This window comes from Brevibacillus sp. NRRL NRS-603, assembly GCF_003013445.1.
GTDB classification, from domain to species: Bacteria; Bacillota; Bacilli; order Brevibacillales; family Brevibacillaceae; genus Brevibacillus; species Brevibacillus formosus.
Window position 1 is genome coordinate 230,407 of sequence record NZ_PXZN01000011.1, and the last position, 57,671, is coordinate 288,077.

52 protein-coding genes (2 of these 52 only partly in view) are annotated in these 57,671 nt (G+C 49.3%); 50 read left to right on the top strand and 2 right to left on the bottom strand.

Annotated elements, in window-relative coordinates; all coding sequences use genetic code 11:
- From speE to C7R94_RS07160, 18 genes are all read left to right on the top strand, one after another.
- A protein-coding gene (speE, locus tag C7R94_RS07075) for a polyamine aminopropyltransferase (protein WP_088911020.1) crosses the window boundary here: on the top strand, positions 1-600 show its 3' portion. It extends 234 nt beyond the left edge of the window; 600 of the gene's 834 nt are visible here — the last part of the coding sequence; its start codon lies off the left edge, out of view; its stop codon occupies positions 598-600.
- A gap of 19 nt (positions 601-619) precedes the next feature.
- Complete coding sequence (gene speB / locus C7R94_RS07080) at positions 620-1,489, top strand: agmatinase (protein WP_106779449.1); 870 nt, start codon at positions 620-622, stop codon at positions 1,487-1,489.
- A 183-nt stretch (positions 1,490-1,672) separates the two neighbouring features.
- Positions 1,673-2,917, top strand: coding sequence for an MFS transporter (locus C7R94_RS07085; protein ID WP_106779451.1), 1,245 nt, complete (start codon positions 1,673-1,675; stop codon positions 2,915-2,917).
- A gap of 55 nt (positions 2,918-2,972) precedes the next feature.
- A complete protein-coding gene (locus C7R94_RS07090; RefSeq protein ID WP_047069857.1) occupies positions 2,973-3,386 on the top strand; it encodes a YwiB family protein in 414 nt (137 codons plus the stop codon).
- Between the two features lie 74 nt (positions 3,387-3,460).
- On the top strand, positions 3,461-3,853 hold the full coding sequence (locus C7R94_RS07095) for a hypothetical protein (protein WP_106779453.1): 393 nt from the start codon (positions 3,461-3,463) through the stop codon (positions 3,851-3,853).
- A 77-nt stretch (positions 3,854-3,930) separates the two neighbouring features.
- Entirely contained in the window at positions 3,931-5,349 is a 1,419-nt protein-coding gene (locus tag C7R94_RS07100) for a sigma-54 interaction domain-containing protein (RefSeq protein WP_106779456.1), read from the top strand.
- A gap of 164 nt (positions 5,350-5,513) precedes the next feature.
- Positions 5,514-6,878 carry a lysine 2,3-aminomutase gene (gene kamA, locus C7R94_RS07105; RefSeq protein ID WP_047069854.1) on the top strand — a complete coding sequence of 455 codons (1,365 nt, stop codon included), beginning with the start codon at positions 5,514-5,516 and terminating at the stop codon, positions 6,876-6,878.
- Between the two features lie 268 nt (positions 6,879-7,146).
- Positions 7,147-9,222 carry a heterodisulfide reductase-related iron-sulfur binding cluster gene (locus tag C7R94_RS07110; protein ID WP_106779458.1) on the top strand — a complete coding sequence of 692 codons (2,076 nt, stop codon included), beginning with the start codon at positions 7,147-7,149 and terminating at the stop codon, positions 9,220-9,222.
- Between the two features lie 114 nt (positions 9,223-9,336).
- Positions 9,337-9,876, top strand: a complete 540-nt coding sequence (locus tag C7R94_RS07115; RefSeq protein ID WP_106779460.1) for a sigma-70 family RNA polymerase sigma factor — start codon at positions 9,337-9,339, stop codon at positions 9,874-9,876.
- Entirely contained in the window at positions 9,873-10,985 is a 1,113-nt protein-coding gene (locus C7R94_RS07120; protein ID WP_106779463.1) for a hypothetical protein, read from the top strand. Before C7R94_RS07115 ends, C7R94_RS07120 begins: the two co-directional genes overlap by 4 nt.
- A 167-nt stretch (positions 10,986-11,152) precedes the next feature.
- Positions 11,153-12,331, top strand: coding sequence for an acetyl-CoA C-acetyltransferase (locus C7R94_RS07125; RefSeq protein WP_106779465.1), 1,179 nt, complete (start codon positions 11,153-11,155; stop codon positions 12,329-12,331).
- Positions 12,332-12,346: 15 nt separating this feature from the next.
- Positions 12,347-13,198, top strand: coding sequence for a 3-hydroxybutyryl-CoA dehydrogenase (locus C7R94_RS07130; RefSeq protein WP_106779467.1), 852 nt, complete (start codon positions 12,347-12,349; stop codon positions 13,196-13,198).
- Between the two features lie 31 nt (positions 13,199-13,229).
- A complete protein-coding gene (locus tag C7R94_RS07135; RefSeq protein WP_106779469.1) occupies positions 13,230-14,372 on the top strand; it encodes an acyl-CoA dehydrogenase in 1,143 nt (380 codons plus the stop codon).
- 35 nt (positions 14,373-14,407) lie between these two features.
- Positions 14,408-15,550, top strand: coding sequence for an acyl-CoA dehydrogenase (locus C7R94_RS07140; protein ID WP_106779471.1), 1,143 nt, complete (start codon positions 14,408-14,410; stop codon positions 15,548-15,550).
- A 169-nt stretch (positions 15,551-15,719) separates the two neighbouring features.
- Positions 15,720-16,352, top strand: a complete 633-nt coding sequence (locus C7R94_RS07145; RefSeq protein WP_047069846.1) for a TetR/AcrR family transcriptional regulator — start codon at positions 15,720-15,722, stop codon at positions 16,350-16,352.
- A 121-nt stretch (positions 16,353-16,473) separates the two neighbouring features.
- Positions 16,474-19,725, top strand: coding sequence for a fused isobutyryl-CoA mutase/GTPase IcmF (gene icmF, locus C7R94_RS07150; protein ID WP_106779474.1), 3,252 nt, complete (start codon positions 16,474-16,476; stop codon positions 19,723-19,725).
- A gap of 256 nt (positions 19,726-19,981) precedes the next feature.
- Complete coding sequence (gene rpoE, locus C7R94_RS07155; protein ID WP_106779476.1) at positions 19,982-20,542, top strand: DNA-directed RNA polymerase subunit delta; 561 nt, start codon at positions 19,982-19,984, stop codon at positions 20,540-20,542.
- A gap of 206 nt (positions 20,543-20,748) precedes the next feature.
- Positions 20,749-22,350 carry a CTP synthase gene (locus C7R94_RS07160; protein ID WP_047069843.1) on the top strand — a complete coding sequence of 534 codons (1,602 nt, stop codon included), beginning with the start codon at positions 20,749-20,751 and terminating at the stop codon, positions 22,348-22,350.
- Between the two features lie 72 nt (positions 22,351-22,422).
- On the opposite strand, the gene C7R94_RS07165 is transcribed toward C7R94_RS07160, so the two are convergent.
- Positions 22,423-23,217, bottom strand: coding sequence for a lipid II flippase Amj family protein (locus tag C7R94_RS07165; protein ID WP_047069842.1), 795 nt, complete (start codon positions 23,215-23,217; stop codon positions 22,423-22,425).
- Between the two features lie 170 nt (positions 23,218-23,387).
- On the opposite strand from C7R94_RS07165, the gene C7R94_RS07170 reads away from it, so the two are divergent.
- The 15 genes from C7R94_RS07170 to spoIIR all read left to right on the top strand — a co-directional run bounded on the left by C7R94_RS07170 (position 23,388) and on the right by spoIIR (position 37,479).
- The gene (locus C7R94_RS07170; protein ID WP_007725537.1) at positions 23,388-23,762 is read left to right on the top strand and encodes a response regulator; all 375 of its coding nucleotides are present in this window, start codon (positions 23,388-23,390) and stop codon (positions 23,760-23,762) included.
- 103 nt (positions 23,763-23,865) lie between these two features.
- Positions 23,866-24,720 carry a class II fructose-1,6-bisphosphate aldolase gene (fba, locus tag C7R94_RS07175; RefSeq protein WP_016740164.1) on the top strand — a complete coding sequence of 285 codons (855 nt, stop codon included), beginning with the start codon at positions 23,866-23,868 and terminating at the stop codon, positions 24,718-24,720.
- A gap of 14 nt (positions 24,721-24,734) precedes the next feature.
- Positions 24,735-25,379 (top strand): fructose-6-phosphate aldolase, encoded by a 645-nt coding sequence (fsa, locus tag C7R94_RS07180; RefSeq protein ID WP_015893657.1) that lies wholly within the window; start codon positions 24,735-24,737, stop codon positions 25,377-25,379.
- Between the two features lie 79 nt (positions 25,380-25,458).
- Positions 25,459-26,742 (top strand): UDP-N-acetylglucosamine 1-carboxyvinyltransferase, encoded by a 1,284-nt coding sequence (locus C7R94_RS07185; RefSeq protein WP_047069841.1) that lies wholly within the window; start codon positions 25,459-25,461, stop codon positions 26,740-26,742.
- A 28-nt stretch (positions 26,743-26,770) separates the two neighbouring features.
- Complete coding sequence (glpX, locus tag C7R94_RS07190; protein WP_047069840.1) at positions 26,771-27,733, top strand: class II fructose-bisphosphatase; 963 nt, start codon at positions 26,771-26,773, stop codon at positions 27,731-27,733.
- Between the two features lie 66 nt (positions 27,734-27,799).
- Positions 27,800-29,080 (top strand): transcription termination factor Rho, encoded by a 1,281-nt coding sequence (gene rho, locus C7R94_RS07195; protein WP_017252384.1) that lies wholly within the window; start codon positions 27,800-27,802, stop codon positions 29,078-29,080.
- Positions 29,081-29,155: 75 nt separating this feature from the next.
- Positions 29,156-30,058: a M23 family metallopeptidase gene (locus tag C7R94_RS07200; RefSeq protein ID WP_047069839.1), complete on the top strand. Its 903-nt coding sequence runs from the start codon at positions 29,156-29,158 to the stop codon at positions 30,056-30,058.
- Positions 30,059-30,128: 70 nt separating this feature from the next.
- Positions 30,129-31,394, top strand: a complete 1,266-nt coding sequence (locus tag C7R94_RS07205; protein ID WP_047069838.1) for a radical SAM family protein — start codon at positions 30,129-30,131, stop codon at positions 31,392-31,394.
- 106 nt (positions 31,395-31,500) lie between these two features.
- Positions 31,501-31,701 (top strand): 50S ribosomal protein L31, encoded by a 201-nt coding sequence (gene rpmE, locus C7R94_RS07210; protein WP_047069837.1) that lies wholly within the window; start codon positions 31,501-31,503, stop codon positions 31,699-31,701.
- 83 nt (positions 31,702-31,784) lie between these two features.
- The gene (locus C7R94_RS07215) at positions 31,785-33,239 is read left to right on the top strand and encodes a cryptochrome/photolyase family protein (protein WP_106779477.1); all 1,455 of its coding nucleotides are present in this window, start codon (positions 31,785-31,787) and stop codon (positions 33,237-33,239) included.
- 28 nt (positions 33,240-33,267) lie between these two features.
- On the top strand, positions 33,268-33,843 hold the full coding sequence (locus C7R94_RS07220) for a thymidine kinase (RefSeq protein WP_007725515.1): 576 nt from the start codon (positions 33,268-33,270) through the stop codon (positions 33,841-33,843).
- A gap of 85 nt (positions 33,844-33,928) precedes the next feature.
- A complete protein-coding gene (locus tag C7R94_RS07225; RefSeq protein ID WP_047069835.1) occupies positions 33,929-34,432 on the top strand; it encodes a sporulation protein in 504 nt (167 codons plus the stop codon).
- Between the two features lie 235 nt (positions 34,433-34,667).
- Positions 34,668-35,744: a peptide chain release factor 1 gene (gene prfA / locus C7R94_RS07230; protein ID WP_106779479.1), complete on the top strand. Its 1,077-nt coding sequence runs from the start codon at positions 34,668-34,670 to the stop codon at positions 35,742-35,744.
- A complete protein-coding gene (gene prmC / locus C7R94_RS07235; RefSeq protein WP_047069833.1) occupies positions 35,728-36,618 on the top strand; it encodes a peptide chain release factor N(5)-glutamine methyltransferase in 891 nt (296 codons plus the stop codon). Before prfA ends, prmC begins: the two co-directional genes overlap by 17 nt.
- Positions 36,619-36,729: 111 nt before the next feature.
- Positions 36,730-37,479 (top strand): stage II sporulation protein R, encoded by a 750-nt coding sequence (gene spoIIR, locus C7R94_RS07240; protein ID WP_106779482.1) that lies wholly within the window; start codon positions 36,730-36,732, stop codon positions 37,477-37,479.
- A 58-nt stretch (positions 37,480-37,537) separates the two neighbouring features.
- Here spoIIR and C7R94_RS07245 read toward each other — a convergent pair whose 3' ends face one another.
- On the bottom strand, positions 37,538-38,335 hold the full coding sequence (locus tag C7R94_RS07245; RefSeq protein WP_106779484.1) for a DUF3298 and DUF4163 domain-containing protein: 798 nt from the start codon (positions 38,333-38,335) through the stop codon (positions 37,538-37,540).
- A gap of 230 nt (positions 38,336-38,565) precedes the next feature.
- Between C7R94_RS07245 and C7R94_RS07250 the strand changes: the two genes are divergently transcribed.
- From C7R94_RS07250 to C7R94_RS07335, 17 genes are all read left to right on the top strand, one after another.
- Positions 38,566-39,645, top strand: coding sequence for an L-threonylcarbamoyladenylate synthase (locus C7R94_RS07250; RefSeq protein WP_106779486.1), 1,080 nt, complete (start codon positions 38,566-38,568; stop codon positions 39,643-39,645).
- Positions 39,646-39,701: 56 nt separating this feature from the next.
- Positions 39,702-40,262: a manganese efflux pump MntP gene (locus C7R94_RS07255; RefSeq protein WP_047069829.1), complete on the top strand. Its 561-nt coding sequence runs from the start codon at positions 39,702-39,704 to the stop codon at positions 40,260-40,262.
- A gap of 33 nt (positions 40,263-40,295) precedes the next feature.
- Positions 40,296-40,766, top strand: a complete 471-nt coding sequence (locus C7R94_RS07260; RefSeq protein ID WP_047069828.1) for a low molecular weight protein arginine phosphatase — start codon at positions 40,296-40,298, stop codon at positions 40,764-40,766.
- 140 nt (positions 40,767-40,906) lie between these two features.
- Positions 40,907-41,362 (top strand): ribose 5-phosphate isomerase B, encoded by a 456-nt coding sequence (gene rpiB, locus C7R94_RS07265; RefSeq protein WP_007725502.1) that lies wholly within the window; start codon positions 40,907-40,909, stop codon positions 41,360-41,362.
- Positions 41,363-41,932 (top strand): TIGR01440 family protein, encoded by a 570-nt coding sequence (locus C7R94_RS07270; protein WP_047069827.1) that lies wholly within the window; start codon positions 41,363-41,365, stop codon positions 41,930-41,932.
- A gap of 19 nt (positions 41,933-41,951) precedes the next feature.
- Positions 41,952-43,202 carry a serine hydroxymethyltransferase gene (locus C7R94_RS07275; RefSeq protein ID WP_047069826.1) on the top strand — a complete coding sequence of 417 codons (1,251 nt, stop codon included), beginning with the start codon at positions 41,952-41,954 and terminating at the stop codon, positions 43,200-43,202.
- Positions 43,203-43,382: 180 nt separating this feature from the next.
- Positions 43,383-44,012, top strand: coding sequence for a uracil phosphoribosyltransferase (gene upp, locus C7R94_RS07280; RefSeq protein WP_047069825.1), 630 nt, complete (start codon positions 43,383-43,385; stop codon positions 44,010-44,012).
- 18 nt (positions 44,013-44,030) lie between these two features.
- Positions 44,031-45,179, top strand: coding sequence for a non-hydrolyzing UDP-N-acetylglucosamine 2-epimerase (wecB, locus tag C7R94_RS07285; protein ID WP_047069824.1), 1,149 nt, complete (start codon positions 44,031-44,033; stop codon positions 45,177-45,179).
- A 222-nt stretch (positions 45,180-45,401) separates the two neighbouring features.
- On the top strand, positions 45,402-48,566 hold the full coding sequence (locus tag C7R94_RS07290; protein ID WP_106779489.1) for a phosphodiester glycosidase family protein: 3,165 nt from the start codon (positions 45,402-45,404) through the stop codon (positions 48,564-48,566).
- A 419-nt stretch (positions 48,567-48,985) separates the two neighbouring features.
- Positions 48,986-50,371: an adenosylmethionine--8-amino-7-oxononanoate transaminase gene (bioA, locus tag C7R94_RS07300; RefSeq protein WP_106779494.1), complete on the top strand. Its 1,386-nt coding sequence runs from the start codon at positions 48,986-48,988 to the stop codon at positions 50,369-50,371.
- 1 nt (position 50,372) lies between these two features.
- On the top strand, positions 50,373-51,092 hold the full coding sequence (bioD, locus tag C7R94_RS07305) for a dethiobiotin synthase (RefSeq protein WP_106779497.1): 720 nt from the start codon (positions 50,373-50,375) through the stop codon (positions 51,090-51,092).
- Positions 51,093-51,112: 20 nt separating this feature from the next.
- The gene (gene bioB, locus C7R94_RS07310) at positions 51,113-52,108 is read left to right on the top strand and encodes a biotin synthase BioB (RefSeq protein ID WP_106779500.1); all 996 of its coding nucleotides are present in this window, start codon (positions 51,113-51,115) and stop codon (positions 52,106-52,108) included.
- 13 nt (positions 52,109-52,121) lie between these two features.
- Positions 52,122-53,321: an 8-amino-7-oxononanoate synthase gene (gene bioF, locus C7R94_RS07315; RefSeq protein ID WP_106779503.1), complete on the top strand. Its 1,200-nt coding sequence runs from the start codon at positions 52,122-52,124 to the stop codon at positions 53,319-53,321.
- Positions 53,318-54,055, top strand: a complete 738-nt coding sequence (locus C7R94_RS07320) for an alpha/beta hydrolase (protein ID WP_106779505.1) — start codon at positions 53,318-53,320, stop codon at positions 54,053-54,055. Before bioF ends, C7R94_RS07320 begins: the two co-directional genes overlap by 4 nt.
- A complete protein-coding gene (gene bioC / locus C7R94_RS07325; RefSeq protein ID WP_106779508.1) occupies positions 54,024-54,842 on the top strand; it encodes a malonyl-ACP O-methyltransferase BioC in 819 nt (272 codons plus the stop codon). Before C7R94_RS07320 ends, bioC begins: the two co-directional genes overlap by 32 nt.
- 99 nt (positions 54,843-54,941) lie before the next feature.
- Entirely contained in the window at positions 54,942-56,930 is a 1,989-nt protein-coding gene (locus C7R94_RS07330) for an AraC family transcriptional regulator (protein WP_106779510.1), read from the top strand.
- A 147-nt stretch (positions 56,931-57,077) separates the two neighbouring features.
- On the top strand, positions 57,078-57,671 hold the start of the coding sequence (locus tag C7R94_RS07335) for an acetyl-CoA C-acetyltransferase (RefSeq protein ID WP_047069815.1). It continues 597 nt past the right edge of the window; the window shows 594 of its 1,191 coding nt (coding positions 1-594); its start codon is at positions 57,078-57,080; its stop codon lies off the right edge, out of view.

Sequence of the window (57,671 nt, forward strand, 5' to 3'; positions counted from 1 at the left end):
GTTCTGGTTGTAGGCGGCGGCGATGGCGGTGCTATTCGTGAAATCGTAAAGCACGCGTCTGTAGAAAAAGCAGTTCTGGCTGAAATCGACGGTGGCGTCATTGAGTCTTGCAAAAAATATTTCCCTGAGATTGCGAGTGCATTGACAGGTAATCCGCGTGTAGATGTACAAGTCATCGATGGTATTAAACATATCCATGACCACAAAGGTGAGTACGATGTGATCATGGTCGACTCTACAGAGCCAGTTGGTCCTGCTGTAGGTCTGTTCGAAAAAGGTTTCTATCAAGGCATTCACGATGCATTGAAACCAGACGGTATCATGGTTGCTCAAACGGAATCTCCTTGGTTCAACCGTGATCTGATCAAGCGCGTATTCAAAGACCTGAAATCGATCTTCCCGGTTACTCGTCTCTACACTTGCAGCATCCCTACTTATCCATCCGGACTGTGGAGCTTCACCATCGCTTCCAAGCAACACGATCCGTTGGAAGTAGATCCAGCGAAAATCAAAGACCTGGGCACCAAATACTACAATGCGGAAGTTCACCACGCTGCTTTCAAACTGCCTAACTTTGTGGCTGAGCTGACCCGCGACTAATCGGGGGAGAACTACACCTATGCGTTTTGACGAAGCATACTCTGGAAATGTCTTTATCCGTAGTCACGGGAATTACGAAGAAAGCCAAGCGGTTATTTACGGTATGCCGATGGACTGGACAGTGAGCTTCCGTCCGGGATCTCGTTTTGGCCCTGCACGTATTCGTGAGGTTTCTATCGGACTGGAAGAGTACAGCCCGTACTTGGACAGGCTCTTGGAAGACATCAAATACTTTGATGCCGGCGATATTCCTCTTCCTTTTGGAAACGTGGAAGGTAGCCTGGATGCGATCCGTACATTCGTGGCAAAATTATTGGCAGATGGCAAATTCCCATTGGGTCTGGGCGGAGAGCACTTGGTTTCCTGGCCAGTATTCCAAGCGGTTTATGAAAAGTACAAGGACATGGTTGTATTCCACTTTGACGCGCATACAGACCTGCGCGACAACTACGAGGGATACGAATACTCCCACTCCACCCCGATCAAAAAGGTATGCAACCTGATCGGTGGTAAAAATGTATACTCTTTCGGAATCCGCAGCGGGATGAAGGACGAGTTTGAGTGGGCAAAAGAAAACATGCACCTGTACAAATACGATGTACTGGAGCCAGTGAAGCAAGTGCTGCCTACCATCGGCAACCGTCCGATCTACCTGTCGATTGACATCGATGTTTTGGACCCTGCGCACGCCCCAGGAACAGGTACAACAGAAGCAGGCGGCATTACGTCTCGTGAGCTGCTCGATACCATTCACTTCATGGCAAACAACGGTGCGAATGTCATCGGTTGTGACTTGGTGGAGGTTGCTCCTGTATATGACCATAGTGAAATGACGCAAATCGCGGCATCCAAAATCGTTCGTGAGCTGCTCTTGAGCTTTGTAAAATAAGATATCTGCGTAAATAAGCCTCCGGTTTTGAAAAAGAACCGGGGGCTTTTCCTATTAGTGATAGAGATTGAACTAAATTAATAAACATTTTAGTTTACAAAGTATAAAATTGTCAGTACAATCATAATAGTGAAATGATTGAAAAGTCGACGGAGGTTTTCTTATTACAAAGGAGTTGTCTGCATGAGAGAAGTATTTGCCTACGCACCATTTCGAAAGCTGTTCTTTTCCAATCTGTTCTCCGGCTTTGGGCAAGGTATGACGATGATCGGGATTGCCTGGTTCCTAGTGGAAACGACAGGCTCTGCTCAACTTTTGGGCTCCACGATGTTTACTTCTGCGGTATTGATGTTTTTCATTGGGCCGTATATCGGGACGCTCATTGATCGCTATTCCCGCAAAAAAATGCTGCTGGTCGAAAATCTGATTGGGTTTAGCGTGCTTGGCATGCTCGCGATCTGGGGCTTTTTCGGAGAGTACACCGAGTGGATGCTGATTGTGATCTATTTGACGACGACTTTTATGTACCAAATTCATTATCCGACGCAGTCCGCACTGGTTCAGGAGACGTTTGAGCCCAAGCATTACAACAGCATCAACAGTCTGCTCGAGATCGAAGGACAGACTGCATCCGTTCTTGCAGGTGCGTTTGCGGGGATTTTGCTTAGCTCCTACGGGCTGCATGTGGTGATTATTTTCAATGCGATTACGTACTTGTTCGCCTTTACCTTGCTGTCTACCATGACGTATACCTTCACGCTGGAAAAAGAAGCGAAGCAAAACCAGGGCGTCGCTTGGACGGAGCAGCTGATGGAAAGCTGGCGGTACATTCAGCAAAAGAAAGGATTCCTTCTGTTTGGGGTATCCGCACTCATGCCCTTCATTGCTGTGATGGCTACGAACTTATTGAAGCCTGTTTACATAAGCCAAACGCTGCAGGAGGGTGTCTCGGTTTATTCACTAGGAGAGGTCACGTATGCACTGGGTGCCGTGGCAGCAGGTTTACTCGTTGCGATCGTGGTTCGTAAGATGGGGCAGCTGGCAGCCATGATCGGCAATACGTTGCTGTTCGCGATAGCCATTGTCGTCATGATTGCTTTGCCGTATGGCTGGGCGCTGATTGCGGCGTACACGTTTTACGGGTGGAGTAACGCTTCTGTGCGCTTGATTCGGCAATCGCTTTATATGACAGTTGTGCCGAAGCATCAGATGGGGCGGGTGATGAGCTTTTTCAACTCAATCGGCATGATGATGCGTTTGGTCCTGATCGGTTTGTTTACGACTATGATCGATTACACGGGGGCAGGAGTCGGGTACTTGGTGTTGGCGGGTCTGCTGTTGCTTGCGGCGCTCGGGATTGCTGCTACCATGAGATACCTGCTGGCGGATGCCAAAGCGGAGGCGGCGGTTGCCACAGAAGAGCGATGAAGGGTAGAATGTAGGGATAAATGGGAAGCGAAAGAAAGTGGAGTGTGGAAGCAGCATGCAAGACATACAAGTGAAATTGACGGCACGGCATCATGTCGAAGGCAACTGGGAAGAAACGACTCACAGCTATGAGGGCAAGCGCGTACAAAAAGCATCCGCGTGGTACTTGACCTACAAAGAGCAGATGGAGGGCGTAGGCGAAGTAAGCACGACACTGAAGCTGACAGATACGTCCATTACGCTGGTTCGTCAGGGCGGAGTTTCAACCAGGCAGCAATTCGAAAAAGGCGCCAGTACCCATTCTACCTATCAAAGTCCTTATGGTCCGTTTGCAATGGAGACGCATACGAACAAGCTGCGAATTCGCTACGAAGCAGAGGTTCCTGTACAGGTAGAAATCGCGTACCAGCTATGGATGAATGAGCAGTACGCTGGTGAGCATGAGCTGAAAATAGAGCTAGGAAAATAAGCCGCCCTTTGCAAGGGCGGTTTTTTGCACGTACAATAGGAGTACTTGCGGCTGAAGTGAGAGGGGGATACAGCATGTTTGTACTCGCAAATGGACTAATAGCCGGTCTGGGTCTTGCTGCTTTTTTAGCGCTTGGAGATGGTTTGTTTGATACCAATACCTTTCCTGTTTTAATTGATGTCAGCTATGTACCGGGTATGGAAAACCTGCCCTCTATTGTAGAACTATTGATTCATCTGCTGATTAGTGTGATCGTCGCCTTTTTTCTCATGCACTTTTACCCGCGGGAACGAAAAGCCCGATCGGTACGATACTTGCTCTACTGGATGCTTGGTTTTTCTGTTGCGTTTTTCCCATTTAGTGTGTTGAGTCAATCCCCGATGAGTATGACAGCGTTCCTCATCTGGATATTGGGACATTTACTGTATACCGCAATGCTTGCCATTCAGGTAGGGCGTAACCGATAAATGCGTAAAAGTGCCGAATATTCGGCGAAGTGATGATTTTTTGGCAGCATGGATGGAAGGAAGGAGTGAAAGCCAGAATGCCGTTGTCAGATACGGTAGAAATGTTGCAGGCGATCTTGGGTGCTATCGATGAAGGAATTCACGTTGTGGACGCAAATGGCATTACGATTTTCTACAATCACGTCGCAGCCAAGCTCGATGGGCTGACCTCAGAAGAGGTGTTGGGGAAGCCATTGTTGGAGGTTTTTCCTTCGCTTGATCGACAGTCGAGTACCCTGCTTCGTGTCATCGATAGTGGCGAATCAATTTACAACCAGACACAGACATATAAGAACTGGAAGGGAATGCGTGTGGAGACAATCAACACGACACTTCCAGTGAGAGTAGGCACACGATTAGTCGGGGCAGTCGAGGTGGCGAAGGATATCGGCAAGCTAAAAGAACTGTCGGAGCGCTTAGTCGATCTTCAGGCCAAGATTAGCAAGCCGAAACGGACAAAACGCTCGGTAGATGAAACGACTTTCCATTTCGAAGACATTTTGACGATGAGTGAAAAAATGAAACGCCTCAAAGAACGCGCTCGAAAAGCTGCCCGGACAACTTCTCCCGTGTTAATATACGGCGAAACTGGGACGGGAAAAGAACTGTTTGTCCAATCTATTCATCACGCGTCTGTCCGCAGCAGTAAGCCATTCATCGCGCAAAACTGTGCCGCGCTGCCGGCCGCGCTGCTCGAAAGCTTGCTGTTTGGCACAACAAAAGGAAGCTTCACGGGAGCCGATGATCGGCCAGGGTTATTCGAGCTGGCGGACGGTGGTACGTTATTTCTGGATGAACTGAACAGCATGCCGCTCGATCTGCAAGCAAAGCTGCTGCGAGTCCTCCAGGATGGGCAGATCAGACGAATCGGCGGGAGCCAATCGACCAAAGTAGACGTACGGGTAATCGCCGCAGTCAACGAAGCACCGCAGTCACTCGTGGAGGGAGGAGTCATGCGAGCAGACCTATACTACCGGATCAACGTCGTCTCTTTTGAACTGCCGCCATTGCGCGAGCGCAGAGAAGATGTGGATATGCTGATCGAACATTTCTTGCAAAAGTTCAACCGGATCTTCGGTATGAATGTGCGTGGAATCAGCAGTGAAGTGGCTAATTTGTTTGCTGCGTATGATTGGCCGGGGAATGTCCGTGAATTGGAGCATGTCATAGAAGCAGCTATGAATATGGTGGAGTCGGACATCATTTTGTTGGATCATCTTCCGGCTCATATGCTGGAACGCTCGCAGTCTGAGAAAAAAGAAGCGCCAATTTCGGCTCAACTCCTATCAAAGGAAGGCTGTACGCTGCCAGAAATTTTGCGTGAGGTAGAGGAAAAGGTGATTAAAGATGCGATGCAGCAAACGGACGGCAATGTACTTCGCGCCGCCAAGCTCTTGGGCATCCCGAGACAGACGCTGCAATACAAGCTCGCGCAGCGGATGATCCCTCCCTGTTGAGTGCCGAAAATTCGGCAGACTCAGGAAGGATCAAGCGGACGAGAAACGCTTACAAAACGCTCTATTCCTTATTTTCTAAATCTTTTGATTTGTTGGCATGGCACTTGCATCTCTTGTTGGTTGAGTGAAACGAAGAGGTTCACCATAAGACGAGAGGAGACGGGATGCACATGACAGTAGCGACAAAACGCGATTGGCGTTCGATAGAACTTTGGAAGGATGTCACGGACGAGCAATGGAATGACTGGATGTGGCAGCTTACGCATACCATCAAGACGGTCGATGATTTGAAGCAGGTAATCAATCTGACACCGGAAGAGGAAGAGGGCGTACGCATTTCTACGCAAACCATTCCACTCAACATTACACCGTACTATGCTCATCTAATGGATCCAGACGATCCAAGCGATCCGGTTCGCATGCAGTCTGTACCTTTGTCCTCTGAGATGGTTCGTACCAAATACGACATGGAAGACCCACTCCACGAGGATACCGATTCTCCTGTACCTGGTCTGACGCATCGTTATCCAGATCGCGTGCTTTTCCTCGTAACGAATCAATGCTCCATGTATTGCCGTTACTGTACGCGTCGTCGCTTTTCTGGCCAGATCGGCATGGGTGTGCCAAAGAAACAGCTGGATGCCTGTATCGATTACATTCGCTCAAGACCAGAAGTCCGCGATGTACTGCTCTCCGGTGGAGACGGTCTGTTGATCAATGACCGTGTACTGGAGTACATCATCAGCAGCCTGCGCGATATCCCGCATGTTGAAATTATTCGGATCGGTACGCGTGCACCCGTTGTATTCCCGCAGCGCATTACCGAAAACCTGTGCAATATCCTGAAAAAATACCATCCGGTTTGGCTCAATACACACTTCAATCATCCAAAAGAAATTACACCGGAAGCAAAGCAGGCTTGCGAAATGCTCGCCAATGCTGGTGTTCCGCTCGGCAACCAGGCAGTTATTTTGGCCGGTATCAACGATTGTGCGAACACGATGAAAAAGCTGGTGCAGGACCTGGTGAAAATCCGCGTTCGCCCGTATTACATCTATCAATGCGACTTGTCAGAGGGAATCGGACACTTCCGCGCGCCTGTCAGCAAAGGGATCGAAATCATTGAGCACCTGCGCGGCCATACTTCCGGCTATGCAGTTCCGACCTTTGTAGTAGACGCTCCACACGGCGGCGGTAAAATTCCAGTCAGCCCTAACTACATCATTTCGCAAGCGTCCGATAAAGTCGTCCTGCGCAACTTTGAAGGCGTTATCACGTCCTATCCAGAGCCGAAGCAATACCATGAGCATGATGAAGAAAACTGCGAATACTGCGTGGCTGCAAAAGGAAAAGCAGTTGGTATCGCAGCACTCATGCAAGACGAGGTGGACAATCTGGAGCCGACTGATCTGCCGCGCAACAAGCGAATCAAAGCAACCAAGGTCAAGTCACTCGCAGATGTACGTTCGGAGCAAAAGGCCAAGAAAGAGCAAACAACTGCCGAGACGAAGGAAGCTTCAGGAAAATAAGCAGGATCAACAGCTACCCGTATGAAGGTAGCTGTTTCTTTTTTTCGTAAGAATATTTCCAACTCTTCGAAGAGGATGGATGATTCGCAACTTGTGTGTTAAGATCGAGTTATACCCAATATGAGCGGTCGCTCAGTATCGTTTCATTTTTCGAAAAAAATAAACAGACTGACTGAATACTCATTCATTTATTTCCATGATTCTGATAAGATAGAAAAAACGATTTCCACGTCTAAAGAAAAACTCGCAATAGAGGGGAGTAGAAAACATGCTGGCACTCATTAATCTGATCGCCTTTTTCCTGGTTCTTGCTTACGGGCTGTATTTAGCTGGGCATGTCGTGTACAGCAGATACTTGTTTATCAAGCTGGGGAAAAAGCCGGATGTGAAAAATGACTTTGGGGCACGCATCAATCTGATGCTGGACAACGTCATTTTCCACAAGAAGCTGCTGAAGGACAAAAAGAGTGGCGTGATGCACGTTGTGATGTTTTACGGCTTTATCACCCTGCAATTCGGGGCCATCGAGCTGATTATCAAAGGGCTTTCGAAAGGCTACGAGCTTCCTTTTGGGAGCGCTCACAAATACTTCTCTGTCATGCAGGAGATTACCACGTTTCTCATTTTGGCTGCGGTCGGCTACGCCTTTTACCGCCGCTATATCGAAAAGCTCAAGCGTCTGAAGCGCGGCTTCAAATCAGGGATTGTTCTCCTGCTGATTTCCTCCCTGATGGCGACTGTATTGCTCTCGCTTGCTTTTGAACAAATTTGGCTCGGACATGAGCCATCGGCGTTCGCTCCGATCTCTTCTGTTTTCGCGATCGTATTCTCTGCGATTGGGGTAGGGACAACGGGTGCAGCGGTAGGCTTTTACGTTTTTTGGTGGCTGCATTTGATTATCTTGCTCGGCTTCGCGGTCTATGTGCCGCAGTCCAAGCATGCGCATTTGCTGTTTGCGCCAGTCAACGTGTGGTTCAAGAAGCTGGACCCGCCAGGTAAGCTGACCAGCATTAACTTCGAGGACGAGACACAGGAGGAATTCGGTGTCGGCAAAATCGAGGATTTTACACAAACGCAGCTCATTGACCTGTACGCTTGTGTGGAGTGCGGACGCTGCACGAATATGTGCCCGGCCTCAGGAACGGGAAAAATGCTCTCCCCGATGGATCTGATTACGAAAATGCGCGACCATTTGACCGAAAAAGGTGCTTCGGTAACATCGCGTACGCCATGGATGCCGAGCTTCGCTTTTTCGCAGACGACTGCCAACCAGATTGCGTTCCAAGCATCTGAAGTAGCGGCGACAGCAGAAGGAGCAACCCCAGTCTATGAGAAAAGCTTGATCGGTGATGTTATTACCGAGCAGGAGCTGTGGGCTTGTACGACCTGTCGCAACTGTGAAGACCAATGCCCGGTAATGAACGAGCACGTCGATAAAATCATCGATATGCGCCGCTATTTGGTTATGACAGAAGGAAGCATGCCAGCAGAAGCGCAGCGTGCCTTGAACAATATCGAGCGTCAGGGCAATCCGTGGGGAATCAACCGCAAAGACCGGACGAAATGGATTGAAGGTCTGAACGGTGAGTACGAGGTGCCAACGGTGAAGCAGGTCGAGGAATTCGAGTACTTGTTCTGGGTAGGCTCGATGGGATCGTTTGACTTGCGCAGCCAAAAAATTTCGCAGGCATTTGTGAAGCTCATGCACGAAGCTGGCGTGAAGTTCGCCATTCTGGGCAATGAGGAAAAGAACTCCGGGGACACGGCTCGCCGTATTGGTAACGAATTCTTGTTCCAGCAGCTCGCCCAAGAAAATATCGCCTTGTTTGAAGCGTATGAAGTCAAAAAAATCGTCACCTGCGACCCGCATGCGTTCAATACGTTTAAGAATGAATATCCGGAGTTTGGATTGAATGCAGAGGTGTACCACCACTCTGAGCTGTTGGCGGAGTGGGTGAAGGAAGGCAGATTGAAGCCAACGAAGGAAGTCAAAGAGCGCATCACTTACCACGATTCCTGCTACTTGGGCCGCTACAACGAAATTTACGACAAGCCACGCGTGATTCTCGAAGCTATTCCTGGCGTAGAGGTAGTCGAAATGAAGCGCAGCGGCTGCGACAGTATGTGCTGCGGAGCGGGAGGCGGCTTGATGTGGATGGAGGAACATGAGGGCTCTCGTGTCAACGTCACACGTACGGAGCAAGCTCTGGAGGTCAACCCGACGGAAATCGCGAGTGCATGCCCATACTGCCTGACGATGATGAACGACGGAATCAAGACCAAAGAGCAGGAAGATCACGTTAAAACACGCGACGTCGCGGAAATTCTCGCAGACGCCATCTAGGTTTATACCATGCGCAAGTCTCGGTGCTGATCAAGCACGAGGCTTGCGCATTATTTTTTTTGCAAAAAACTGTAAGATAATGGAGCCAGCTGAATCAAAAAGAGTGGGAAGGGAGTGAGGAAGCTGGAGCTTACAGAGAAAAGCTTAACCAAAACAAAGGAAGCATTATTTGATGAATTGATCCGGCACTATTTGAAAAAGGTGCTGCGACTCGTGTATTTGATGGTCAAGGACCGCAGTCTTGCTGAGGATATTACCCAGGAAGTGTTCCTGTTAGCTTACAAAAATTTGGGGAAATTCCGCCAAGAGAGCTCGATGCAAACATGGGTGTATAGAATTGCCGTCAACGAAGCGAAAAAGCATCTACGCTCGTGGTCGTTCCGCCACCTGTTTTTCAAATCGGAAGTGGACATAGAGGTAGTCGAGGGAGCAGAGTCGGCCGTTTTGCAAAATGACCTTCGCGCTCGTTTTGCCCATCTCGTCATGAAGCTGCCGCATAGCTATCGTCAGTTGATTGTCCTGCACTACTACGAGGAGTTGTCCGTTGAGGAGATCGCGGTCATTTTGGACACGACTGCCGGAGCGATTTATACGAAAATGCACCGGGCACGTCAAAAGCTCAAAGTGCTGCTGGAAAAGGAGGGGATCGAATGAACCTGGATAAGTTGCTGGCGGAATTCAAGGAAACGGCTGACCGGACACTGTTGCGCGGAATGGACGATACGATTGACTTGGAGGAGCGGATTTATATGAATATCGAGAAGAAGGGCAAAAAAAGGTTTCGTTTCATCTACCCTGTAAGTGCAGCACTTGTTGCGGTTGCGCTTGTCATCGGGTTTACCCCTTATATACTGCAAAAGGAAAGCACGACGAGTACACATACGCCGAAGGGAACGTCTGCCGAGCCAGGGACCCATCAAAAGCCTGATCCAAAGGCTCACCCAGCTTCTGATGATCAGGTGATTATGGGAACGGTAGATGAGATCATCGATGTCTTGCGTGTTGGGATGACACAAGACCAAATCAAAGCCAAGATTTCGTTCCCTTACACAGTTGTAGACAATTATGGCGGTAGCGGGGACGATGGCACAGAAGAGTACTGGGGCTATTCGATTCTCGCAAAAGAAGGATATCAGCAAAAAGAGTGGACAATGATCGATACGGAGGCTCTGCTAAAAAGAGACGTGGGCTTGGCGATGTTAGTTGGATGGAAGGATAAAAAGCTTTATTGGTATACGATAAGCTATGTCCAAGGCAAAAAGGTCTATCTTTTTAAACTGAACAGTAACGGTACCGTTACTGAGGATGTCGTAGACGTTCCCCAGGATGGCATACAAACACCTCGGACTACGTCCATATTCGATTTAAAGTCAGAAGAAGAGGATCGTTATTACAATTACATGTATGAAAAAAAGGATGAGCTATTGCGTGGGCTGTCCCCGACTGACATTGTGAAGCTTTATGTAAGAGCAGTGCAAGATGGACAGCTCGAAATGCAGTACGCCTTGCGTATCGTGGATGAAGGCGTGAATAAGCCGACATTGGAGCAATATTTGGAAGGAGTGAAGAAAGATCCGGTTAGAGAACGAAGTATATGGAGAGGTAATAAAAAAATGATTGAGATGGGAAGCAAAATTTGGGTGGAACATACTGACGACGAAACCATTGTCTGGACTGAGTACAAGAATAAAAGCCACGAGACAACGGGATTTATCATGCGGCAAGACGACCAGGGTATCTGGAAAGTAAGATGGAGACCGTAGCAGTAAAACCAACAGCCTGGCTCTCACAAAAGTCAGGCTGTTCTTTTTTTCATTATTGATTGACTATTCGTACGGAAGACGGCAAAATAAAAGTATGCAAAATGAACGAACGCTCGATCGATTTAGTTTTTATTGATGTGAAACATCATCCGAATGGAGGGCATTCGATGAAAACAGTCATTGTAGGGGCAGCGCGTACCCCTTTTGGTAAGTTAGGTGGATCATTGAAAGCGCTATCGGCAGTAGAGCTCGGCTCAATTGTGATCAAGGAAGCGGTTGAGCGCGCTGGCATTTCCGGCGATCAGGTGGACGAAGTGATCATGGGTATGGTCTTGCAGGCAGGTGCGGGTCAGGTGCCCTCACGCCAGGCAGCTCGCAAAGCTGGTTTGCCGTGGAATGTAGCGAGTGAGACGATCAACAAAGTATGCGCGTCCGGGATGCGTGCAGTGACGATGGGGGACCAGATCATTCGGGCAGGGGACGGAGAAATCATCGTCGCTGGCGGCATGGAGAGCATGAGCAACGCACCGTATGCATTGCCAGATGCACGTAACGGAATGCGGATGGGAGATTCGACCGTACGTGATCTCATGATGTACGACGGCCTCACTTGCCCGTTTCATCAAGTGGCGATGGCTGTTCACGGCAGCAATGTGGCGGAAGAGAACGGGATTTCGCGAGAAGAGCAAGATGCGTGGGCACTGCGCAGCCAGCAGCGAGCCGCACAAGCGATGGAAAAAGGACTTTTTGCCGACGAGCTTGTCTCGGTTTCCATTCCGCAAAGAAAAGGGGAGCCGTTGCAAGTAACCGTCGATGAAGGACCACGTCCGGATACCACCGAGGAAGGATTGGCGAAGCTGCCACCCGTGTACAAAAAGGACGGAACAATCACGGCAGGCAATGCACCGGGAATCAACGACGGAGCGGCAGCAATGGTGCTGATGTCAGACGCGAAAGCACAACAGCTGGGCATCAAGCCGCTTGCGACGATACTGGGACACGCCGCGGTCGGCGCAGAGGCACCTTATATCGCGACAACTCCGGGGCTTGCGATCAATAAGCTCTTGGAAAAGACAGGTGTCTCGCTTTCGGAGATCGATCTATTTGAGGTAAACGAAGCATTTGCCGCGGTGATTTTGACCAGTGGCAAAATCGTTGGATGGGACGCAGAGAAAGTGAATGTAAACGGGGGAGCGATTGCGTTCGGACACCCGATTGGCGCGAGCGGTGCTCGGATTATTATGCACCTCGCCTATGAATTAAAAAGACGAGGCGGCGGCTTAGGGATCGCGGCAATTTGCAGTGGTGCCGCACAGGGTGACGCCATCTTGATTAAAGTAGAGTAAGGGAGGCCTTTTTACATGAACGTACAAACGATTATGGTCATCGGGGCAGGACAGATGGGCAGCGGGATTGCCCAAGTAGCGGCGCAGGCTGGCTTTCGCGTTTATCTGAACGACGTCCAGCAAGCATTTGTGGAGCGCGGTCTGGCCACGATTACGAAAAACTTGTCGCGCAACGTGGAAAAAGGCAAGCTCAGCGAAGCAGAAAAGGAAGCGATTCTCGGGCGTCTGACACTTTCTACTGATCTGGCAGATGCGTCTGAAGCAGATTTTGTGGTAGAAGCGGTGACAGAAAACATGGCGGTCAAAACGCAAATTTTTTCCAAGCTGGACGAGGTATGTCCGCCGCATACGGTGCTCGCGAGCAATACATCCTCGCTGCCGATTACTGAGATCGCAGCAGTTACGAAGCGGCCGGAAAAAGTAATCGGGATGCATTTCATGAACCCCGTTCCGGTGATGAAGCTGGTTGAGATCATCCGCGGGCTGCAAACATCCGATGAGGTCTATCAGCTGACAGAAGATTTGTCGAAGCAAATGAGCAAGGTGCCCGTGAGCGTCAACGACTTCCCTGGGTTTGTGTCCAATCGGGTACTGATGCCGATGTTGAATGAAGCGATTTATTGTGTATACGAAGGAGTTGCAACACCGGAAGCGATCGATGAAGTCATGAAGCTGGGCATGAACCATCCGATGGGGCCGCTTCAGCTGGCTGATTTCATCGGGCTGGACACTTGCCTCTACATTATGGAGGTACTGCACGAAGGGTTCGGTGATTCGAAATACCGCCCATGCCCATTGCTGCGCAAGTACGTCAAAGCAGGATGGCTAGGCAAAAAATCCGGTCGTGGTTTCTACGTGTATAGCTAACCGAAGATTTTCGCAGAAAGGTAGGACGGACATGGATTTCCGATTGAACGAAGAGCAAGAAATGATGCGCCGGATGGTGCGAGACTTTGCCCAGAAAGAGATCGCACCTTTCGTCCCGGTGATGGAAGAGACGGATCAGTTCCCGCGTCAGATTCTCAAAAAGATGGGCGAAATGGGGCTCATGGGCATTCCGATCGCCGAAGAGTGGGGAGGAGCAGGAGCGGACTTTATTTCCTACATTTTGGCCATTCACGAGATTTCCAAGGTGAGTGCGACTGTAGGCGTCATTTTGTCCGTGCATACCTCCGTCGGGACAAACCCGATTCTCTACTTCGGTACCGAGGAGCAAAAACGCAAATACGTGACCAAGCTTGCGAGTGGCGAATACCTCGGGGCTTTTGCCTTGACCGAGCCGCATGCAGGTTCTGATGCGAGCAGTATCCGTACCACAGCCGTGAAAAAAGGCGATGAGTACCTCCTGAACGGAAACAAGGTATTCATCACGAACGGCGGGGAGGCAGATACGTACATCGCGTTTGCCGTTACTGACTCTACGAAAGGAACCAAGGGAATATCGGCCTTTATCGTAGAAAAGGATACACCGGGCTTCACGGTAGGGAAAAAAGAAAAGAAAATGGGACTTCACGGTTCCTATACGACAGAGCTCGTATTCGACAATGCGCGTGTACCGGCTGCCAACCTGCTGGGGCAGGAAGGGGAAGGCTTCTGTATCGCGATGGCGAATCTGGATTCCGGTCGTATCGGGATTGCTGCACAAGCCCTTGGTATTTGTGAGGCCGCAGTCCAGTACGCGACAGAGTACGCGCGGGAACGCAAGCAGTTTGGACAACCGATTGCCAAGCAGCAAGCCATCGCTTTCAAGCTGGCTGACATGGCGACAAAAGCAGAAGTAGCCCGATTGCTGGTATACCGAGCGGCGTGGCTGCGCAGTCAAGGAATTGCTTGTGGAATGGAAGCCTCGATGGCAAAGCGCTTTGCCACCGACTCTGCGATGGAGCTCGCCACAGAAGCCGTACAAATCTTTGGCGGCTATGGCTACACCAGAGAATATCCGGTTGAGCGACTATTCCGGGATGCGAAAGTAACGCAAATCTATGAGGGCACCAACGAAATTCAGCGAATTGTTATCGCCAAGCATTTGCTTGCTGATTGATAGAAAAATGAACAGCACATGGGGGAGTGAGCCATATGAATTTCCAACTGACGGAAGAACATGACATGATGCGCAAAATGATTCGCGACTTTGCAGAGAATCAAGTAGCTCCGACAGCAGCCGAGCGCGACGAAGAAGAGTGCTTTGATCGTTCCATTTTTGAGCAAATGGCTGAGCTTGGACTGACAGGCATTCCTTGGCCAGAACAATACGGCGGAGCAGGTGCAGACTACCTGAGCTACGTCATTGCAGTGGAAGAACTCTCCCGTGTCGATGCCTCCATCGGGGTAACACTGTCCGCCCATGTTTCCTTGGCGAGCTGGCCGATTTATAAATTTGGGACAGAGGAGCAAAAGCAAAAGTTTTTGCGTCCATTAGCAGAAGGCAAGAAGATGGGAGCGTACTGTTTGACCGAGGCGGGATCTGGCTCTGATTCTGCTGGAATGCGCACGACAGCCGTTCGCGATGGCGATCACTACATTTTAAATGGCACCAAAATTTTCATTACCAATGCAGGCGAGGCTGAAATCTACATCGTATTTGCGGTCACTCAACCAGAGCTGAAGCACAAAGGCATCACGGCTTTTATCGTTGAAAAAGGCATGGATGGCTTCACGATGGGGAAAAAGGAGAAAAAGCTGGGTATCCGTTCCTCGCCAACACTTGCGGTCAATTTTGAAGAGGTACGCGTGCCGGTAGAAAATAGACTGGGCGAAGAAGGCCAAGGCTTCAAGATTGCAATGATGACATTGGACGGTGGAAGAAACGGTATCGCTGCTCAAGCATTGGGAATTGCACAAGGTGCGTACGAGCATGCACGGAATTATGCCAAAGAGCGCAATCAGTTCGGCAAACCAATCGCTTCCTTGCAGGCAATCCAGTTCAAGCTGGCAGACATGGCAACCAAGATTGAGGCATCCCGTTTGCTCACTTACCAAGCAGCGTGGCTGGAGGATCAAGGTCTACCATATGGCAAAGCATCTGCGATGTCCAAAGTATTTGCAGGCGATACCGCAATGGAAGTGACAACCGAGGCTGTTCAAGTTTTCGGGGGTTACGGCTACACGCGGGAGTATCCTGTGGAGCGCTTCATGCGTGATGCCAAAATTACACAAATCTATGAAGGAACAAATGAAATCCAACGTGTCGTGATCAGCAATTTCCTGCTAAAAGAGTAGGAAGCTGTCTCGTCTTCCAACACGATTAGACACATAGAAAAGAAAAGTTTGGCTTTGAGCTCTTACTCGCGTATAATGATCTGCGATGATACAAAAGTAGAGTGTTTGCGCCTTCTTTTCTATGAGGCGTCTGACCAAACGCTCAGTCGGTTGGAAAGGTGGATTTGGAGTGTCTGACAAGAGAAAAACGATACCGTCCCTAGTAAAGGACCCAAAACTGATCGAGAGAAGACGAGAGCAGATTATTGAGGCTGCCGTTCATCTCTTTATTAATAAAGGATTTCATAAAACGACGACAAGGGAGATTGCCCGGGCCTCTGGATTTAGTATTGGCACGTTGTACGAATATATCGAGTCAAAAGAAGACGTGCTCTATCTTGTTTGCGATGCCATTCATGCGGAGATGGAGACGCGCTTGCGTGAAGCGATCAACTTCAATGGAACTGGCTTGAAAACTTTAAAGATAGCACTAAAGAGCCTGATCCGCGTGATGGATCAGATGAGCGACCGTGTTTTGCTTATTTATCAGGAAGCCAAATCATTGCCGAAAGAAACACTACGCTACGTATTGGGACGTGAAGAAGCCATTTCGCATATTTTCGTCGAAATCCTGGAAAAAGGGATTGCCGATGGTTCGCTGCGCATTGACGAAAAGAACGTCAAGCTGATGGCGGACAATATCATGGTTCTGGGCGAAATGTGGGTCTTCCGCCGCTGGGCATTGAAAAAGCACTATACCATTGAGGAGTACACAGAGAAGCAAATTGCCCTGTTGCTTCGCGAAATCAGTGTCTCCGATTAAGAAGAGAGTTTAAAAAGTCTGGAAAACATAGGGTGCCAAGCATACTTCGCGTCTACCGCGCCTTGATCTGCTTGGCCCTGTTTTTCCTCCTTTTTAAACTTATAAAAAGGAGAGTGGAACGATGGAAACAGAAGTGTATCGTCCGCAAAACAAGGTTCGCTTTGTGACCGCAGCCAGTCTGTATGATGGTCACGATGCCTCGATTAATATCATGCGCCGTATTTTACAATCGTCGGGAGTAGAGGTTATCCATCTCGGACATAACCGCTCTGTTGACGATATTGTAACAGCCGCTGTCCAGGAGGATGTGCAAGGGATTGCCATCAGTTCGTACCAAGGCGGTCATGTGGAGTATTTCAAATACGTAATTGATCTATTACGCGAGCGGGGAGCAGAGCATATCCGTGTTTTTGGTGGCGGTGGCGGCGTTATCGTTCCACGCGAGATTCGGGAATTGGAAGAGTACGGAGTCTGTAAGATTTACTCGCCAGATGACGGCAGACGATTGGGCTTGCAGGGCATGATCAACGACATGATCAGACGTAGCGACTTCCCAACCGTCAAGCAGCTAGAGGAAGAAGTAGCGGGCTTGCGCGAGCAAAACCATCAGGCGATTGCCCGGCTTATTTCTGTTGCGGAGTATGCAGTGGACCAGCCCGAATGGACAGAACCTCTCCGTGAAAGTTTAGTGGAGGCCGATTCAACCATACCGGTATTAGGGATTACTGGTACGGGTGGAGCAGGAAAAAGCTCATTAACCGATGAGCTTGTTCGTCGATTTATTCGCGTTTATCCCGAGAAGACGGTTGCGATCTTGTCTGTCGATCCATCCAAGCAAAAATCAGGTGGAGCGTTACTTGGTGACCGCATTCGCATGAATGCCAATTCGACACCGCGCGTTTACATGCGCAGTCTCGCCACCCGCAAATCAGGCATGGAGCTGTCTGCCGCATTAAAAGACGCAATTCAAGTAACGCGTTCTGCCCATTTTGATCTGATTATTGTGGAAACGAGCGGGATTGGTCAGGGGGATGCGCAGGTCACAGAAGTGTGTGACGTCTCCATGTACGTTATGACCAGTGAATTCGGGGCGCCATCTCAGCTGGAAAAGATTGATATGCTCGACTTCGCCGATGTGATCGCGATCAACAAATTTGAGCGCAAAGGTTCAGAGGACGCTCTTCGCGAGGTTCGAAAGCAATATCGACGCAATCATCAGCTTTTTGAGCTGCCGGACGAGAAGGTTCCTGTGTATGGTACGATTGCGAGTCAATTTAACGATCCGGGAACGAATGTGTTGTTTGCTGCCTTGATGCATCGAATTGTAGAAAAGACTGGCGTTGACTGGTCTGTGGAGAATTTGGATACGACCCCTGTAAAAATTCATAAAACTTCGTTGATTCCGACAGAGAGAATCAATTATCTACAGGAAATTGCGAACACCGTTCGTCAATATCGTGTCTATACAGAAGAACAGTCAGCGATTGCACGCAAGCTGTATCAGTTGCAGGGCGCGAAGGAAACAGTTCTGGCCTCGGGAGATTCTGCGGCTGCCGAGCTGGCAGCGGTGCTCGATAAACAAATCGTTCTCTTTGAAGAAAAGCTGCATCCGGAGTGCAGACGCATCCTCGAAAATTGGCCCAAGCTCAAGGAAGCGTATCGAAAGGATCAATTCGTCACGAAAATTCGCGACAAGGAATTGGTTACCCAGCTTTTCAGCGTATCGTTGTCGGGTACGCGCATTTCAAAAGTAGCTGTCCCTGATTACGAAGATTGGGGCGAAATTTTAAAGTGGTCGTTAAAAGAAAATGTCCCAGGGGAATTCCCGTATACCGCAGGAGTATTTCCGTTTAAACGGGAGGGAGAAGATCCCAAGCGACAATTTGCAGGCGAAGGCACTCCAGAGCGGACGAACAGACGCTTTCACTTCCTGTCTCAAAATGATGAAGCGAAGCGACTCAGTACGGCTTTTGACTCGGTTACGCTGTATGGTGAGGACCCTGACTACCGCCCGGATATTTACGGGAAAATCGGTACGAGTGGGGTCAGCATTTGCACCTTGGATGACATGAAAAAGCTGTATGCCGGCTTTGACCTTTGTGCACCTAGCACCTCTGTATCTATGACAATCAACGGTCCTGCGCCTATGATTTTGGCCATGTTCATGAATACGGCGATTGAGCAACAGCTGGATGCTTTTGTCCAAAAAGAAGGGCGCCAGCCTACCGAAGACGAGGCGAAGCAAATCAGAGCGTACACGTTGTCGACTGTTCGCGGAACCGTTCAGGCAGATATTTTGAAAGAGGATCAGGGGCAAAACACGTGTATCTTCTCGACAGAATTTGCCTTGCGGATGATGGGGGATATCCAGCAGTATTTTATCGACCATAAAGTGCGGAACTACTACTCTGTGTCCATTTCCGGCTATCATATTGCGGAGGCAGGGGCGAATCCGATTACGCAGCTTGCGTTTACACTGTCAAACGGATTTACCTATGTCGAGTACTATTTGAGCCGGGGGATGAACATCGATGACTTTGCGCCGAACCTGTCCTTCTTCTTCTCCAATGGTCTCGATCCGGAATACACCGTGATTGGACGTGTGGCTCGCCGGATTTGGGCAACCGTGATGAAAAATCGTTATGGTGCCAATGAACGCAGCCAAAAGCTGAAGTACCACATCCAGACATCCGGTCGTTCCTTGCATGCGCAGGAGATGGATTTCAACGACATCAGAACGACCTTGCAGGCCTTGATTGCCATTTACGACAACTGTAATTCTCTCCATACGAATGCATATGACGAAGCGATTACAACCCCGACAGAGAACTCTGTGCGACGGGCGATGGCGATTCAGATGATCATCAACAAGGAAATGGGACTCGCGAAAAATGAGAACCCGCTTCAAGGGGCATTCATCATCGATGAGCTGACAGACCTGGTAGAAGAGGCAGTTATGCAAGAGTTCGAGCGGATCAGTTCTCGCGGAGGCGTGCTAGGGGCGATGGAGACTCAATACCAGCGCGGCAAAATTCAAGACGAGTCCATGTATTACGAAATGAAAAAGCATACGGGCGAGCTGCCAATTATTGGGGTAAACACGTTTATCAATCCGAATGCGTCTGAGGACGATTACGAAATTGAATTGGCTCGCGCGACCGAAGAGGAAAAAGAACAGCAAATCATAAATCTCCGTGCATTCCAGGAGCGCCACAAGGATGTGTCTGCGGCTGCACTGCGGCGCCTGCAGGAAGTGGCTATGGCGGGAGAGAACATCTTTGCCGAGCTGATGGAGACGGTAAAGGTAGCATCGCTTGGACAAATCAGTGCTGCCCTGTATGAAGTGGGCGGCCAATACCGCAGAAATATGTAAGACAAATCCCTCGGTAGCGATTGCCGAGGGATGTCTTTGGTTTTTGTGTCGACAAGAATTAGTCAGCCCTGTTTGAAAGCCTTGCATTTTCGTCTAAAATAAGGAATACTGTATGATAGCCTTCTTATGTTGTACGATGTACAATCGAAGAAATCGATATCATTTATGAATGACTTATACAAGCCTGCGTCCCCCGAACAGGGCACCGGGTCAGTATTCAAATCAATCGTTTTCATATGGAAAGGACGTGCCCTGAGTGAGTCAATTGTTTGCTCATATTGATTCCGAGAAACTGAGTGAGATGGCGTTAGTTGACATTGCGTATGAAATTTTGCGTCAAACTAACCGCACTTACAACTTCCGCGAGCTGATGAATGAACTGGTTGCAGTGCGCAAGCTGACTGATGAACAACTCATGGCAATCATCGCGCAAGTATACACAGAAATTAACATTGATGGCCGGTTCGTTTGCCTCGGTGACAATGTATGGGGATTGAAACGCTGGTACCCAACCGACACCGTGGAGGAGACCCAAGAGGGTGGCGGAACGAAGAAGAAGAAAATCGTTTTGGAGGACGACTTCGACGATTACGATTCCGAAGACGAAGGTGTCGAAGAATACGAGGACGACGATGTTGTCATCTTTGAGGACGAAGAGGAATTCGTCGACGAGGATTCTGAAATCGATGAAGAAGAAATCGATGGAGAGATTGACGAGGAAGAACTCGAAGACGAAGATGATGAGATGTTTGAAGAGGACGAAGAGCTTGCGGAAGAGGAATCTGACGAAGAGCTCGACGACGAAGACGAGAAATAGGTCCTTGACTTCCGCCTAAGGGACAGATAAAATACTCCTTGGGCTTCACATGAAGAAGGATCAAATATGGGAAACTATAAAACAAAAGTGCCCCTACCCCATTTCTTTACGGGATAGGACTCGCTTTTGTTTTTCTTTTTTTTTGGAGCCGTCTTCATACGTTTTTTATGACAACATAAGGGTGAGGGAAAGAGGGGACGTTAACGATGACGAAGTATATTTTTGTGACAGGCGGGGTTGTATCCTCGTTGGGAAAAGGTATTACAGCGGCTTCTCTGGGCCGACTCTTGAAAAATAGGGGTCTTAAGGTAACCATCCAGAAGTGTGACCCATACATCAACGTTGACCCGGGAACGATGAGTCCGTATCAACACGGGGAAGTTTTCGTAACGGACGATGGTGCGGAAACAGATCTGGACTTGGGCCACTATGAGCGCTTTATCGATATCAACCTGAGCGCTAACTCCAATATGACGACTGGTAGAATTTACTCGACTGTCATCGCCAAAGAACGCCGTGGCGACTATTTGGGAGGAACCGTTCAAGTTATTCCACACATCACGAACGAAATCAAAGATCGCATTTTCCGTGCAGGTCGCGAAACCGGGGCAGATGTAGTGATTACCGAGATCGGTGGAACAGTTGGGGATATCGAGAGCTTGCCATTCCTTGAATCCATCCGCCAGATCAAAAGTGACATCGGTCGCGAAAACGTCATGTACATTCACGTAACCCTGGTACCATACATCAAGGCAGCAGGTGAAATGAAAACCAAGCCTACGCAACACAGCGTGAAAGAACTGCGCAGCTTGGGTATTCAACCAAATGTAATCGTGACACGTACCGAGCAACCGATGACGCAAGAAATGAAAGACAAGCTGGCTCTGTTCTGTGATATCGATAAAAACGCGGTAGTGGAATGTGTAGACGCTGATAGCCTCTACGATGTACCACTGCAATTGCAAGCACAAGGATTGGACGATTACGTATGCCGCCACTTGGGTCTGACTTGCCAGGATGCGGATATGACAGAGTGGAAATCGCTCGTATCGAAAATCAAAAACCTGTCGAAAACGACTACCATTGCAATTGTTGGTAAATATGTAGAATTGCATGATGCTTACTTGTCCGTAGCAGAAGCGCTGTACCATGGTGGCTATGCGAACGACTCCAAGGTAGAAATCAAATGGGTGCACGCGGAAGAAGTTACGCCGGAGAATGTTGGCGAACTGCTCGGTGATGTAAATGGTATCCTCGTACCAGGCGGCTTTGGCGATCGTGGTATCGAAGGTAAAATCATCGCTACGCGCTATGCTCGTGAAAATAAAGTGCCATTCCTCGGAATTTGCCTGGGTATGCAAATCGCTGTGATCGAATTCGCTCGCCACGTAGCGGGTATGGACGGTGCAAACAGCTCCGAGATCAACCCGAATACAGCGTATCCGGTTATTGACCTCTTGCCAGAGCAAAAAGATATCGAGGACAAGGGCGGTACCATGCGTCTGGGTCTCGGTCCAACCAAAGTGGAAGAAGGCACGCTGACTGAGGCTGCTTACGGAAGCACCCTGGTTTATGAACGTCATCGTCATCGCTATGAAGTGAACAACGAATATCGTGATCAATTGGCTCAAATGGGCTTGCGTTTTGCGGGTACAACTCCAGATGGTCGTCTGGTTGAAATCGTGGAAGTTCCAGAGCATCCATGGTACGTAGCGACACAGTTCCATCCAGAGTTCACATCTCGTCCGAACCGTCCACAGCCACTGTTCCGTGACTTCGTGAAGGCTTCCTTGAACCTGAACAAATAACATAGGTCGATAAATAGAAAGACGCACCCGCGATGTATGGTCGCAGGTGCGTCTTGTGCTTTTATAAGCAGATTAATGAAACAAGGGCGATAGCCAGGCTACCCAGTAGGCGGCTGGAATGAGCAGGAATTGGGCCAAAATCGTTCCGATGAAACGTGAGATCATCAGCCACAGGTACATGTCACGAATTGATTGCTGCGTGGTTTTCCCTTGCATTGCTTTTTCAGTCAAAAGGGCAATTTGCGGGTCTACCAAAATCGTCATGAAAATCGTGGCAAAACCGTTGATTAATCCAGAAGACATCAAAACGGTTGCTTTGTAATCCGGGGCTAGCAATGTCGCGTACAACACGGACAGTACGCTGCTTGTGTAGATCGCTGTCCCCAATGCATTTAATAACAGTAATCGTTTGGGAACGCCTTTGATTCGAAACCGGGAAATGGCTTGCCAGCTAGGTATGCGGACGTGATGGTGGACACGTCGGATGGTTTCGACAGTAACTGCCGTACGAATCATTTGCGGAATCGAGCCCGCTATCTCCAAGTGCGAGATCATTCGTTTTGATATTTGAACAAAAGTGGGAAACAGTACAATAGCTGCCAAGGTTCCCAGCGAGGATGATGCAATAATCACGTGCAATTGTGTGCTAGGATCAAAGTGCTCGATTGCAGCTTGATCCATCAATCCCCCAGTGAAGGGTCCTTGAATCAGGTTGGAAGTACGGGAGAGGAGCAATACGATCCCGACCAAAGACATCGCTACAGCGATCCTGCCCGTTTGTACCCCTGCAAAACGGATTCCGTAGGTAAGTGTCTCTGTCGTATGGATAATAAATGTTAACAAGCAAATCAGCCACAGAGCATCCATAGTGAGTATCTGGCTCCTTGTGTGTAGGGGAAATAGTTTTTCCCATTATACTCGAAATGAAGCCTATGGGAAATTTTAAGTTGACGTTCAGCAAAAAACGTGAAGGAGTTTCCTGATTTTAGGCGAACCCATAATAATTAAGAAAACGCATTCGTCAGGGGGGAATCAGAATGTTCGACAAACAAGATAAAAAGGTACTGGTTGTGGATGACCAGTATGGGATTCGCATTTTACTGTATGAGGTGCTGGGAAAAGAAGGGTACAAGACCTTTCAGGCAGCAAACGGGAAAATGGCATTGGAAATCGTGGAAAAAGAATCACCAGATTTGGTTATCCTCGACATGAAGATCCCTGGGATGGATGGTATTGAGATCTTGAAACACATCAAGAAGATCAATCAGGAAATCAAAGTCATCATGATGACAGCTTACGGAGAGCTGGACATGATCAAAGAAGCAACACAACTGGGAGCATTGACTCATTTTACAAAGCCGTTTGATATCGATGAACTACGAATGGCAGTACATCAGCAGTTAGCTTGTTAGGAACAGACTGCAAAGGTCAGGGTACAAGCGTCCCTGTTAACAAATGCTTGTCTGTGGTATAATAAGCCACATGACTGAAGTCTGCTAGAGGAGGATTTACAAAATGCCACTGGTACCTATGACCGCTTTTACCGAAGACGTCAAAAAGCATAAATACGCCGTCGGACAATTTAACCTGAACAATCTGGAGTTTACTCAAGCGATTACAGAAGCTGCGATGGAAGAAAAATCGCCTGTGATCTTTGGTGTTTCTGAGGGTGCACTGAAATATATGGGGATCGATTATACAGTAGCGATTGCAAAAGTTGCTGCTGAGCGCGCAGGAGTTCCTGTTGCTTTGCATCTTGACCATGGTAGCAATTTCGACATGGTAATGAAGTGCATTCGTGCTGGGTTCTCTTCTGTTATGTTCGATGGTTCCCATCATTCGTTTGAAGATAACCTTCGCCTGACCAAACAGGTTGTAGAGGCTGCTCACGCTGTTGGCGTATCGGTAGAAGGTGAACTCGGTACCATCGGCGGGGTGGAGGACGACTTGTCTGTTGACGAGGAAGATGCCACTCTTGCAAATCCTGAGGAAGCAATCCGCTTCTGGGAAGAAACAAAAGTAGACTACGTAGCGATTGCTGTAGGTACAGCACACGGTATGTACAAAGGAGTTCCAAAAATTCGCTACGACATTATCGAAAAAGTAGCGAGCAACATTGGAGCGCCGATCGTTCTTCACGGTGGTTCCGGCGTACCAGACGAAGCGATTATTGAATCCATCCGTTTGGGCGTAGGAAAAATCAATGTAAATACAGAAAGCCAAGTCGCATGCACGGAAACAGTTCGCAAAGTGCTGGCTGCCAAGCCGAATGAGATCGACCCACGCAAATACCTGGGCCCTGCTCGCGATGCGATCAAGGAAGTAGTCAAAGGAAAAATGCGCTTGTTCGGAAGCAGCAACCGCGCGTAACTGGGAGGATAACCATGCGTTTTTTGATTGATACAGCAAACGTTGAAGAAATCCGCGAAATTCACGAATGGGGAGTTCTGGCGGGCGTAACGACAAATCCGTCTCTGGTTGCCAAAGAAGGACGCGATTTTGTAGAGACCCTGAAAGAAATTCTCGATATTGTTGATGGTCCGATCAGTGCCGAGGTCATCAGTACAGATGCAAAAGGCATGATCGAAGAGGGAGAGAAGCTCGCTGCTCTCTCGAAAAACATCGTCATCAAGCTGCCAATGACCGCAGAAGGTTTGAAGGCAACCAAGTATTTTGCCAAACGCAAAATCAGAACAAACGTAACACTGGTGTTCTCCGCGAACCAGGCACTTTTGGCTGCGCGCGCAGGTGCGAGCTTCGTGTCTCCGTTCTTGGGACGCTTGGATGATATTGGTCAAGATGGCATGCAATTGATCGAAGATATTGCAGAAATCTTTTCAGTTCACGGTATCGACACCGAAATCATTGCGGCATCTGTGCGCCACCCTGTTCACGTAACGGAGGCAGCCCGCCGTGGTTCTCATTTCGCTACCATTCCAGCGAAAGTCTTTAAACAACTCATTGCCCATCCACTGACAGACAGTGGCTTGGAGAAATTCCTCGCTGACTGGGCAAGCATGCAAAAATAAGGACACGTGTTGAAAGTCCAAGCACCTTTTCCATTGGGGAAGGTGCTTCTTTCCCGATTACGCCTGAGGAGAGCAAAGCATGGATAAGCTGATCATCAACGGTGGAAAACCGCTCGCGGGGACGGTGACCATCAGCGGAGCAAAAAACAGCGCAGTCGCACTCATACCAGCAGCGTTGCTGGCAGATGGACCCGTTGTTATTGAGAATCTCCCCCGTATTCAGGATGTAGGTATTTATCACGAGCTCTTGCAGGAAATGGGAGCTGACGTGCTGTTCGAAGAAGATTGGATGGAAATAGACGGACGCAGTATGAGGCTGATGCTCATGCCAAATGGTCGCATCAAAAAGCTTCGTGCCTCGTACTATTTGTGGGGAGCCTTGCTCGCCAAGTTCGGTGAAGCGCAGGTTGGCTTGCCAGGTGGCTGTGATTTGGGCCCGCGTCCAGTAGATTTGCATATCAAAGGTTTTGAAGCGATGGGCGCCGAAGTGGAGAACAAAAATGGCGTCATGACTATCCGTGCCCAAAATGGACGTTTGCAGGGTGCGCGAATTTATCTCGATCTGGTCAGTGTTGGTGCGACCATTAACATCATGCTGGCTGCTGCCAAAGCAGACGGTGTGACCATTATTGAAAACGCTGCCCGTGAGCCTGAAATTGTCGATGTAGCAACCTTGCTCAACAATATGGGAGCAAACATCAAAGGTGCCGGAACGGACATGATTCGCATTCAAGGCGTAGAACGATTGCGCGGATGCCGTCATACGATTATTCCCGATCGGATCGAAGCGGGGACGTACATGATTGCGGCAGCGGCTACGAACGGCAATGTGATGGTAGAGAATGTTATTCCGAAGCATTTGGAGTCTGTAACGGCCAAGCTGCGCGAAATCGGTGCGCAAGTGGTAGAGCAGGATGACAGTATTCAAGTCATCGGACATGATTCTTATCGATCAATCGATGTGAAAACGAGTCCGTATCCGGGTTTTCCAACGGATCTCCAGCAGCCGATCACAACCTTGCTGACTCTTGCCAAAGGCTCAAGCATCGTGACGGACAATATTTACAGCTCGCGTTTTCGACATGTAGATGAACTGCGCCGTATGGGGGCTTCCTTGAAGATTGAAGGAAGATCCGCTGTCATCGAAGGCGGAAGCAAACTGAATGGTGCCAAGGTGGTAGCTTCAGATTTGCGTGCGGGAGCAGCTTTGTTCATTGCCGGATTGGCAACGAACGGCACGACAGAATTAGAAGGACTCGAACATATAGATCGTGGCTACGAAAACTTGGTGGGCAAGTTGCAAGCCTTGGGGGCCGATATTACTCGGATAGGCCTGCAGAGCATGGAAAACCACCAGCGTTAACCAATCACCAGGAGAGGAGTCTTCCAGAATGGAACGCAGTTTAACACTTGAACTGGTACGTGTGACTGAAGCCGCTGCTTTAGCTTCTGCCAGTTGGATGGGTCTCGGAAAAAAAGATGAGGCTGACGATGCGGCAACGACCGCAATGCGCAATGAATTTATGAAAGTGCCGATGGATGGCGTTGTAGTAATTGGCGAGGGCGAAATGGACGAGGCGCCAATGCTGTACATCGGTGAGCGTCTGGGCCAGGGAGTGGCTCCGGCAGTCGATGTGGCTGTAGACCCTTTAGAGGGAACAAATATCCTCGCAAAAGGCACGTGGGGAGCGATTTCGGTCATTGCTATTGCAGACCGGGGAAATTTGTTGCATGCTCCTGACATGTATATGGAGAAAATGGCAGTAGGGCCTAAAGCAGTCGGCAAGGTCGATATCAACGCACCGGTTCGCGATAACCTGAAGGCGGTAGCGCAGGCACAAGGGAAAGATATCAGCGATTTGGTCGCTATTGTACTTGACCGTGATCGTCACTCTAAGGTGATCCACGAAATTCGTGAGGCAGGCGCGCGTATTCGCCTCATCTCTGACGGAGACGTAGCCGCTGCGATTAATACCGCTTTCCCGGATACAGGTGTAGACATTTTGTTCGGTTCTGGAGGAGCGCCTGAAGGTGTTCTGGCAGCGGTTGCCTTGAAATGCCTCGGGGGAGAAATTCAGGGCAAGCTCTTGCCACAAAATGAAGACGAGATTAAACGCTGTGTCAAAATGGGATTGACGAATCCTCATCAAGTACTGTTCATGGATGATTTGGTAAAAGGTGATGACGCCATTTTTGCAGCGACAGGTGTAACGGATGGCGAGTTGCTCAAAGGGGTTCGCTTCCAGGGAACTCGTGCGACGACCAATTCCGTTGTTATGCGTGCAAAAACCGGAACGGTACGTTTCATTGAAGGGAACCACCGCTTAGAACGCAAGCCGCTGAACGGTTTGTAAGAAATAATTTTCGCATGTATTTGTTGAGCTAGGCTTTTTTAAGAGTAAATAAAGAGTGGTGGATGTATGTTACTTTCTGAACTAGAAGAAAAGAAGCTGACCGACCTCTATAAGTTGGCCAAGGAATACCATATTCCGTACTACTCCCAGCTGAAGAAGAAGGAATTGATTTTCGCGATTCTTCGGGCGCGAGCGGAGCGGGATGGTCTCATGTTTATGGAGGGGGTTCTCGAAATATTGCCGGAGGGATATGGCTTCCTCCGCCCCATTAACTATCTCCCCAGCTCAGAAGATATCTACATCTCCCAGTCGCAGATTCGCCGTTTTGATCTGCGGATGGGGGATGTGGTATCAGGAAAAGCAAGACCACCGAAGGAGAATGAACGTTATTTTGGACTCCTTCAAGTAGAGGCTGTGAACGGAGAAGACCCTGAGACAGCCGCTGAGCGTCTTCATTTCCCCGCATTGACACCGTTGTATCCTCAAACCAAGCTCGTACTGGAGACAGCCCCTGCACGTGTTTCCACTCGCCTGATGGATCTTCTCTCTCCTGTTGGACTGGGTCAGCGTGGATTGATTGTGGCTCCGCCAAAAGCGGGGAAAACCATGCTGATCAAAGAAATTGCCAACAGCATTACCGAAAGCCGCCCGGATATCCACTTGTTTGTCTTGCTCATTGATGAGCGTCCGGAAGAGGTGACGGATATGCAGCGATCTGTCAAAGGAGAGGTAGTTGCCTCGACTTTTGACGAGTTGCCTGAGAATCACATCAAAGTTGCTGAGCTTGTCTTGGAGCGTGCAAAGCGACTGGTTGAGCACAAAAAAGACGTGGTGATCCTGCTGGATTCCATTACGCGTCTCGCTCGTGCTTACAACTTGGTTATTCCTCCAAGTGGTCGAACGTTGTCCGGTGGTATTGATCCGGCAGCCTTCCATCGTCCGAAGCGCTTTTTTGGTTCAGCGCGGAATATTGAAGAGGGCGGCAGCTTGACCATTTTGGCAACTGCTTTGGTTGAGACCGGCTCTCGTATGGACGATGTGATCTACGAGGAGTTCAAAGGGACCGGAAATATGGAGCTTCACTTGGATCGCAAGCTGGCGGAGCGCAGAATTTTTCCGGCGATCGATATCCGCCGTTCGGGTACGCGCCGCGAAGAGCTTCTGCTCACCAAAGAAGAGCTGGATAAACTGTGGATGATCCGGAAGAACATGAATGAAACAAATGAGTTTGTAGACTCCTTTATTAAAAAGTTGGCAGATACAAAAACAAACGAAGAATTTTTGCAAACCCTTGAGTCTAAGCAACAGGGCAGAGGGAAGGCAGCTAGCACGACGGTGAGTTCATGATGACTCACCGTCATTTTTTTTGTGGCGTTGGCATACCGTTAGGAAGGGAGCTGGAAAAGAAGGAGGAGATGCTTCGTGGAGTACGTGCAAGTTAGCGCTCCGGTAGAGTCACAGATGGAAGCGAAAAAAGCAGTCGTGGAGCAAGCACTATTTCAAGCGTTTAATCCCTATGCCAGTCTGACTTCACCTGCACCAGCAACGAAAGGAAATTCAGTGGTGTACGCTGTTCGGCAAGGAGATACGCTATCTGGGATTGCCCAGCGCTATGGTCTTTCTTTAAAAAATTTGGTAGAGGCTAATAGCATTACGAATCCCCATCTGGTAAGTGTGGGCATGAAGCTAATCATCAAGCGTGACGAAGTCGGACATATGGTGAAACGGGGAGAAACACTCGATTACATAGCAAGGCGGTACGGTGTGAGTCGGGAATCGTTAATCGAACGAAACCCGCTGCTAAAATGGCTGTCGGACAACCTGTATGTAGGACAGGTCGTGTATGTCCCTATCTCTAAAGGCAATCCGATGTTGGGCAATGATCCGGAGCAGAAGCGAAGTGCCGTTCAAGCAGCAAGTCGGCAAGTCATCACGAGGATTCGCGGCGGTCTAAATTGGCCTGTTAGAGAAGCTACGATTACAAGCGGATTTGGAGCCCGTTGGGGAAAGACACACAAGGGTGTGGATTTGTGGAATGAACAGGAATCAAAGACCCCGATTTTGGCAGCAAGGGCAGGAGTGGTTGTGGAGGCTGGCGCCAATCGGTCAGGGTACGGGCGGATGGTCGTAATTGATCATGGAGATGGCTTGCAAACCTTTTATGCCCATATGCGTCTATTGCTGGTGTCACCAGGTCAAACCGTAGAAGCGGGTGAGATATTGGGATACATGGGGCAGACGGGTAACTCTACGGGCTATCATTTGCACTTTGAAGTGCGACAGGATGATGTGCCGATCAATCCACTTCCCTATCTTGGCAGGTAACCCTATACAATTTACATTGCTTTTTTAATGCGATACAATGGGCAAAGCAAAGAAGCGAGGCGATTTTCCCATGTATTTAGTTTACGCAGATGAAAAAGGCAATGTATACGACCACCCAGGTCTTTTTGCAGTGGCTCGTAACGGAGATATATTGACAGAAATTCTGGAAGAAGAACTGATCCCGCTCCCGGAAGGATCGACGCTGGTCAGTTTGCCGGACACCGAGCCGATCGGAATGGACCCTGACACAGGTGAAATGGTCAAGTTGGATGGCTGTACAGCAGTAGGTGCACTTGTGCCGCAAGGAATTACGAGGCTCTTGCTGCCAGGCTACGTGAAAACGAACAAGGAAAGCAAGCTGCCTTTGTTTGGCTACTCCGCAGTCGTTTGGAAGGATAACCGTTTCTGGGTAACGGGACGGGAGAGTGACGATATTTACAAATGGGACCCGTTGAACTTCCCGATGGATGAACTGCGGCAGCGAGTGGCAAAGACGTTGGAGACGTTTCCGCAAAACCGCATTTTGAACCACTTGTCCCACTGTGCGTTGGAGTACGAATGCTTGACGGCCTCCAATAACTTTTTCAACCGCTGGGAAGGCAGCTTGCCTGTTTCCTATACCTGTAATGCCGGTTGCTACGGCTGTATTTCCGAGCAACCAGATGACAGTGGATTCCCTTCTCCACAGACGCGGATGAACTTCAAGCCGACAGAGGACGAGCTGGTGGAAGTGATGCTGCACCACTTGAAGACACCGGAGAGCATCATCAGCTTCGGACAGGGTTGTGAGGGTGAGCCTTCTACGATGGCTTCCATCATTGTTCCTGCTATGCGTCGTGTACGGGAAACGACAGATATGGGCTTTATCAACATCAATACGAATGCGGGCTTGACGGATCATATCAAAGGCATTGTCGATGCAGGGCTTGATCTGATGCGCGTGAGTATTATCAGTGCGATTGACGAACACTATCATGCATACTACCGCCCGCGCAACTACACGTTGGAAAATGTAGCGCGTTCTGCTGAGTACGCCGCATCCAAGGGTGTGTATACGTCCATTAACTATTTGTGCTTCCCTGGTGTGTTTGACCGCGAAGAGGAAATGGAAGCGATGATCGAGTTCATCCGCAGAACAGGCATTAAACTGATTCAGTTGCGGAATCTGAATATCGATCCAGAGAGCTACTTGGCGATGATTCCAAAAGCGCAGGGCGAAGTATTCGGCATGAAGCAAGCCATCGAGATTTATCAGCAGGAGCTGCCAGATGTCGTAATCGGTTCGTTTACACATATTCCTCCAGATCAACTCCAGCGCAGGAAAAACATGGCGTAATCGGCCAACCAGTTGCATTTCGGCAGTGTTTCATGCTACTATCTGTTATGTGTTTATATAACTCTGTTTCGGCAAACGATTCAGGGCGGAAAGAGGTGTAGATAAGATGAAACAAGACATTCATCCTAAGTACAACGTAGTAACAGTTAGCTGCGCATGCGGTAACGAATTTGAATCCGGTTCCGTGAAACAAGCGTTGAAAGTGGAGATCTGCTCCAACTGCCATCCTTTCTTCACAGGAAAACAAAAATTCGTTGATGCAGGCGGCCGTGTAGACCGTTTCAAACGCAAATACAATCTGTCCTAATCAGAATGTATGGGAACAACCAGGTAGAGCAATCTGCCTGGTTTTGTCTTTTTCTGGAACTGATTTTTTCGGGAGGACAAACGATGACTGCCATAGTCTGGTTCCGTCGGGATCTGCGCTTGCACGACCATGCTGCTTTGCACGCAGCTACGTTTACAGGTGATCCGATTATTCCTGTTTATATAGTGGAGGATTCGCTTTGTCGTTCTGCGGCTGTAGGGGATAAGCGACTGCATGCACATTTTTCTGCGATAGCTGCACTCGATGAAGCTTTGGCTCAACTGGGAGGGCGCCTCTTGATTCGCCACGGCAACCCACATCAAGTGCTCTGCCAATTAGTGGAAGGGACGGGTGCAAATAAGCTGTTTTTCAATCGGGATTATACGCCAGAGGCTCGCAAGCGAGACGAGCTCGTGTCAGAAGTGTTGAGCAGTCAAGGCGTATTTGTACATACATGCAAGGATTTGGTATTGCATGAGCCCGGGGAAATTATGACGAAGCAGCGGACACCGTATGCGGTTTTTACACCTTATCGCTGCGTTTGGCAGATGCTCCCCAAAGACCGGCCACTCCTTCAGCCGACAAGATGGAATCTATTTGATCGGTTGAAGGAGTTGGAGAGTGAGTCAGTCCCTACTGTGGAAGCGTTTGGACGAAAACGACCGATCGGCTCTGAGTGGGAAATGGAGCAGTTCGGGGAGCGAACAGCACGTAAACGATTGCAGCAATTTTTAGATGGTGACATTTATACGTATAAAGAACAACGCGACATGCCAGGAGTGAATGCGACCTCCCGGCTGTCTTTTGCCCTAAACGCAGGTGCTCTGTCTATACGAACGGTGTATCATAGCGTACAGGAAGTGCTTGCTGATGCGCGGGGTGAGCAGGTTGCCTCGATCGAAGCTTTTCTTACGGAACTCATTTGGAGAGAATTTTATCAGCAGGTGCTTTATTTCCATCCACACACGACTAACCATGCCTACCTGCCGCAATTTGAAGAGGTCGCTTGGGAGAACAGGAAGGACCTGTTTGCTCGCTGGTGTCATGGCGAGACGGGCTACCCGATTGTGGACGCTGCTATGAAGCAGTTGAATGAGACGGGATGGATGCACAATCGGCTGCGGATGATTACTGCTTCCTTTTTGACAAAGGATTTACTTGTGGATTGGCGTTGGGGAATGGCCTATTTCGCACAGCACTTGATCGATTTCGATGAAGCGGCAAACATTGGGGGATGGCAGTGGAGTGCTTCGACTGGTACCGATGCGCAACCTTATTTTCGGATTTTTAATCCTGTCACACAAGGGGAAAAGTTTGATCCGGACGGCGTTTTCGTCAAAAAATATCTTCCCGTACTGCGTGAAGTACCTCTACAATATATTCATAAACCGTGGGACATGCCGGAGCATATCCAAGAGCAAGCAGAGTGCAGGATTGGCTTCGACTACCCGCTTCCTTGTGTGGACCATGCACAAAGAAGAAAGCTGGCCATGGCCTTGTTTCAGGAGGCAAAAGAACGCCATGCAAAGACTGAGTAACAACTTTTAGGCAAAGGGAGACAGAGACGTGGCACAACTATATTTTCGGTATGGAGCAATGAATGCTTCCAAATCCATTCAATTATTGACCGTTGCCCACAACTACGAGCAATCGGGGAAAAAAGTAGTAGTGTTTACTCCAGCAGTTGATGATCGCTATGGCGTGGGAAAAGTGGCTTCGCGTGTTGGGATTAGCCGAGAAGCGATTCCGATTAGCGAAGAGACGGACCTGTATCAAATCGTAGAGGCAGAGTCAGTCAAGCCGCATTGCGTGTTGGTTGACGAGGCTCAGTTCATCAGTCGCCACCATGTGGATCAGCTCGTCAGGATCGTAGACAAGCTGGGAATCCCCGTAATCGTCTATGGCTTGTTGAAAAACTTCAAGAATGAGCTCTTCCCTGGCAGCGCCGCCCTTCTATGCGAGGCTGATAAAGTAGAAGAAATTAAAACGGTTTGTGTATATTGCAATAAAAAGGCAACGCATATTCTCAAGTTCAAAAATGGACAACCCGTCTACTCCGGGGAGACGATTGAGATTGCTGGGAATGATACATACAGCAGCGTCTGTCGCAAGCATTACTATACCCCTCCAGTTGCCGAATAACAAAAGCATAGCCACCCCCTGTTTGTCCCGTGCATGAGCCCAAGAGGCGATGCGCAGACTAAGCAAAACAGGAGGTGGCTTTTTCATGCGGACACAGCCTAATTGGCTTTTGCGCAGCTCGCGTGTTGTTCTGGGCTTGGTTGTACTTACGACTGTCCTCACTGTGGGATGCGGGGGAAATACGGCTAGGCAACAGGGCTATAGTACGGATGTGAGAAATACACAGCACAATATGAAGATCAGAGGGGATCAAAGCGGCAATACACTTCAAGGCCGTGCGCCTGTTGCTGCGGATCGTGACCCGTTAATGGGACGCAATCAAAATCCGAATATGGTGATCGGCCACTGGAACTCACGTAATACCCAAGTCGACGTGACCAATATGGAAAGGATGGCCATGTCGGTAAAAGGTGTGGAAAACGCTCGCATCACACTCAGCGATGCCAATGCATATGTTACTCTTGACCTTGTGCATAACATCACTGCGAATCAAGCGCGAACCATCGAGCAGCAGGTGATTTCGCTTCTTCAGGAAAGAATCCCGCGTTACGATTTTCACTTAACCTCGCATGACGGTTACCATCGCTGACAGGTGAGCAGGACGTATGTAGCAAGGCTCGGCATTGCCGGGCCTGTTTGGCATCGGTAAAACATTTCCAGTTATAATGCACTTTGACTTCTTGCGCCATTCCTCCTATAATTTATCTGTTATAACCGTTTTTATGGTAGATAGCATTTTATCGCAATTCATATCTAACATACATGCTACCAAGGCTTCGCCTGCGCCAAAAGGCTATTATTCTTTGCGATGGGGTGAAATAAAAATGTTTACACGCTTATCAGCAGTCGAAGAGCGTTTTGAAGAAGTAACCAATCTCCTATGTGACCCCGACGTCATTAGTGATACAAAACGCTTGCGTGAACTGTCCAAGGAACAATCTTCGTTGGAAGAGACGGTAACGACATACCGTGAATATAAATCAGTGGTGGGTCAAATTGATGACGCCAAAGCGATGCTGGAAGAGAAGCTGGATGACGAGATGCGTGAAATGGTCAAGCTCGAACTCAACGAATTGTCAGCACGCAAGGAACAACTGGAAGATCGCTTGAAGATCCTGTTGCTTCCAAAAGACCCGAACGATGAGAAAAACGTGATTGTGGAAATCCGCGGTGCTGCGGGTGGCGATGAAGCTGCACTGTTTGCGGCGGTGCTGTTCCGTATGTACACGCGTTTTGCGGAGCGCAACGCTTTTAAAATTGAAGTGCTGGAGGCAAGCCCAACCGATATTGGCGGATACAAGGAAATTGTCTTCTCGTTGTCTGGCCGCGGTGCTTATAGCAAAATGAAGTTCGAAAGCGGCGCGCATCGTGTGCAACGCATTCCGGCTACTGAGTCCGGTGGGCGCATCCATACTTCTACTGCAACTGTTCTGGTTCTGCCAGAAGCAGAAGACGTGGAAGTGGAAGTACACGAAAAAGATATCCGCATCGATACGTTCTGCTCCAGTGGTGCAGGCGGTCAGAGCGTTAACACGACCAAGTCTGCGGTTCGCGTAACGCATATTCCTACAGGGATCATGGTTTCTTGTCAGGACGAGAAATCCCAGCATTCCAACAAAGACAAAGCGCTGCGTGTATTGCGTGCTCGTCTGTATGATTTCTACATGCAACAACAAAATGCGGAAGCAGATGCAACGCGCAAAAGCTTGGTGGGTACTGGTGACCGAAGCGAGCGCATCCGCACGTACAACTATCCACAAAGCCGCGTGACCGACCACCGCATCGGTCTGACCCTGCACCGACTGGAATCGGTATTGGAAGGCGAATTGGATGAAGTGATCGACAACCTGATCCTGCATGAACAAACGGAGCTTTTGAAAAGCCATGCACACTCAGCTTGATTGGTCTGATGTCACGACGATTCGAGAAGCCCTATTACGGGCTTCTTCCTTTTTGCGGGAAAAAGGGACGAAGGATCCTTTGTTCGAAGCGGAGCTAATGATTCGTCATTGTCTCAACTGGGATCGGACACGCTTTTTAATGGCGATGACGGATTCAATCGATGCAGAAACATTGGTGAAGCTGGACGGACTGTGCATGCGCAGGGCGAATAACGAGCCATTGCAATACATGTTTGGCGAACAGGAGTTTTACGGACGTCCTTTTACGGTGCGACCAGGGGTGCTGATCCCAAGACCGGAAACGGAGATACTGGTGGAGCAAGTGCTGGCTGCCGCAGCAAAGCTCTGGCCTGAGAGCGAAGAGCTAGCGGTGGTGGATATCGGCACAGGGAGCGGAGCCATCTGCATTACACTCGCGCTAGAAAAACCGCAATGGCGTGTGACTACGGTGGACCTGTCTCCTGAGGCAACGGCAATTGCTCGGGAAAATGCAGGGCGTCTTGGGGCAGATGTCCGCTTTCTACAAGGGGATTTGGTGCAGCCGCTTTTGGAAGCAGGCGAAAAGGTAGACATCCTTGTGTCCAATCCACCTTATATCCCGAGCCGCGATGTCGAGGAGCTGGACGATGAAGTGCGCGTACATGAACCGCGCTTGGCTTTGGATGGCGGTGAAGATGGTCTGGATTGCTATCGTCGCCTGTGTGAGGCACTGCCGAGTCTATTAAAAGATAGAGCGGTCGTAGCGTTTGAGGTAGGCATTTATCAGGCTGGGGATGTAGCGGCATTGATGAGGGCATCCGGTGTCATGGATGAGGTAGAGATTGTTCCAGACTTGGCGGGGATTGAGCGGGTTGTTGTCGGAGTGAGACGATAGCACTGACTCGTCTCGCCTTTTTTACATAGGGAATGAATGTTTGAAATCGTGTGAATCCGTCCATACTGATTGCTAAAGAGAGAAGATCAGTATAGAGGGAGACGGATAACGATGAAACGGATGTTGTTGATGGCGTTTAGCCTGTTTATGCTTATGATGAGCTGGGAGGGGCAGCTTACTTCGGCCAATGTGTTGGATAATGGGCCGATCCCTCAGGAATCCGTTCGCTTGCGCATTATTGCGAACAGCGATTCTGTCCAAGATCAATGGTTAAAGCGCGAAGTCAGAGATGCGATTATCGCTCAAATGAATACGTGGGCGGATGATATCGAGACATTGGAGGAAGCAGAGCAAGTGATTCAATCACAATTGCCTGTCCTTCAACAAGTGGTAGACAAGACGATCAAGGAACGCGGTTTTTCTTACAAAGCTGTAGTCGATTTCGGCGAAGTCCCTTTTCCGACGAAGCTGTACGGCTCCTATGTGTACCCTGCGGGTAATTACCGAGCAGTCCGTGTACAAATCGGGGAGGCAAAAGGTCAAAACTGGTGGTGTGTCCTGTTCCCGCCGCTCTGCTTTATTGACATGTCAAATGGCGACGCTGTAAAGGCAGAGCCAACTCCAGAGCCTGAAGAAACTGAGCAAACGACCGCAGCTGTATCCGAGGAAGTAGCGGTCTTACCCCTAGAAGAAAACGAAGTAGAGCTACATTCCGAAACTAAGAAAGTGGACGCTGAGCAAACAAAAGTAGAAGTGGAAGAGTCCGAAGAGGTAGAAAAAGCAGAAGAAGTAACGGCCTCTGCTCCTGAAGTAGAAGTGAGATTTTACTTATGGGAAAAAATCGAGGGCTGGCTCTCCTAAGCTGGACATAAAAAACGACACCCGCCGCTCGTGCAGGTGTCGTTTTGAATTGCTGCGATTACTTTTTGAATAAAGCCTCACGAATCTCAGACTTCAACAAATCTTGGTAACGCTGAGCAGGGATCGCGAACTCTGGCATTCCCGCTGCATAGGCGGCAATTTCGTATTGACCAAAATGGATCATCAGGTTGCCATCTTTAAAAGAGAAGCCTTGATCCTCTCTGATGCTTTCGAATCCATCGTAAGGATTAAAGCCATCCGCCTCGGTTTTTTCTTTTATTTGTTGCAAAATGATTTGATTGAAAATGGTACGGTAGTCATGGCCGGACTGGAACAGATCAGCCAGCTTCAATTGTTTTGATTTGGTTTGATTATCGATGTTGTAATACGTAACATCCGTCATGCCATGTGCTCCGCCTGTATATATGTACGTCTGTACAGAGAAAGAAACGAGATTGCCAGCATTGTATACCTCATAAGAGATGTCGAGCGCATGAGGGCGTGGCTCCCATCCGTGCTTTTTCGCTTCTGCCGCATCTGCTTTCCCGGCTTTTTGTCCTTCCGCCAAGCCTGTTTGCGCTTCTTTCAGCAGAGCAGCGTTCAGTTTTGCTTCAAAAGCTTTATCCTTCATCCCGCTTATCACTGGGATGGATACTTTACCTTGAAATTCTTTCGTATCGACCGTAATGGTTTTTGGTGTGAACACGACACCGTTTGCTTGTGGCTTTGGCGCTTGCACAGCTGGTTTTGCGGAGGCTGCAGGTGAAGCAGGTGCTGCAAATACTGGGGCAGCGACGGCTGTTAACAATACAGCTGTGCCAAGCAGGCTGGAAGTTAAGGATTTAAAAGATGACATTTCATTCACGGTCCTTTCGATAAAGGGAAAGTTATTGTTTTGTTTTCGTGTTCATTCTACTACAAGGCTAAGACGGAGGAAGTTAAAAAAAGGTAACAAGGCTCCCTTTTCCACGCTGTTCAGAAAAGTTATTCACAAGTTACCCACAGCCTGTTGAAAACTTTTTTGTGCACATCTATACTTAAGGCACTCCTTACAAAGAAACGAGCTAGAGAAAGGATTTTTTAACGATGGAAATGAATTTTGTGACAAAAGTCTGGTCTGTGGATAACGATGTGGAAAATCAGCATAGTTGTGCACAGATTGTGGATGCAGCCCGTTTTCTTCGAGAAGGGGCTGTTGTCGCGTTTCCCACAGAGACGGTTTACGGCTTGGGAGCGAATGCATTATCAAATGAAGCAGTGGAAAAAATATTTACAGCAAAAGGCAGACCCAGTGATAATCCGCTGATTGTACATATTGGAGCGTGGGACCAGTTGTCCACAGTAGCAAGTGAGGTTCCGGAGAAAGGGAAAAAACTGATGGAGGCATTTTGGCCTGGACCCTTGACGGTGATTTTGCCAAAAACCGATCAGGTAGCTTCGCTGGTAACGGCAGGACTGGATTCTGTCGGGGTTCGCATGCCTGATCATCCGATTGCCTTGGCTTTGATCAAGGAAGCGGGAGTACCGATTGCAGCTCCGAGCGCCAATCGCTCTGGACGTCCGAGTCCTACGACTGCGGCGCATGTATTGGCTGACTTGGATGGACGCGTAGCAGGAGTGGTCGATGGTGGGGCAACAGGTGTTGGGGTAGAGTCTACTGTGATTGATGTGACACAGGACCCGCCCATGATTCTGCGCCCAGGCGGCATTACACGGGAGCAAATGGAACCAGTAATTGGCTATGTGGAGCTCGATCCTTCTTTTCAAGTGGGAGCAGCCGAGGCACCGCGCTCTCCAGGGATGAAATATACGCATTACGCTCCAGAAGGCGAAATGTGGCTAGTATCAGGAGAGAGTGAAAAAGCTCGGGCAAAAATGGAAGACATGCTGCAACAGGCGAAGCAACACGGTCAAAAAACGGGTGTGCTGGCAACGGAAGAAACAGCTCCCTTTTGGCAAAGCCACGTGTCGGCAGATGTCGTTCTTGTGGTCGGATCACAAGCGGATCTGGAGGCGGTTGCCCAACAGCTGTACGCAGTGCTGCGAGAATTCGACGATCGAGAAGTGCAGTATATTGTTGGGGAGACTTTCCCGCGAAACGGGTTAGGTATGGCCGTGATGAATCGCTTGGAAAAGGCTGCTGGAGGCCGTGTCTTGTCCGTGTAAACCTGTCCTAAACTCCCCCTTGTCCGCATAAGGTGAAGAGACGGGAGGGGAGCTGCTTGGACCAGGTGTTATTCCAATGGGGGCAATTTTTGACGTTGCTCATTATTGCTTTCGCCTTAAGTATGGATGCCTTTTCGTTAGGAATTGGCGTAGGAATGGTTGGCATTCGGTTACGAGAGATTATCAAAGTAAGTATCACCATCGGACTGTTTCACATTATGATGCCGATCATCGGGATTGTCGTTGGAGCGTACTTGTCCGATTTGATTGGAGATATAGCCGTGTTTATTGGCGGTGGGGTCCTGATGATCATCGGCTTGCATATGCTATGGAATGGCTTTGTTCAAGGGGATCAAAAAAGTGTGTTGAAGACAAAAGGGTTCGGACTTATGCTCTTCGCATTTAGTGTCAGCCTGGATGCTTTCACCGTCGGTTTCTCGTTCGGCTTGATCGAGGTCAATAGAATTTTGGCCATCTCCCTGTTTGGAGTAATGGGTGCCACGATGTCTTACTTCGGCTTATTGTTAGGCAGGAGTGTGGGAGGGTGGCTTGGCGAATACAGCGAATTAATAGGTGGACTTATTTTGTTTGGTTTTGGGTTAAAATTTATGATATAACCGGACTAATTATCAGGAGAGGAGGAACCATACGTGAAACGGATACTTTTCGTCTGTACGGGAAATACGTGCCGAAGCCCAATGGCAGAAGCGATGTTCCGTGCGAAGACAGACGGACAGGGGCTTGAAATACGCTCAGCTGGCGTGGCGGCATTTGCCGGTCAGGATGCCTCCTTGCACGCCAAACAAGTATTAGAAGAGCGAGGAATTGCCCACGATCACAAGGCCAGCAAGGTAGACGATGGGTTGATTGAATGGTCTGATGTCATTTTGACGATGACGCACGGTCACAAGCGCGCGATCTTGACGTATTTCCCCTCAGCCGCTGAAAAGGTGCATACCCTACAAGAGTTCGTGGGGATAGAAGGCTTTAGTGATATTGCTGACCCATATGGGGGATCACTGATGGATTATCGCAGGTGTGCCGAAGAAATCGAAGAGTCACTGGAAAGGCTCTCATTGATGCTCAAGGACCCAGCTCTTCGTAAATCAGTGGATGAATAGGGTGCTGGTGTATAGCCAGGGCCTTGTTTTTTGTGAGAGTACGAACAATTTTTTAGTGACTTGATAAAAATGTTCACTTTTTACTTATGACTTTTTGATGTATACTAGACGAAGATTATGAGACAAGCGAGGGATGACAGATGAAAGTAGCACTTGCTGCTGATCACGGTGGATACAAGCTAAAAGAGGAGATCAAGACTCTGCTGGCCTCCATGAACATCCAAACGGAAGACTTCGGCTGCACCTGCGAGGAATCGGTTGATTATCCCGATTATGCTTTGCCAGTAGCGGAAAAGGTGGCAGCGGGGGAGTTTGATCGAGGCATTCTCGTTTGCGGAACAGGTATCGGCATGTCGATCGCAGCCAACAAGGTTCCAGGCATCCGTTGTGCACTTGTGCATGATACGTTTTCTGCACGCGCAACCCGTGAGCATAACAACACCAATGTGTTGGCGATGGGTGAGCGGGTCATTGGACCGGGTCTTGCGCTTGATATCGTGAAAATTTGGTTGGAAACAGAGTTTCAAGGTGGTCGCCACGAGCGCCGTGTGGAAAAGATTTCCCAAATTGAAGCGAAGCATGCGGGAGTGAAGTAAGTGGATTTATCCGCTATCGAAAAACAAATCAGTGAAATTGTCGAAGAAGTAGCCGATTTGGCGGAGCTGAAAGCTGGACAGCTTATGGTGATTGGGTGCAGTACCAGCGAGGTGCTCGGGGAGCATATTGGAAAAGCTGGCAGCCAAGATGTAGCGAAAGCTTTGTATCGCGGGATCCAATCTGTTGTAGAGAAACGCGGCTTTGCTGTTGCCTTTCAATGTTGTGAACATTTGAACAGGGCTCTAGTCGTCGAGCGCGATGTTGCGTTGCGATACGGACTGGAAGAGGTCTCGGTTGTTCCCGTTCCGACTGCTGGAGGCTCTATGGCTGCGCATGCATTTACACAGTTCACGGATGCAGCCGTTGTAGAGCACATTCGCGCGCATGCAGGCATAGATATCGGCCATACGCTTATCGGCATGCATCTGAAGCATGTGGCAGTACCGGTTCGTCCGACATTGCGTCTCGTTGGACAAGCACATGTTACGGCAGCCCGCACACGTCCCAAGCTGATTGGCGGACCGCGCGCCGTGTATGAGAAAACACCACCAAATGAAAGCTGCACGTAAAAGAGGAGGAGAAACTACTATGCTAGATTTTTTACGTAAACAAGACCCACAAGTAATGGAAGCCATTCAATTGGAGCTCGGAAGACAACGCGACAAGATTGAGCTGATTGCTTCTGAAAACTTCGTAAGCCGCGCAGTTATGGAAGCAATGGGAACCGTTTTGACGAACAAATACGCAGAAGGTTACCCAGGCCGCCGCTATTACGGTGGTTGCGAGTATGTGGATATCGTGGAAAACATCGCGCGCGACCGCGTAAAAGAAATTTTCGGCGCTGAGCATGCAAACGTACAACCACACTCCGGTGCTCAGGCGAACATGGCAGTATACTTCACGATTCTTCAGCCAGGCGACACCGTATTGGGAATGAACCTGTCCCACGGTGGTCACTTGACGCATGGTAGTGCAGTAAACTTCTCCGGTACTCTGTACAATTTCGTTGACTACGGTGTAGATGAAGATACTCACCTGATCAACTATGAAGTTGTTCGTGCAAAAGCATTGGAGCACAAGCCAAAACTGATCGTTTGTGGGGCGAGTGCCTATCCACGTACGATTGATTTTGCTAAATTCCGTGAGATCGCGGATGAAGTGGGCGCGTACTTCATGGTCGACATGGCGCACATCGCTGGTCTGGTTGCGGCAGGTCTGCATCCAAATCCAGTGCCGCATGCACATTTTGTTACTTCTACGACGCACAAGACTCTGCGTGGACCGCGCGGCGGTTTGATTTTGTGCAAGGAAGAATTCGCGAAGGGCATCGACAAATCCGTATTCCCAGGCGTTCAAGGTGGTCCGTTGATGCATGTCATCGCAGCAAAAGCGGTTGCCTTCGGCGAAAACCTGCAACCAGAATTCAAGGATTACGCAAATCGCATCATCAAGAATGCTCGTGCGTTTGCTGAGGCACTGACTGCTGAAGGTCTGACGCTTGTTTCCGGCGGAACGGATAACCACCTCGTATTGGTTGATGTAAGCAAAATCGGCCTGACTGGTAAAGTAGCTGAGCATCTGCTGGACGAAGTAAGCATTACAACGAACAAAAATACGATTCCTTACGATACACAAAGCCCGTTTGTTACAAGCGGTGTGCGCATGGGTACGCCAGCAGTTACAAGCCGCGGTTTTGATGAGGAAGCAATGAAAGAAGTAGCAGCGATTATCGCTCTGACATTGAAAAATCCAGAGGATGCTGCGAAGCACGAGGAAGCACGCCAACGTGTGGCAGCTTTGTGCCAACGCTTCCCGATGTATGAAGGCTTGAATATCTAAGCAAGGCAACGAGAAGCAGACCCAGTGGAAATTTTCCCATAGGGGTCTGCTTTTCTTTACTTCCCGGCTGTTGCCAGGGGTCAAGGAAGGCAAAAAGTACGAAGATTAGGCAAATTGACGGCTCAACTCTCACCAGCTATTATAGAAAGGATGTATTGATAGGGAAACGGAGGAAATGACATGAGCCGTGTATATGTGTTTGACCATCCGCTGATTCAGCATAAAGTTACGTATATTCGTGACAAGAATACAGGGACCAAGGAATTTCGCGAACTGGTAGATGAAGTGACTACTCTAATGGGCTATGAAATTACCCGTGATATGCCGTTGGAGGAAACTACGATCGAAACGCCAGTGGCTACCTGTCAGTCGAATGTAATTGCTGGTAAAAAAGTAGGGTTGGTACCGATTCTTCGTGCTGGTCTTGGTATGGTGGATGGCCTGATGAGGTTGATCCCTGCTGCCAAAGTAGGACACGTGGGTCTTTACCGCGATCCGGAAACCCTGCAGCCTGTTGAGTATTATGTGAAGCTGCCATCCGATGTTGCTGAGCGTGAGTTGATTGTAACTGACCCGATGCTGGCGACTGGTGGTTCTGCTGTTGCCGCTCTTACTGCTTTGAAAAAACGTGGAGCGAAAAACTTGAAACTGATGTGCCTCATCGCTGCTCCAGAAGGCATCAAGCTAGTTCAGGACGAACATCCTGATGTAGATATTTACGTAGCGGCTGTTGACGAATATTTAAACGACCATGGATACATCGTGCCAGGCTTGGGCGATGCGGGTGACCGCTTGTACGGCACGAAGTAGTCGGAGAGGGAAAAACGGATGAAAACTGTAAAAGTAATGACGGTATTCGGCACACGTCCGGAAGCGATTAAAATGGCGCCACTTGTCCATGAATTGAACAAGTACAGCGAACAGATTGAATCGGTCGTTTGCGTGACGGCTCAGCATCGTCAAATGCTCGATCAGGTTTTGGACATTTTTGATATTCAACCAGACATTGATTTGAACATCATGAAGGATCGCCAAACGCTGGTGGGTGTGACCACTCGCGCATTGGAGAGCCTGGATGAAACGATGAAGGAAGTAAAACCGGACATTGTTCTCGTACACGGGGATACGACAACCACTTTTGTGGCGAGTCTGGCTGCTTTTTATAATCAAGTCGCGATTGGCCACGTGGAAGCGGGCTTGCGCACATGGGACAAGTACTCGCCGTTCCCGGAAGAGATGAACCGTCAGTTGACAGGTGTAATGGCTGACCTTCACTTCTCTCCGACCAATGGATCGGCTGACAATCTTCGTCGCGAAGCAAAGCCGGAAAAGAGCATCTACGTGACAGGAAACACAGCGATTGACGCGTTGAAAACAACGGTTCGCGAGGATTACACGCATCCGGTGCTTGATCGCGTAGCTGGTCAGAAGCTGGTACTGATGACGGCACATCGCCGCGAAAATTTGGGCGAGCCAATGCGCCGTATTTTCCGTGCAGTTCGAAGACTGGTTGACGAGCATCCTGAGATTGCAGTTGTGTATCCGGTTCACTTGAATCCTGCTGTACAAGAAGTGGCGCAGGAGATTCTCGGAAACCACGATCGCATTTCGTTGATCGAACCATTGGATGCCCTTGATTTCCACAACTTTGCTCGTCGTGCTCATCTCATCCTGACCGATTCCGGCGGGGTACAAGAGGAAGCGCCGTCTCTTGGCGTACCAGTCCTGGTTCTGCGCGATACGACAGAACGCCCTGAGGGGATTGAAGCAGGCACGTTGAAGCTCGTGGGTACCGACGAAGAGCAAGTGTATGCAATGGCAAAAGAATTGCTGACCAACCAATCGGCTTACGATGCGATGGCACACGCTGTCAACCCGTACGGGGATGGCGAGGCTTCCCGTCGTATCGTAGAAGCAATCCTCTATCATTTTGGTTTGCGAGCTGAACAACCAGAGCCTTTCCAACCAGGTCAGTAACATACAGCTAGGAAAACCCGCCAGGTACCGTTCGTCAAAACCGGGCGGGTTTCTTGTTGTAGAGGGATTTTTTGGTTTTAGTGACTGACGATTTGGTATGTTTTTCTAATAGGGAATCGAGAGAATTGGCGAAACTATCCATGACCTTTTGCGTCTAATATTTAGTTGCTTGGCTTAGATGGTAGAAAGACAGAGTTTGGAATACGGAGAGGAGTTACCAACATGAGAGCGCAAAGGATAGTGACGCTGCTCACGGCCACGACCATGGCCTGGGGAGCTTTTGTTCCGTTTGTGCCGTTTGCGACCAATGTCGCACACGCCAGAGCGGAAACCAGTGCATTGAATATGATGTGGCAAACCCCAATTGGTGAGGGGACCACTTTGCAGAAATATACGAAATCATTTGCCAATCAAGTAGTCACGATCATGGTAACCAAGGTTGATCTGAATAATCCTTACGTTGAGGTCAAACCGGTATACGGAACGAAAGGCAAGCTGACAGACAGGCAGACGGTTACACAAATGGCGCGTGAAACCGGAGCTGTAGCAGCGATCAATGCCGATTTTTTTAACATGTCCAAGCGGGGAGCGCCGTTTGGTATTGTCATGAAAGACGATGAACTCATATCTTCCATGGGCTTGGTCTCCTACTGGTACGCGCTGGGCTTGACTGGAGACAAGATGGCCATCGTCGACAAGTTTGGCTTTGGCGGCAAGGTTACTGCTCCTAATGGCGCTACCTATTCGATTCAGGGTGTCAACAAGGAAGAGTACAACCCGAGTGATTCACGAAAAAGTCACCAGAACCAATTGAACGTCTATACCCCTTCCTTTGGCAAAACCAGCTTGGGGACGATACCGGGCTACAAAGATGTCGTCGAGATTCTGTTTGTAGACAACGTAGCCAAAGAAGTTCGTGTGAATCAACCTGGCGTATACATACCTTACAACGGCTATGTCCTTTGGGGACATGGAGCAGCAGGAGCATTCCTCAAACAAAACTTCCCAGTAGGCGCTACTGCAGTGGTTGAGTACCAAACGACACCACAGACACTCAACCTAAAGCAAGCGGTAGGCGGCAATGTGATTTTGGTTGATCAAGGGAAAGCGCTCACTTCCTTTCAAGCGGACAAGTCCATCATCAACAAGACGGCACGCACATCGGTCGGAGTTTCCCAGGACGGGAAGACCTTGTACATGGTCACGATCGATGCGAGCCAAGGCGTTTATTTGGACGAGCTGGCAAAAATCATGGCGGAGCTCGGCTCTTATCGGGCTGTAAACTTTGACGGTGGCGGCTCTACGACCATGGCAGCTCGCATGCTGGGTGAGACACACGCCAATCTGGCGAATAAGCCGAGCGGCGGTGCTGAGCGTCGCGTACCTACTGGACTGGCCGTATACAACACGGCACCTGCTGGAGAGTTGAAAGGCTTCCAAATCGATGTACCGGCAGATGTGCTTATCGGACAATCTATCCCGCTCAGCGCATCCAAAGGTTATGACGTTCATTACCTGCCGTATGCGATCAATGCAGGCGATGTGAGTTGGGATGCTAGTCAGTCCGAAGCGGGCTCCGTAAATGGCAAGCACTTCACACCAGCTCGCTCCGGCAAGATCACATTGACTGCGCGATTGGGCAATGTGACGCAAAATAAAGACATTCAAGTCATTTCCGGAAACGATGTTCAGCAAATCATCGTTTCCCCGAATCCGATCACGATTGCACCGGGACAGTCCCTTCATCTCGATGTCAAAATCAAAACGAAAAAGGGCTCAACCGTACAAGCGACGCCACTTAGCGTAAAAGCGAGTGTCGATTCTTCTGTAGCGACGATTAACGACAATCTGCAACTGGTAGCAAGCAATGAGCCAGGTAACGGAAACCTGACGATTACGTATGATGGCGTGGCGACAACCGTACCATTTGCCGTTGGACAATTTGAGCAGCCATGGCTCACGTTCGATAATCAGGCTGGCATGTACCATGCGGCAAATCCATCCAGCATCAGTTCGGCTGGTTCGTTCGCGCTCGTCTCCGATCAGACATTCCGCACGAAAAAGGCAGCGAAGCTGGTGTACAACTTCTCTGGAGCACCAGCGAATAACATGCGGATTTCGTACGGCGTTCTGGGAGCGAAACCTGTGACCATCCCTGGCAAGCCGCTCGGATTGGGATTGTGGGTCAATGGTGACAACAGCGGACATTGGCTCCGTGCAGAAGTAGTCGATGCAAACGGCAAGCCAGTCTACGTCGATCTGGCAAAAGAGATCAATTGGACAGGCTGGAAGCAAGTGAAAGGCTACTTCCCGAGCAATGTTGCCTATCCATTGCAACTGAAGAGTGTGTATGTCGTTGACCAAGCCAATGATGGCATTACACATGACAAAGGAACACTGTACATGGACGAATTCTCGCTCCTCTTGGGCAACCAGTCAGGTCAACCAAGCGATGTAGCCGTTGTCCCTGAACTGCCAGGCAGCATGTCCCTCGGGGCGGAGCTCGATCTCCATTATTCCTTTGCAAATACTGCATCTTACCTGGATAGTGCGCTGATTGATGTGGAGTCGATCGTGACCCAGCCAATGCCAGGATATGTACCTGCTGATTATTCGTTTACGATTAAACCGGGCGAACTAAAAGCAGGACAAGAGGACGCAATTTCCACTTCGTCGATTCAGTTGACCTTGGCACCGAAGCAATGGCTCGCTGGAAAAGGCGTTGGACTCTTGTACGTAAACCAAGTGAACAATACTTTAGATCCGCTTCTGGGAACCATGAATGCTCAAGGTCAGTGGGTATACGAAGTCAATAGCTACGGCAAGTATATTCCGTACTACTTGGACAATGCAGGTACGAGCAGCGCAGGATTCACAGATATCGCGAAGCATCCCGCCAAGGCAGAAATCACCTACATGGCGGAAAAGGGCTACGTGAAGGGTTTGACGGAGACGACGTTCGGCCCAGAGGTTTCTTTGACAAGAGCACAGTTCGTCACCCTGCTCGCGCGCACTTTTGAATGGGAGCTTCCTTCCTCACCAAAGCTGAAATTTAAGGATAAGGTGCCTTCCTATGCACAAGGTGCTGTACAGGTTGCTGTTTCCAAAGGCCTGGTGAAGGGTTATAACGATAACACCTTCCGTCCGGATCAGCCGGTGACTCGCGCAGAGGCCGCAGTCATTCTCGATCGTCTCGTGAATAAAAAGGGAGCGACGAAAAAGCTCTCCGATAAAGGGACCTGGCCATCCTGGGCAACCACATCCATCAACAACATGGTCGGACTTGGTCTGATTGATCCAGTTGGAGGAAATTATCAGCCGAATAAACCGACGACGAGAGCAGTGTGTGTCGTAGCGCTTTATCGGATCCTACATCAAGTTAAATAGAATCGGAATAAAAAAGGTCAAGCTCCTCTAACGAAGAGGAGCTTGACCTTTTTGAGTTTTAGAAGATATCGATGAGCTGACAAAGCTGGTGAGAAGAAAAAGCGCAGAGCTCGTAGACCTTGACAACGCCTACCTAGTCGGAACTTCCAAAAGGGGACCACGCTTGTCGAACACTTCTTCCTTGAGAACCTTCCGCCCGTAGGGTGGCTTTGGCTCGACGGTCCCCTTTTGGAAGTGGAGACGGACAGTGAATCCCCATTGCGGGCGTGTCAGAGTCGAAGAGAACTGCGCTTTTTCTTCTCCTCCACTATGTTGACTCAAACCAGAAGAGCCTTCTTCGATCTTGCTAATTTTTCAAAGTCGAGAAAAAAGCTTTGCCAAAATAGGTTAACCATTTTAAAATAACGGTTAACAAATATATGTTAACCAAGGTTGTGATTCGGTTGTTAAATAGTTATGCAGAGCTCTCTGCCAAAAACAAGCAATACGTTTGGCATCCCTTCACCCAAATGAAAGACTACGTCGCACAGGAGCCACTGATTATTGCGAGAGGAGAAGGGATCAAGCTGTTCGATGTGAACGGCAAGGCTTATTACGACGGCTTTTCCTCCGTGTGGTTGAACGTCCATGGCCACAATGTTCCCGAGCTGAATCAGGCGATCACAGAGCAGCTCGACCAGATTGCCCACTCTACCTTGCTCGGCATGGCAAACGTCCCATCCATTTTATTAGCGGAAAAGCTGATCCACCTCGCTCCAAAAGGATTGGGCAAGGTCTTTTACTCTGACAACGGGGCAACCGCGGTCGAAATCTCACTGAAAATGGCGTTCCAATACTGGCAAAATCGCGGGCAGACCAATAAGCATTCGTTTATCACGATGAACAATGCCTATCACGGGGATACGATTGGAGCTACCAGTGTGGGAGCCATTCCTCTCTACCATCAGGTCTACAAGCCACTGCTCTTTTCTCCGCATGTCATTCCATATCCTTATCCATACCGGCAAGGCGGCGAAGAAGCAGCCGTTCAGGCCACATTGAGCAGTCTGGAAAGTTTGCTTCGGGAAAGAGCTCATGAGATTGCAGCGATGATCGTTGAGCCTGTCGTGCAGGGAGCAAGCGGCATGATTATCATGCCAGACGGTTGCTTGAAAAAAATCGCGGAGCTGTTGCGTGCCCATGATGTATTGCTGATCGCAGACGAAGTAGCGACAGGATTTGGACGCACGGGCAAAATGTTCGCTTGTGAGCATGATGGGGTCGTGCCAGACATCATGGCGGTTGCGAAAGGGCTAACGGGAGGGTATTTGCCAGTAGCGGCTACCTTAGTAACCGAGCAGATTTATGATGCTTTTTTCGCCGACTATGAGGAACAGAAAACCTTCTTTCATGGACATTCGTTCACAGGAAATCCACTCGGCTGTGCAGTCGCTCTCGCCAACCTGCGGCTGATGGAGGAGCGCGGAGTCGTTCAACAAGTAGCAAAAAAAGCAATCGATTTGGATCAATTGCTAAAGCCACTTCGTGACCTGCCTCATGTAGGAGATATCCGGCAAAAAGGCTTGATGGCGGGAATCGAGCTGGTTCGAGATAAAGAGACCAAGGAGCCTTATCACTGGAATGAGCGGATCGGTGTACGTGTCTGTCAGGTAGCGAGAGAAAAAGGGCTTTTGACACGGCCGTTGGGCAACGTCATCGTTTTTATCCCTCCGCTTGTCTCTACAACCGAAGAATTGGCTGACATGATTCGGATTTTGGCGGAATCGATTCAGGACGTAACGACAGGTGATACGAGGAGTGATTGATATGGCTGATCGCCCCTTTTCCGGATTGTTCATTACAGGAACAGATACAGGGGTAGGCAAAACGGTTGTGACTGCCGGAATCGCATCCGTGTTGCGTGAGACAGGAGTGGACATAGGGGTTTGGAAGCCAGTCCAGTCAGGAGCACGAGCACATGATGAGGGCAGTGACGCTATGTGCTTGAGAGCGTGGAGCGGAGTGACTGACGCGTGTGAGGAGATAGCCCCGCTCTGTTTTGAGGCACCGCTTACCCCTTTTCTGGCTGCGGAAGCAGAGGGGAAAAGCTTGACTATGGAGGAAGTAATCGCTTGCGGGCGCCCTCTGATGGAACGTTATCCGGCACTCCTCGTCGAAGGAGCCGGTGGTCTGCTTGTTCCATTGACTCCAACCGAAACGATGGCGGATCTTGCTGCTCGACTGAATCTGCCAATGCTCATCGTGGCTCGGGCTGGGCTCGGTACGATTAACCATACGCTCTTATCCGTTTGGTATGCACGGGAACTCGGGATCGAGGTTGCAGGTGTCATTCTGAATCAAAACAACTCAGCGGGTGTTATCGATGAGAGTGTCAAAACAAACGCGAGCATGATTGAGAGCTATGGGGGAGTCCCTGTATGGGGCGTACTTCCATGGATCGACCAACCGTTAGGGCGCCAGCAGTTGACACAGCTAATCCACGAATGTGTAGACATCGGACAGTTGTGTCAGTGGAGCCATAAATAAAAAGAAGGAGAGACGAGAAAATGAAGCAAAGCACCTGTCTGGATTGGAAGGAATACGCTCATAAAGCGATTGCCAAAGAAGAGTTTACGCAGGAAGAGGCTATGAAGGTGTTGCAAGCGCCAGATGATCAGCTGCTGCTGGTTATGAACGAAGCTTTTCGCGTCAGAAAGCACTTTTTCGGGAAAAAGGTCAAACTGAATATGATCATCAACGCCAAGAGCGGCCTATGCCCAGAGGATTGCGGTTACTGCTCGCAGTCGATTGTTTCGAATGCTCCTGTATCCAAGTACACGATGCTGGACAAGGAGACATTGCTCGCAGGTGCGCGAGAGGCCATGAATCGAAAGGCAGGTACATACTGTATTGTCGCTTCAGGACGTGGTCCCACGGAAAAAGAGCTGGGCCAAGTCATCGAAGCAGTCAAAGAAATTCGTGAGACGATGCCATTGAAAATTTGCGCGTGTTTAGGGATTTTAAGCGATGAACAAGCAACGCGCCTAAAAGATTCAGGTGTTCACCGCTACAACCATAATCTCAACACGAGTCGTAACCATTACGAAGCGATTACGACAACGCACACGTACGATCAGCGTGTACAGACAGTGGATACCGTGAAAAGAGCAGGGATGTCGCCATGCGCAGGCGTGATTATCGGCATGGGGGAGAGCGATGAGGAGATCGTCGAAATGGCATTTGCCCTGCGCAATCTCGACGCAGATTCCATCCCGATCAATTTTTTAAATGCGATTCAAGGAACCCCGTTGGAGGATAAAGGACGTACCCCGGCAATGAAAGCTCTTCGTGTTCTCGCCTTGTTCCGATTTATTTGCCCGGATAAAGAAATTCGTGTTGCGGGTGGTCGCGAAGTGAATTTGCGCACCTTGCAGCCCCTTTCCTTGTATGCAGCCAACTCGTTGTTCGTGGGCGACTATTTGACGACCCCCGGGCAAGAAATCACGACAGACCATCAGATGATTGAAGACCTCGGGTTTGAAATCGAGCTGTGTGCGCTGTAGGACAGTATCAGTTATGAAGAAGCGCTACAAATGGCTGGAAGAAGAATACGATTCATTGCGCAAACAATCGTTGGCAAGAGAATGGAACACCGTAGAGTCAGCCGGTGATCGCGCAGGCACGTGGATTCAAGTCGAAGGGAAACCATTATTAAATCTGTCATCGAACAACTATTTGGGCTTGGCCCATGATCGACGAATCGTGGAAGCTGGCAAGATGGCGGCAGAGGAGTGGGGGGCAGGAGGAACTGCCTCTCGCCTCGTCCATGGCAACTTCGCGTTGTACGACGAGCTTGAACAACAAGTGGCGGCGTGGAAAGAGAGAGAAGGGGCGCTTGTTTTTGCAAACGGCTATCAGGCAAATACAGGGGTACTTGCAGCGCTTGCTGGAAGAGGCGACGCTGTTTTTAGTGATCGGTTGAATCACGCCAGCATTGTAGATGGGATCGTGCTCAGTCGGGCGGAGCATTTTCGATACAGACATAACGACATGGAACATCTGGAATTTTTGCTGAAAAAGCACCAGGATACAAGACGGAAGTGGATCGTCACGGACAGCATATTCTCCATGGACGGTGATAAAGCCCCTCTTCTTGAATTGGTACAACTGCGAGATCGTTACGATGCCATGCTGATGGTTGATGAAGCCCATGCAGGGGGAGTGCGTGGTGAAGAAGGGCAGGGCTTGTGCCACGAGCTGGGCATCGCCGGACAAGTCGATGTTTTGATGGGGACCTTCAGCAAGGCATTTGGTGTTTATGGGGCATACGTATGCGCAGATGAGATCATCATTCGTTATTTGATGACAAAAGCGCGCTCGCTGGTCTATTCCACAGCTCTGCCCCCTGCGGTGATTGGCTCGAATCTGGCGGCGTTGTCTTTGGTGCAAACAGACTCTTGGCGAAGAAAAGCAGTGAGGCAGAATGCGCTCATGTTTCGCCAGTTGCTTCGCTCACGCGGGTTTACCGTAGACGAAGAAGATACGCCAATCATCCCGCTCACGTTAGTGGAGAATGAATGGACTCTCCAATTTAGCAAAAGGCTTCGGCAGCGAGGGATTGCAGCAGTGGCGATTCGACCTCCTACTGTGCCAGCAGGAACTGCGCGTATCCGTTTTACGGTGATGGCTGCCCATACGCGCGAAGAGCTGGAGTGGGCTTGCGAGCAAGTGAGCGAAATCAGAGACGAGCTTCACAAAGGAGAAACGATATCGTGAGAAAAGTGATGCTGTGGCTAACCGGGTGGGGAATGCCAGATTGCAGCTGGGATGCAGTTCGCTCACAGTTTCCTTCCTATCAGCACATCAGTCCTACTTATTCAGACGTCACGGATTCCTCGCAATTCTTCGAGAGAGTAGAAGAGGAAGTCCGCTCTCTAGCGGTGCAGGAGCTGATTGTAGTGGGGTGGTCTATGGGAGGGATGCTCGGGATACGCCTCGCTGCCCAATACCCGGTCTCAGGACTTGTTTTGATCGGCACCACAGCTCGCTTTACGTGCGAACAGCATGACCTTCGCAAAGGGTGGCATCCTGTTGTTTTGCAAAGGATGAAAAGGCAGCTTTCCGTAGCACGCGAGCGGGTAATGGACGGATTTGTCAAACAGATGCTAACACCAGGAGAGCGTGAACAAACAGATTTGCACGAGAGACTGAATAGCCAGAAGTGGAGTACGGAGGCGTTGATTGCGGGCTTGACCTTTTTAGAAGAAGAGGATTGCCGATCGTCCCTGTCTTCGCTGATTACTCCCACTCTCGTCATTCATGGAACGGAGGATGCTATTTGTTCGTTCGCAGCCGGAGAAGAACTGGCGAGTAGCCTTGCAGGTGCCCATTTCGTGCAAATTCCTGACTGTGGTCATGCTCCGCATGTATTTGTTCCGGAGGTTGTAGGAGAATCGCTAAAGAGGATGGTGGAGCAGCTTGCAAAAGAGGGCAATCAGCAGCCGATTTAGTGAGAAGGCTGTCTCATACGAAAAATACGCACTCGTGCAAAAGAAGATGGCCGACCATTTGAGCCAAATGGTTACAGAGATAGCGAACGAGAACGAGGTGCGAAACATTGTAGAGGTTGGCTGTGGGACAGGGAGGTTAACCCGCGTTATTCGCAGCCATTTTTCTGCTGCCCATTACGAAGCAATAGAGATTGCATCAGGCATGTTGGAGCAGGCGAAGAACAATCTGGAGCAGCACGGCCTGAGTTGTTCGTTTTCTCAAGCCGATGCTGAAGAATGGGTTTGGGAACAACAGGCGAAGTCAAAGGATTTGATCGTTTCAGGAGCGTGTTTTCAGTGGTTTGCCAAGCCAGCGCATACGCTAAAAGGATTGGGAAGAATCCTGAAGACTGGAGCACCTTTGGTTTTTTCAACATTTGGACCCGATACTTTTTGGGAGCTGCATGATTCGTTTGCGAATGCTCATGCGATTTTGGGGGAAAAGGGTGTACGCCATGGCTTGGAGTTTCTCTCTGCACGTGATTGGCGCGAGCAATTGGAGCAAGCAGGATTTACGGATATAGAGATCATAAGGAAATATGAACGGCTAACTTACCCGGGAGTACGGGATTTCTTGCATGCCGTGAAAGCGGTGGGCGCCAGTGCAAGTATGGAGCAAGGAAGCGGTATTGGGCGCAGAAGACTCCTTGCAGAAATGATTCGTTACTATGAGCAGACGTATAAAAGAGAGACGGGCATCCCTGTCACCTACGAAGTTATTTACGTTCGTGCAGTTTCATCTATGTAGTGTGTTTTCAATAATTTTTGTTATAGAAATGAGAATGGTTATCAAATAGAATGAATAGAAGAACGATGGGAGGGCTATCAAGGAGTTGACTGTGGGACAATGAACGTAGATGATCATATTTTTCTATGGAACCAGGCAAGTGTCCGATTACATGATGTACGGCATATCGTCATGCGAGCCGGAGAGAAGCTGCGATCCTACCAATTGCCGGCCAGTGCCTTTCTATTTTCGGTGAGAGGCAGTGGTCTGATTCGGCTTGACGGGAATGTGCATGCTATCAAGAATTGCTATATTACCCATGCTGGCAAAGGTACTTACGTGGATATTGAGGAAATAAAGGATGAGCTGGAATACTATCTGATTTTATACAAAGCTCATTTGCCGTTTCCTTGCCGGCAGGAGCTGCTACGTTTACTGGAGAAAACACAACCTTTTCACATCCAATACGGCTTTACTCCCATGCATCAGGCAAACGTATTTGTCGCAATATCACGTATGCAGCAAGCATGGAATCAGAACGGCAACCTGGACAAGCTGCGAGCCAAGGCTTTGCTTTATCAACTCGTATGTGAGCTAATGGCACAGATGCAGTCGCAAGGAATCGGGGTAACGGTACCGAATTTGGTCGTTCAGGCCGTCAGGTATATCGAGGAGCATTATGCAGAGACTTTCACGCTCGAGGATCTTTCCACGCTCTTAAACTGCAGCCCCCGATCCCTGCAACGCACCTTTAAAGCCCAACTAGAGGTCGGCCCTATCGACTATTTGATCCAAGTGCGCATTCAAAAAGCGCAGGAACTACTGCGTCAAACGAATTTGGGACTAAAAGAGGTAGCGGAATCAGTAGGTTATGCAGACAGCTATTATTTCAGTCGGATTTTTAAGAAATATACAGGCTTCTCCCCTTCTATGTATAAGGAAAATCCGCTGACATCGGAAATTCGTCGCCAAAGTCCATCACTCTTGTCGCGATATTCCATTGCTGGTCAAAAGCTGTGGAAATATAATGATCACATTGAAAATGAAAATCAAAATCATCCGCATTCAAGAGATGGAGGAGCCGTACCGATGTATAAGAGCACAAAAGCGATGCTGGCGCTGAACCTGATGCTGAGCCTTACCTTGCTGCTGGGAGCCTGCTCAGGTGGCGGTACGAATACTAGTAATTCTGGAAGTACAGCAACAGGCGCCTCAAAACAGGTAGCGACACAGTCGAATACTATGCAACCTAGCGCGAATCAAGAAGTGAAGAAAAGTGAGACGCGTACTATCAAGCACATGAAAGGCGAGCTGACGCTTGATTTTAAACCAGTCAGAATCGCTGTGCTGGATACGCAATACGCAGATCAAATGCTGGCCTTGGGCGAGCTGCCTGCGGGAAGTGTGATTACAACGGGGGATGGAACAAAGTTTCCCGAGTATCTCATGGACAAGCTAAAAGATGTACATGTACTAGGGACAAAGGACGAGCCAAATTCGGAAGCGGTCGTGGCTATGGAGCCTGACTTGATTATTTGCACGGAGTTCCAGGATAAAATCTATGATAACCTGTCCAAAATCGCTCCAACCATCATGTTTGGTCGAAACGAAGACTGGCGGGATACACTGCTTACATTCGGGAAAATTCTCGAAAAGGAACAAGAAGCTGAGAAAATCGTAAAAGACTATCAAGAAAAAACGAACAAATTGAAAGCAGAGCTCGCAACCAAGCTCAAGGGTGAGTCCGTAGCACTTATTCGTCCACGTGATAATGCCATTCGACTGCACACAGTTGAACACCGTACGGCTGCTATCTTGTATTCCGATTTGGGACTGACTCCTCCCAAGCCAGCGATGGATAAATCTGATACAGCTACGATGATTTCTCTGGAAGTGCTGCCAGAGGTAAATGCCGATCACTTATTTGTCGTAACGGACAAAGCGAATCAAGCATTAACGGACGAATTCAAAAACAGCTCCATTTGGAAGGGGCTAAAAGCAGCCAAGGAAAATAAGGTGTACGAGGTAAACACAACCGTTTGGATTGCCTATTACGGCCCGATTGCCATCAACAATATCGTCGATGAAATTGCAGAAGCGCTTCTATAAATCATACAGACCGTCACTCGCTCTCCTAAGAGCAGTGACGTTTTTTTATAAATTGGAAAAGAAAGCGATTTCTTGGCAGGAATTATCACAAAAAGATGGAATCTTAAGAAGGTTGCCTATCCTGTGTATTCGAGGGGTGTGTGGAAGATGAGTCAAAGAGAAATCGTCATTGCGAGTGCTGTGCGCACTGCTATAGGTAGCTTTCAAGGAACGCTTGCAGGTGTCAGCGCGACAAAGCTGGGCGGGATTGTACTGGAAGCAGCCCTGGAGCGTGCTGGTGTTTCCAAAGATGCGGTCGATGAAGTGATTATGGGGAACGTACTGTCAGCAGGCTTGGGTCAAAACCCGGCGCGCCAGGCTTCTATTCACGCGGGCCTTGCTCATGAGGTTCCCTCCCTGACAATCAACAAGGTTTGTGGTTCAGGTCTAAAAGCCGTTCATCTGGCTGTGCAGTCAATCCTTGCAGGTGAGGCAGAAGTTGTCTTGGCTGGTGGGATGGAGAATATGAGCCAGGCACCATATTTAATGGAAGGTGCACGCTCAGGCTACCGAATGGGAGACCAGAAAGTAGTAGACTCCATGATTCGCGACGGACTGTGGTGTGCTTTCAACGACTACCACATGGGCATTACAGCGGAGAACCTTTGCACCAAATACGAAATTGGACGCGAAGAGCAGGATGAATTTTCAGCGTGGAGCCAGGAAAAGGCTCAGCAAGCGCTCGCTAGTGGTCGTTTTCAG

What these genes read in the sequence shown, in the direction of transcription:
- speB (WP_106779449.1), top strand. Translation starts at nt 620, where the DNA reads ATGCGTTTTGACGAAGCATACTCTGGAAATGTCTTTATCCGTAGTCAC.
- C7R94_RS07085 (WP_106779451.1), top strand. Translation starts at nt 1,673, where the DNA reads ATGAGAGAAGTATTTGCCTACGCACCATTTCGAAAGCTGTTCTTTTCC.
- C7R94_RS07090 (WP_047069857.1), top strand. Translation starts at nt 2,973, where the DNA reads ATGCAAGACATACAAGTGAAATTGACGGCACGGCATCATGTCGAAGGC.
- C7R94_RS07095 (WP_106779453.1), top strand. Translation starts at nt 3,461, where the DNA reads ATGTTTGTACTCGCAAATGGACTAATAGCCGGTCTGGGTCTTGCTGCT.
- C7R94_RS07100 (WP_106779456.1), top strand. Translation starts at nt 3,931, where the DNA reads ATGCCGTTGTCAGATACGGTAGAAATGTTGCAGGCGATCTTGGGTGCT.
- kamA (WP_047069854.1), top strand. Translation starts at nt 5,514, where the DNA reads ATGCACATGACAGTAGCGACAAAACGCGATTGGCGTTCGATAGAACTT.
- C7R94_RS07110 (WP_106779458.1), top strand. Translation starts at nt 7,147, where the DNA reads ATGCTGGCACTCATTAATCTGATCGCCTTTTTCCTGGTTCTTGCTTAC.
- C7R94_RS07120 (WP_106779463.1), top strand. Translation starts at nt 9,873, where the DNA reads ATGAACCTGGATAAGTTGCTGGCGGAATTCAAGGAAACGGCTGACCGG.
- C7R94_RS07125 (WP_106779465.1), top strand. Translation starts at nt 11,153, where the DNA reads ATGAAAACAGTCATTGTAGGGGCAGCGCGTACCCCTTTTGGTAAGTTA.
- C7R94_RS07130 (WP_106779467.1), top strand. Translation starts at nt 12,347, where the DNA reads ATGAACGTACAAACGATTATGGTCATCGGGGCAGGACAGATGGGCAGC.
- C7R94_RS07135 (WP_106779469.1), top strand. Translation starts at nt 13,230, where the DNA reads ATGGATTTCCGATTGAACGAAGAGCAAGAAATGATGCGCCGGATGGTG.
- C7R94_RS07140 (WP_106779471.1), top strand. Translation starts at nt 14,408, where the DNA reads ATGAATTTCCAACTGACGGAAGAACATGACATGATGCGCAAAATGATT.
- icmF (WP_106779474.1), top strand. Translation starts at nt 16,474, where the DNA reads ATGGAAACAGAAGTGTATCGTCCGCAAAACAAGGTTCGCTTTGTGACC.
- C7R94_RS07160 (WP_047069843.1), top strand. Translation starts at nt 20,749, where the DNA reads ATGACGAAGTATATTTTTGTGACAGGCGGGGTTGTATCCTCGTTGGGA.
- C7R94_RS07165 (WP_047069842.1), bottom strand. Translation starts at nt 23,217, where the DNA reads ATGGATGCTCTGTGGCTGATTTGCTTGTTAACATTTATTATCCATACG.
- C7R94_RS07170 (WP_007725537.1), top strand. Translation starts at nt 23,388, where the DNA reads ATGTTCGACAAACAAGATAAAAAGGTACTGGTTGTGGATGACCAGTAT.
- fba (WP_016740164.1), top strand. Translation starts at nt 23,866, where the DNA reads ATGCCACTGGTACCTATGACCGCTTTTACCGAAGACGTCAAAAAGCAT.
- fsa (WP_015893657.1), top strand. Translation starts at nt 24,735, where the DNA reads ATGCGTTTTTTGATTGATACAGCAAACGTTGAAGAAATCCGCGAAATT.
- C7R94_RS07185 (WP_047069841.1), top strand. Translation starts at nt 25,459, where the DNA reads ATGGATAAGCTGATCATCAACGGTGGAAAACCGCTCGCGGGGACGGTG.
- glpX (WP_047069840.1), top strand. Translation starts at nt 26,771, where the DNA reads ATGGAACGCAGTTTAACACTTGAACTGGTACGTGTGACTGAAGCCGCT.
- rho (WP_017252384.1), top strand. Translation starts at nt 27,800, where the DNA reads ATGTTACTTTCTGAACTAGAAGAAAAGAAGCTGACCGACCTCTATAAG.
- C7R94_RS07205 (WP_047069838.1), top strand. Translation starts at nt 30,129, where the DNA reads ATGTATTTAGTTTACGCAGATGAAAAAGGCAATGTATACGACCACCCA.
- rpmE (WP_047069837.1), top strand. Translation starts at nt 31,501, where the DNA reads ATGAAACAAGACATTCATCCTAAGTACAACGTAGTAACAGTTAGCTGC.
- C7R94_RS07215 (WP_106779477.1), top strand. Translation starts at nt 31,785, where the DNA reads ATGACTGCCATAGTCTGGTTCCGTCGGGATCTGCGCTTGCACGACCAT.
- C7R94_RS07225 (WP_047069835.1), top strand. Translation starts at nt 33,929, where the DNA reads ATGCGGACACAGCCTAATTGGCTTTTGCGCAGCTCGCGTGTTGTTCTG.
- prfA (WP_106779479.1), top strand. Translation starts at nt 34,668, where the DNA reads ATGTTTACACGCTTATCAGCAGTCGAAGAGCGTTTTGAAGAAGTAACC.
- prmC (WP_047069833.1), top strand. Translation starts at nt 35,728, where the DNA reads ATGCACACTCAGCTTGATTGGTCTGATGTCACGACGATTCGAGAAGCC.
- spoIIR (WP_106779482.1), top strand. Translation starts at nt 36,730, where the DNA reads ATGAAACGGATGTTGTTGATGGCGTTTAGCCTGTTTATGCTTATGATG.
- C7R94_RS07245 (WP_106779484.1), bottom strand. Translation starts at nt 38,335, where the DNA reads ATGTCATCTTTTAAATCCTTAACTTCCAGCCTGCTTGGCACAGCTGTA.
- C7R94_RS07250 (WP_106779486.1), top strand. Translation starts at nt 38,566, where the DNA reads ATGGAAATGAATTTTGTGACAAAAGTCTGGTCTGTGGATAACGATGTG.
- rpiB (WP_007725502.1), top strand. Translation starts at nt 40,907, where the DNA reads ATGAAAGTAGCACTTGCTGCTGATCACGGTGGATACAAGCTAAAAGAG.
- C7R94_RS07275 (WP_047069826.1), top strand. Translation starts at nt 41,952, where the DNA reads ATGCTAGATTTTTTACGTAAACAAGACCCACAAGTAATGGAAGCCATT.
- upp (WP_047069825.1), top strand. Translation starts at nt 43,383, where the DNA reads ATGAGCCGTGTATATGTGTTTGACCATCCGCTGATTCAGCATAAAGTT.
- wecB (WP_047069824.1), top strand. Translation starts at nt 44,031, where the DNA reads ATGAAAACTGTAAAAGTAATGACGGTATTCGGCACACGTCCGGAAGCG.
- C7R94_RS07290 (WP_106779489.1), top strand. Translation starts at nt 45,402, where the DNA reads ATGAGAGCGCAAAGGATAGTGACGCTGCTCACGGCCACGACCATGGCC.
- bioA (WP_106779494.1), top strand. Translation starts at nt 48,986, where the DNA reads ATGTTAACCAAGGTTGTGATTCGGTTGTTAAATAGTTATGCAGAGCTC.
- bioD (WP_106779497.1), top strand. Translation starts at nt 50,373, where the DNA reads ATGGCTGATCGCCCCTTTTCCGGATTGTTCATTACAGGAACAGATACA.
- bioB (WP_106779500.1), top strand. Translation starts at nt 51,113, where the DNA reads ATGAAGCAAAGCACCTGTCTGGATTGGAAGGAATACGCTCATAAAGCG.
- bioF (WP_106779503.1), top strand. Translation starts at nt 52,122, where the DNA reads ATGAAGAAGCGCTACAAATGGCTGGAAGAAGAATACGATTCATTGCGC.
- C7R94_RS07330 (WP_106779510.1), top strand. Translation starts at nt 54,942, where the DNA reads ATGAACGTAGATGATCATATTTTTCTATGGAACCAGGCAAGTGTCCGA.